Source organism: Nonomuraea sp. NPDC050540, from assembly GCF_044457485.1.
Taxonomy (GTDB): domain Bacteria; phylum Actinomycetota; class Actinomycetes; order Streptosporangiales; family Streptosporangiaceae; genus Nonomuraea.
Map to the genome: position 1 here is coordinate 280188 of NZ_JBITHA010000006.1, position 55189 is coordinate 335376.

Annotated in this window: 54 protein-coding genes (1 of these 54 running past the window's edge); 35 read left to right on the forward strand and 19 right to left on the reverse strand. The window is 72.1% G+C overall.

Annotated elements, in window-relative coordinates; genetic code table 11:
* The first annotated feature begins 80 nt into the window (after positions 1 to 80).
* From ACIBI5_RS22425 to ACIBI5_RS22445, 5 genes are all read left to right on the forward strand, one after another.
* On the forward strand, positions 81 to 803 hold the full coding sequence (locus ACIBI5_RS22425; RefSeq protein WP_397249647.1) for an aspartate/glutamate racemase family protein: 723 nt from the start codon (positions 81 to 83) through the stop codon (positions 801 to 803).
* On the forward strand, positions 800 to 1300 hold the full coding sequence (locus tag ACIBI5_RS22430; RefSeq protein WP_397249649.1) for a RidA family protein: 501 nt from the start codon (positions 800 to 802) through the stop codon (positions 1298 to 1300). The genes ACIBI5_RS22425 and ACIBI5_RS22430 overlap by 4 nt, the downstream gene beginning before the upstream one ends.
* Before the next feature lie 76 nt (positions 1301 to 1376).
* Complete coding sequence (locus tag ACIBI5_RS22435; RefSeq protein WP_397249651.1) at positions 1377 to 2252, forward strand: acetaldehyde dehydrogenase (acetylating); 876 nt, start codon at positions 1377 to 1379, stop codon at positions 2250 to 2252.
* On the forward strand, positions 2249 to 3253 hold the full coding sequence (dmpG, locus tag ACIBI5_RS22440; RefSeq protein ID WP_397249653.1) for a 4-hydroxy-2-oxovalerate aldolase: 1005 nt from the start codon (positions 2249 to 2251) through the stop codon (positions 3251 to 3253). The genes ACIBI5_RS22435 and dmpG overlap by 4 nt, the downstream gene beginning before the upstream one ends.
* A gap of 3 nt (positions 3254 to 3256) precedes the next feature.
* Positions 3257 to 4039: a 2-keto-4-pentenoate hydratase gene (locus ACIBI5_RS22445; RefSeq protein ID WP_397249655.1), complete on the forward strand. Its 783-nt coding sequence runs from the start codon at positions 3257 to 3259 to the stop codon at positions 4037 to 4039.
* Between the two features lie 192 nt (positions 4040 to 4231).
* Here the strand turns inward: ACIBI5_RS22445 and ACIBI5_RS22450 are convergent, their stop codons facing one another.
* Complete coding sequence (locus tag ACIBI5_RS22450) at positions 4232 to 4651, reverse strand: tautomerase family protein (protein WP_397249657.1); 420 nt, start codon at positions 4649 to 4651, stop codon at positions 4232 to 4234.
* A 426-nt stretch (positions 4652 to 5077) separates the two neighbouring features.
* Between ACIBI5_RS22450 and ACIBI5_RS22455 the strand changes: the two genes are divergently transcribed.
* A complete protein-coding gene (locus ACIBI5_RS22455) occupies positions 5078 to 6037 on the forward strand; it encodes a TAXI family TRAP transporter solute-binding subunit (protein WP_397249659.1) in 960 nt (319 codons plus the stop codon).
* Positions 6038 to 6048: 11 nt separating this feature from the next.
* Here the strand turns inward: ACIBI5_RS22455 and ACIBI5_RS22460 are convergent, their stop codons facing one another.
* Both ACIBI5_RS22460 and ACIBI5_RS22465 read right to left on the reverse strand, forming a co-directional pair.
* On the reverse strand, positions 6049 to 7464 hold the full coding sequence (locus ACIBI5_RS22460) for an ATP-binding protein (RefSeq protein WP_397249661.1): 1416 nt from the start codon (positions 7462 to 7464) through the stop codon (positions 6049 to 6051).
* A 6-nt stretch (positions 7465 to 7470) separates the two neighbouring features.
* Complete coding sequence (locus tag ACIBI5_RS22465) at positions 7471 to 8133, reverse strand: response regulator transcription factor (RefSeq protein ID WP_397249663.1); 663 nt, start codon at positions 8131 to 8133, stop codon at positions 7471 to 7473.
* A gap of 144 nt (positions 8134 to 8277) precedes the next feature.
* Here ACIBI5_RS22465 and ACIBI5_RS22470 point away from each other — a divergent pair, with 144 nt between their 5' ends.
* The 3 genes from ACIBI5_RS22470 to ACIBI5_RS22480 are packed head-to-tail and all read left to right on the forward strand — an operon-like array spanning position 8278 to position 11243.
* Complete coding sequence (locus tag ACIBI5_RS22470; RefSeq protein ID WP_397249665.1) at positions 8278 to 9273, forward strand: tripartite tricarboxylate transporter substrate-binding protein; 996 nt, start codon at positions 8278 to 8280, stop codon at positions 9271 to 9273.
* A 1-nt stretch (position 9274) separates the two neighbouring features.
* Complete coding sequence (locus ACIBI5_RS22475; RefSeq protein WP_397249667.1) at positions 9275 to 9736, forward strand: tripartite tricarboxylate transporter TctB family protein; 462 nt, start codon at positions 9275 to 9277, stop codon at positions 9734 to 9736.
* Between the two features lies 1 nt (position 9737).
* Positions 9738 to 11243: a tripartite tricarboxylate transporter permease gene (locus ACIBI5_RS22480; RefSeq protein ID WP_397249669.1), complete on the forward strand. Its 1506-nt coding sequence runs from the start codon at positions 9738 to 9740 to the stop codon at positions 11241 to 11243.
* 421 nt (positions 11244 to 11664) lie between these two features.
* Here ACIBI5_RS22480 and ACIBI5_RS22485 read toward each other — a convergent pair whose 3' ends face one another.
* The gene (locus tag ACIBI5_RS22485) at positions 11665 to 12681 is read right to left on the reverse strand and encodes a hypothetical protein (protein WP_397249671.1); all 1017 of its coding nucleotides are present in this window, start codon (positions 12679 to 12681) and stop codon (positions 11665 to 11667) included.
* A 158-nt stretch (positions 12682 to 12839) separates the two neighbouring features.
* Positions 12840 to 13610: a type I methionyl aminopeptidase gene (gene map, locus ACIBI5_RS22490; RefSeq protein WP_397249673.1), complete on the reverse strand. Its 771-nt coding sequence runs from the start codon at positions 13608 to 13610 to the stop codon at positions 12840 to 12842.
* A gap of 84 nt (positions 13611 to 13694) precedes the next feature.
* Here map and ACIBI5_RS22495 point away from each other — a divergent pair, with 84 nt between their 5' ends.
* The 4 genes from ACIBI5_RS22495 to ACIBI5_RS22510 all read left to right on the forward strand — a co-directional run bounded on the left by ACIBI5_RS22495 (position 13695) and on the right by ACIBI5_RS22510 (position 16132).
* Positions 13695 to 13964: a helix-turn-helix domain-containing protein gene (locus ACIBI5_RS22495; protein ID WP_397249675.1), complete on the forward strand. Its 270-nt coding sequence runs from the start codon at positions 13695 to 13697 to the stop codon at positions 13962 to 13964.
* Positions 13965 to 14081: 117 nt separating this feature from the next.
* Positions 14082 to 14894, forward strand: coding sequence for a hypothetical protein (locus ACIBI5_RS22500; RefSeq protein ID WP_397249677.1), 813 nt, complete (start codon positions 14082 to 14084; stop codon positions 14892 to 14894).
* Complete coding sequence (locus ACIBI5_RS22505; RefSeq protein WP_397249679.1) at positions 14891 to 15268, forward strand: GntR family transcriptional regulator; 378 nt, start codon at positions 14891 to 14893, stop codon at positions 15266 to 15268. Before ACIBI5_RS22500 ends, ACIBI5_RS22505 begins: the two co-directional genes overlap by 4 nt.
* Positions 15269 to 15481: 213 nt before the next feature.
* On the forward strand, positions 15482 to 16132 hold the full coding sequence (locus ACIBI5_RS22510) for a lysophospholipid acyltransferase family protein (RefSeq protein ID WP_397249681.1): 651 nt from the start codon (positions 15482 to 15484) through the stop codon (positions 16130 to 16132).
* A 240-nt stretch (positions 16133 to 16372) separates the two neighbouring features.
* On the opposite strand, the gene ACIBI5_RS22515 is transcribed toward ACIBI5_RS22510, so the two are convergent.
* Positions 16373 to 16798 carry a hypothetical protein gene (locus ACIBI5_RS22515; RefSeq protein ID WP_397249683.1) on the reverse strand — a complete coding sequence of 142 codons (426 nt, stop codon included), beginning with the start codon at positions 16796 to 16798 and terminating at the stop codon, positions 16373 to 16375.
* Between the two features lie 167 nt (positions 16799 to 16965).
* Here ACIBI5_RS22515 and ACIBI5_RS22520 point away from each other — a divergent pair, with 167 nt between their 5' ends.
* Positions 16966 to 20853, forward strand: a complete 3888-nt coding sequence (locus tag ACIBI5_RS22520) for a hypothetical protein (protein WP_397249685.1) — start codon at positions 16966 to 16968, stop codon at positions 20851 to 20853.
* A 204-nt stretch (positions 20854 to 21057) separates the two neighbouring features.
* Here the strand turns inward: ACIBI5_RS22520 and ACIBI5_RS22525 are convergent, their stop codons facing one another.
* Together ACIBI5_RS22525 and ACIBI5_RS22530 are read right to left on the reverse strand one after the other, a co-directional pair.
* On the reverse strand, positions 21058 to 21648 hold the full coding sequence (locus tag ACIBI5_RS22525; RefSeq protein ID WP_397249687.1) for an NUDIX hydrolase: 591 nt from the start codon (positions 21646 to 21648) through the stop codon (positions 21058 to 21060).
* A gap of 27 nt (positions 21649 to 21675) precedes the next feature.
* Complete coding sequence (locus ACIBI5_RS22530; RefSeq protein ID WP_397249689.1) at positions 21676 to 22296, reverse strand: TetR family transcriptional regulator; 621 nt, start codon at positions 22294 to 22296, stop codon at positions 21676 to 21678.
* 48 nt (positions 22297 to 22344) lie between these two features.
* On the opposite strand from ACIBI5_RS22530, the gene ACIBI5_RS22535 reads away from it, so the two are divergent.
* Genes ACIBI5_RS22535 through ACIBI5_RS22565 form a run of 7 tightly spaced genes read left to right on the forward strand, consistent with a single transcriptional unit; the run spans position 22345 to position 27995 of the window.
* The gene (locus ACIBI5_RS22535; RefSeq protein WP_397249691.1) at positions 22345 to 24366 is read left to right on the forward strand and encodes a HelD family protein; all 2022 of its coding nucleotides are present in this window, start codon (positions 22345 to 22347) and stop codon (positions 24364 to 24366) included.
* A 54-nt stretch (positions 24367 to 24420) separates the two neighbouring features.
* Positions 24421 to 24762, forward strand: a complete 342-nt coding sequence (locus ACIBI5_RS22540) for a hypothetical protein (RefSeq protein WP_397249693.1) — start codon at positions 24421 to 24423, stop codon at positions 24760 to 24762.
* A gap of 33 nt (positions 24763 to 24795) precedes the next feature.
* Positions 24796 to 25554: a MerR family transcriptional regulator gene (locus ACIBI5_RS22545; RefSeq protein ID WP_397249695.1), complete on the forward strand. Its 759-nt coding sequence runs from the start codon at positions 24796 to 24798 to the stop codon at positions 25552 to 25554.
* Positions 25555 to 25568: 14 nt separating this feature from the next.
* The gene (locus tag ACIBI5_RS22550) at positions 25569 to 26159 is read left to right on the forward strand and encodes a hypothetical protein (RefSeq protein WP_397249697.1); all 591 of its coding nucleotides are present in this window, start codon (positions 25569 to 25571) and stop codon (positions 26157 to 26159) included.
* Entirely contained in the window at positions 26156 to 26488 is a 333-nt protein-coding gene (locus tag ACIBI5_RS22555) for a YciI family protein (RefSeq protein WP_397249699.1), read from the forward strand. The genes ACIBI5_RS22550 and ACIBI5_RS22555 overlap by 4 nt, the downstream gene beginning before the upstream one ends.
* On the forward strand, positions 26485 to 26829 hold the full coding sequence (locus tag ACIBI5_RS22560) for a YciI family protein (RefSeq protein ID WP_397249701.1): 345 nt from the start codon (positions 26485 to 26487) through the stop codon (positions 26827 to 26829). Before ACIBI5_RS22555 ends, ACIBI5_RS22560 begins: the two co-directional genes overlap by 4 nt.
* Positions 26826 to 27995, forward strand: a complete 1170-nt coding sequence (locus tag ACIBI5_RS22565; protein ID WP_397249703.1) for an RNA polymerase sigma factor — start codon at positions 26826 to 26828, stop codon at positions 27993 to 27995. Before ACIBI5_RS22560 ends, ACIBI5_RS22565 begins: the two co-directional genes overlap by 4 nt.
* Positions 27996 to 27998: 3 nt before the next feature.
* Here ACIBI5_RS22565 and ACIBI5_RS22570 read toward each other — a convergent pair whose 3' ends face one another.
* Positions 27999 to 28370, reverse strand: coding sequence for a DUF4440 domain-containing protein (locus ACIBI5_RS22570; RefSeq protein WP_397249705.1), 372 nt, complete (start codon positions 28368 to 28370; stop codon positions 27999 to 28001).
* Positions 28367 to 29203 carry an SDR family oxidoreductase gene (locus ACIBI5_RS22575; protein WP_397249707.1) on the reverse strand — a complete coding sequence of 279 codons (837 nt, stop codon included), beginning with the start codon at positions 29201 to 29203 and terminating at the stop codon, positions 28367 to 28369. Before ACIBI5_RS22575 ends, ACIBI5_RS22570 begins: the two co-directional genes overlap by 4 nt.
* Before the next feature lie 71 nt (positions 29204 to 29274).
* On the opposite strand from ACIBI5_RS22575, the gene ACIBI5_RS22580 reads away from it, so the two are divergent.
* Positions 29275 to 30213, forward strand: a complete 939-nt coding sequence (locus tag ACIBI5_RS22580; protein WP_397249709.1) for an AraC family transcriptional regulator — start codon at positions 29275 to 29277, stop codon at positions 30211 to 30213.
* Here the strand turns inward: ACIBI5_RS22580 and ACIBI5_RS22585 are convergent, their stop codons facing one another.
* Positions 30214 to 31248 carry an Rv2578c family radical SAM protein gene (locus ACIBI5_RS22585; protein WP_397249711.1) on the reverse strand — a complete coding sequence of 345 codons (1035 nt, stop codon included), beginning with the start codon at positions 31246 to 31248 and terminating at the stop codon, positions 30214 to 30216.
* 132 nt (positions 31249 to 31380) lie between these two features.
* Between ACIBI5_RS22585 and ACIBI5_RS22590 the strand changes: the two genes are divergently transcribed.
* The 4 genes from ACIBI5_RS22590 to ACIBI5_RS22605 all read left to right on the forward strand — a co-directional run bounded on the left by ACIBI5_RS22590 (position 31381) and on the right by ACIBI5_RS22605 (position 36507).
* Positions 31381 to 31647 (forward strand): DUF3040 domain-containing protein, encoded by a 267-nt coding sequence (locus ACIBI5_RS22590; protein ID WP_397249713.1) that lies wholly within the window; start codon positions 31381 to 31383, stop codon positions 31645 to 31647.
* 138 nt (positions 31648 to 31785) lie between these two features.
* A complete protein-coding gene (locus tag ACIBI5_RS22595) occupies positions 31786 to 31911 on the forward strand; it encodes a hypothetical protein (RefSeq protein ID WP_379624270.1) in 126 nt (41 codons plus the stop codon).
* A 69-nt stretch (positions 31912 to 31980) separates the two neighbouring features.
* Positions 31981 to 35079, forward strand: a complete 3099-nt coding sequence (locus ACIBI5_RS22600) for a S41 family peptidase (protein WP_397249715.1) — start codon at positions 31981 to 31983, stop codon at positions 35077 to 35079.
* 150 nt (positions 35080 to 35229) lie between these two features.
* On the forward strand, positions 35230 to 36507 hold the full coding sequence (locus tag ACIBI5_RS22605; protein ID WP_397249717.1) for a glycosyltransferase family 4 protein: 1278 nt from the start codon (positions 35230 to 35232) through the stop codon (positions 36505 to 36507).
* Positions 36508 to 36545: 38 nt separating this feature from the next.
* Here ACIBI5_RS22605 and ACIBI5_RS22610 read toward each other — a convergent pair whose 3' ends face one another.
* From ACIBI5_RS22610 to ACIBI5_RS22620, 3 genes are all read right to left on the reverse strand, one after another.
* Positions 36546 to 37457 carry a S1C family serine protease gene (locus ACIBI5_RS22610; protein WP_379638153.1) on the reverse strand — a complete coding sequence of 304 codons (912 nt, stop codon included), beginning with the start codon at positions 37455 to 37457 and terminating at the stop codon, positions 36546 to 36548.
* Positions 37458 to 37579: 122 nt separating this feature from the next.
* On the reverse strand, positions 37580 to 37960 hold the full coding sequence (locus ACIBI5_RS22615) for a fluoride efflux transporter FluC (protein WP_397249719.1): 381 nt from the start codon (positions 37958 to 37960) through the stop codon (positions 37580 to 37582).
* Positions 37957 to 38346, reverse strand: a complete 390-nt coding sequence (locus ACIBI5_RS22620) for a fluoride efflux transporter FluC (protein ID WP_397249721.1) — start codon at positions 38344 to 38346, stop codon at positions 37957 to 37959. Before ACIBI5_RS22620 ends, ACIBI5_RS22615 begins: the two co-directional genes overlap by 4 nt.
* A gap of 60 nt (positions 38347 to 38406) precedes the next feature.
* Between ACIBI5_RS22620 and ACIBI5_RS22625 the strand changes: the two genes are divergently transcribed.
* Positions 38407 to 39114, forward strand: a complete 708-nt coding sequence (locus ACIBI5_RS22625) for an HNH endonuclease family protein (protein WP_397249723.1) — start codon at positions 38407 to 38409, stop codon at positions 39112 to 39114.
* Here the strand turns inward: ACIBI5_RS22625 and ACIBI5_RS22630 are convergent.
* A complete protein-coding gene (locus tag ACIBI5_RS22630) occupies positions 39111 to 39911 on the reverse strand; it encodes an SGNH/GDSL hydrolase family protein (protein ID WP_397249725.1) in 801 nt (266 codons plus the stop codon). The genes ACIBI5_RS22625 and ACIBI5_RS22630 overlap by 4 nt on opposite strands.
* 183 nt (positions 39912 to 40094) lie before the next feature.
* Between ACIBI5_RS22630 and ACIBI5_RS22635 the strand changes: the two genes are divergently transcribed.
* The gene (locus ACIBI5_RS22635; protein WP_397249727.1) at positions 40095 to 41327 is read left to right on the forward strand and encodes an isochorismate synthase MenF; all 1233 of its coding nucleotides are present in this window, start codon (positions 40095 to 40097) and stop codon (positions 41325 to 41327) included.
* A 180-nt stretch (positions 41328 to 41507) separates the two neighbouring features.
* Here ACIBI5_RS22635 and ACIBI5_RS22640 read toward each other — a convergent pair whose 3' ends face one another.
* Together ACIBI5_RS22640 and purB are read right to left on the reverse strand one after the other, a co-directional pair.
* Positions 41508 to 42251, reverse strand: coding sequence for a GNAT family N-acetyltransferase (locus tag ACIBI5_RS22640; RefSeq protein ID WP_397249729.1), 744 nt, complete (start codon positions 42249 to 42251; stop codon positions 41508 to 41510).
* A complete protein-coding gene (gene purB / locus ACIBI5_RS22645) occupies positions 42248 to 43675 on the reverse strand; it encodes an adenylosuccinate lyase (RefSeq protein WP_397249731.1) in 1428 nt (475 codons plus the stop codon). Before purB ends, ACIBI5_RS22640 begins: the two co-directional genes overlap by 4 nt.
* A 225-nt stretch (positions 43676 to 43900) precedes the next feature.
* On the opposite strand from purB, the gene ACIBI5_RS22650 reads away from it, so the two are divergent.
* A complete protein-coding gene (locus ACIBI5_RS22650; protein ID WP_397249733.1) occupies positions 43901 to 44113 on the forward strand; it encodes a hypothetical protein in 213 nt (70 codons plus the stop codon).
* Between the two features lie 116 nt (positions 44114 to 44229).
* On the opposite strand, the gene ACIBI5_RS22655 is transcribed toward ACIBI5_RS22650, so the two are convergent.
* Positions 44230 to 47475 carry an efflux RND transporter permease subunit gene (locus tag ACIBI5_RS22655; protein ID WP_397249735.1) on the reverse strand — a complete coding sequence of 1082 codons (3246 nt, stop codon included), beginning with the start codon at positions 47473 to 47475 and terminating at the stop codon, positions 44230 to 44232.
* 103 nt (positions 47476 to 47578) lie between these two features.
* Here ACIBI5_RS22655 and ACIBI5_RS22660 point away from each other — a divergent pair, with 103 nt between their 5' ends.
* Entirely contained in the window at positions 47579 to 48016 is a 438-nt protein-coding gene (locus tag ACIBI5_RS22660; RefSeq protein WP_397249737.1) for a MarR family winged helix-turn-helix transcriptional regulator, read from the forward strand.
* A gap of 2 nt (positions 48017 to 48018) precedes the next feature.
* On the opposite strand, the gene ACIBI5_RS22665 is transcribed toward ACIBI5_RS22660, so the two are convergent.
* The gene (locus ACIBI5_RS22665) at positions 48019 to 50271 is read right to left on the reverse strand and encodes a HelD family protein (RefSeq protein ID WP_397249739.1); all 2253 of its coding nucleotides are present in this window, start codon (positions 50269 to 50271) and stop codon (positions 48019 to 48021) included.
* Between the two features lie 145 nt (positions 50272 to 50416).
* Between ACIBI5_RS22665 and ACIBI5_RS22670 the strand changes: the two genes are divergently transcribed.
* The 5 genes from ACIBI5_RS22670 to ACIBI5_RS22690 all read left to right on the forward strand — a co-directional run.
* A complete protein-coding gene (locus ACIBI5_RS22670) occupies positions 50417 to 51031 on the forward strand; it encodes a hypothetical protein (protein WP_397249741.1) in 615 nt (204 codons plus the stop codon).
* 25 nt (positions 51032 to 51056) lie between these two features.
* Positions 51057 to 51818 carry an SDR family NAD(P)-dependent oxidoreductase gene (locus ACIBI5_RS22675; RefSeq protein ID WP_397249743.1) on the forward strand — a complete coding sequence of 254 codons (762 nt, stop codon included), beginning with the start codon at positions 51057 to 51059 and terminating at the stop codon, positions 51816 to 51818.
* A gap of 169 nt (positions 51819 to 51987) precedes the next feature.
* Positions 51988 to 53427: an alpha/beta hydrolase gene (locus tag ACIBI5_RS22680; protein ID WP_397249745.1), complete on the forward strand. Its 1440-nt coding sequence runs from the start codon at positions 51988 to 51990 to the stop codon at positions 53425 to 53427.
* A gap of 4 nt (positions 53428 to 53431) precedes the next feature.
* Positions 53432 to 54661 (forward strand): sensor histidine kinase, encoded by a 1230-nt coding sequence (locus ACIBI5_RS22685; RefSeq protein WP_397249747.1) that lies wholly within the window; start codon positions 53432 to 53434, stop codon positions 54659 to 54661.
* Positions 54658 to 55189 carry the 5' portion of a response regulator gene (locus ACIBI5_RS22690; protein WP_397249749.1) on the forward strand. 215 nt of this gene lie beyond the right edge of the window, so 532 of the gene's 747 nt are visible here — the first part of the coding sequence; it begins with the start codon at positions 54658 to 54660; the stop codon falls past the right edge of the window. Before ACIBI5_RS22685 ends, ACIBI5_RS22690 begins: the two co-directional genes overlap by 4 nt.

Sequence of the window (55189 nt, forward strand, 5' to 3'; positions counted from 1 at the left end):
TCGATGCCTTGCAGTAGGCGGGTTGGGGTCCTCAGGGGAAGAATGAAGCCGTCCCGCTGTTCTGAAACGCCGGAGTCGTCGTGAAACACCTTGGAGTTCTCGCTCACAGCACGGGAGGAGCCGCCCTTTGCTTCCTCACCTTCTGCGAGGAGGGATTTCGCCGTACCGGTCGCAACGAGCATCCCGACGTCACCCTGGACTACGTCGCCTTCGGGTACAGCATGCCCGCCTGGGAGAGCGGAGATCACGCGACCGTCCGGGCCACCCTGGCCACCAGCGCGCGGCGGCTCGCCCGGGCCGACGCCGACTTCTTCGCCTGCCCGGACAACACCGCCCACATGGCTCTGGAGGTGCCGGGACCGGACCTCCCGCTGCCGGGTCTCCACATCGCCGAGGTCGTCGCGGACCAGGCCGTGGCCGAAGGGCGTACCCGCGTCGGCGTGCTGGGCACCAAGTACACGATGGACGGCCCGATGTACCCGCGGGCGCTCGCCTCCCGTGGGATCGCCGCGGAGCTGCCGGACGCCGACGACCGCGACCTCGTCAACGAGGTGATCTTCAAGGAGCTGGTGAACGGTGTGATCAGCGACGCGTCGCGCCAGCAGTACCTCCGCGTCATCGAACGGCTGGCCGGCCGGGGCTGTGACGCGGTCGCGCTCGTCTGCACCGAGATCCCGTTGCTGATCACGCCCGATGTTTCTTGCCTGCCGACATTGGATTCGACCCGTCTGCTGGCCCGTGCGGCCTACGACGTCGCCGTTGGGGAGCGTGCGATGCCCGATTGGCGCGGTGGCCCTCGATGAGCCCGGGACGCCGCGCGACCCTCTCACACCCCGAACGGCGCCTCGAGGCGCTGGGGCTGAGGTTGCCGGAGGTCGTCCCTCCGGTCGCGGCCTACGTGCCCGCCGTACGCAGCGGTGACCACGTCCACGTCTCGGGCCAGGTGCCGCTGCGGGAGGGGCGGCTGATCGCGACCGGCCGGCTCGGTGACACCGTCAGCGTGGAAGTCGCCTACGAGTGCGCGTGTCAGTGCGCGCTGAACGCGCTGGCGGCGCTGAAGGCGGAGATCGGCGATCTGGCGGCGGTGGCGCGCGTGGTCAAGGCCCTGGTGTTCGTCGCGTCGACGCCCGATTTCACCCGGCTCCCACAGGTCGGCGATGGGGCGTCGGACCTGCTCCGCGAACTCTTCGGCGACGCCGGACGGCATGCCCGCTCAGCGGTCGGGGTGTCGTCGCTGCCGCTGAACTCACCCGTCGAACTGGAACTTCTGATCGAGATTCGCCGACCGGCACGCGGCTGAGCCCGCGAATCCCTGGAACCCCCGGCCGCCGGCCCGTGGGGACGGCAACACCTTTCGTCACAAGGAGCGCGTACGCATGCCCGTGAAAGTCCCGGCGGCGATCGTCGGTTCAGGCAACATCGGAACGGACTTGCTCTACAAGTTGCGCCGATCCGAACTCGTCGATCCTCGTTTCATGATCGGAATTGACCCTGGCAGCGAGGGCCTGCGGCGGGCGAGGGACCTCGGTGTCGAGGTGTCGGCGGAGGGCGTCGACTGGCTGCTCAGCCGATCGGACCGGCCCCCGCTGGTCTTCGAGGCGACCTCGGCGAAGGTACACGCCGCGGCCGCGCCACGCTACGCCGCCGCGGGGATCACCGCGATCGACCTGACACCCGCGTCGGTCGGCCCCTGGGTCGTCCCCGCCGTCAACCTCGACGAGCACCTGCGGGCGCCGAACCTCAACATGGTCAGCTGCGCGGGGCAGGCCACCATCCCCCTCCTGTACGCGATCGACCAGGTCGCCGACGTCTCGTACGGCGAGATCGTCGCCACCATCGCGAGCGCGGGCGCGGGTCCGGGCACTCGGCGGAATCTCAGCGAGTTCAGCGAGAAGACCGGACAGGCCCTGACCGCCGTCGCCGGGGTCGACGAGGCCAAGGCGTTCTCGCTGATCAATCCTGCCGAGCCGCCCATGGTCATGCGCGACACCGTGTACGCGAGGGTTCGCCGGACTGACGCGGAGCGAATCGAGCAGGCCGTACGAGACATCGTCGCCGAAGTCCGACGGTACGTGCCGGGTTACCGGCTGCGATTCTTGGAGGTCGACGGCAACCTGGTCACCGTCATGGTGCAGGTGGAGGGCGCCGGCGATTTCTTGCCCGCCTACGCGGGCAATCTCGACATCATCACCGCCGCCGCGACCGCCGTCGCCGAACGGATCGCGGAGAAGACCCTGGGAGCCGTGCGATGATCACTCTCGTGGACACGAGCCTGCGCGACGGCATGAGCAGCGTCTCGCACACGTTCACACCGGAACAGGTCGGCGCGGTGGCCGGTGGCCTCGACCGGGCCGGTGTCCGGGTCATCGAGGTCGCCCACGGCATCGGCATCGGCGCCTCCTCCATCCAGTACGGCTTCGCCGCCGCGACGGACGTCGAGTACGTACAGGCCGCCGTCGCCGCGGTGGACAGGGCGGACATCGCCGTGTTGTACGTCCCGGGGATCTCGACGCTCGCGGCCTTGGACGCCGTCCGCGACGCCGGGGCGACCACCGTACGGGTCGCCACGCACTGCACCGAGGCCGACTGCGCCGAGCAGCCGATCCGCCACGCCCGCGAGCGCGGCATGCGCGTCATGAGCTTCCTGATGATGAGCCACAAGCTCGAACCGGCGGCACTCGCCGAGCAGGCTGCCAAGCTGGACTCCTACGGCGCGCAGGTGATCTACGTGGTCGACTCCGCCGGGGCGCTCGTGCCCGGTTCCGCCGGAGCCCGCGTCGCCGCGCTGCGCGACGCGGTCCACGCGGACATCGGCTTCCACGCCCACAACAACCTGGGCGTGGGCATCGGCAACGCGCTCGCCGCGGTCGAGAACGGCGCGACCTACGTCGACGGTTCGCTCCGAGGTCTGGGAGCCAGCGCCGGCAACGCCCAGACGGAGGCTCTCGCGGCGGCGCTGGAACGTTCCGGTCACCACCCAGGAGTCGACGTCCTCGCCCTGATCGAGGTCGCCGAACACGTCCTCGCGCCGTTGATGACCGAACCGCAGATCATCGACGAGACCGCGCTCCTGCTCGGCTACACCGGTCTCTACTCCACCTTTTTCCACCCGGCGAAGCGCGCCGCGGACAAGTACGGCGTACCAGTGCGCACGCTTCTCCTGGAACTGGGGCGACGCGAGGTCATCGGAGGCCAGGAGGACATGATCATCGACGTGGCGGCGGAACTGTCGGGCCGAGCGCGAGGCGCGTGAACGATGAAGCCTTCTGAGGTCCGGGAGGCGGCGGCCGCGCTGCTTCACGCCTACCGGTCGGGCATACCGATTCCTCCCCTGAGCACCACCTATCCCGGCGCGACCGTCTCCGACGCCTACCGGATCCAGCAGGAGCAGGTGCGGTCCTGGACCGAGGCCGGAGACCAGGTCCGCGGCCACAAGATCGGCCTCGTCTCGGCCGCCATCCAGCGGCAGATGGGCGTCCACGAGCCTGACTACGGCCATCTGACCGCGAGCATGTTCCACGCCGAGCACCGGCCGATCCCCTACCGCGGGTTCACCCAGCCTCGGATCGAGCCGGAGATCGCCTTCGTCCTGGGCGCTCCTCTCCGGGGACCCGGCGTGACCGCCGACGACGCCATCAGGTCGGTGCGATACCTGCTGCCGGCGCTGGAAATCGTCGACTCCCGGATCCAGGACTGGAAGATCTCGATCGTCGACACGATCGCCGACAACGCATCGTCCGGGGCGGCGATCCTCGGGAGCAGGCCGATCGATCCCGCGGACGTCGACCTGCGATCCGCGACCTGCGCGCTGATCAGGAACGGCATGATCACCGAAACCGGCAGGGGGACGGCGGTCCTCGGTTCTCCGTTCAACGCACTGGCCTGGCTGGCGAACGCCATCGGTGCGCTGGGGGTGTCGCTGGAGCCGGGCCAGGTGGTGCTGTCCGGCTCCATGACCAGGGCCATCACGATCGCGCCGGGCGACAGCGTCACCGCGGACTTCCCCGGGATCGGCCGGGTCACGGCGACCCTGTCCTGACCTACGACGCAGGTCGTGGGATTGTCCACCCAGGAACCGGCGGGGTGAGCTTCCCGCCGTTCTCCGGACACATGATGTGAGGCCACCCCTGATCATCAGCGGGGAGGCCTCGATGGCCAGTCCAACCAGCGCGCGAACGAACTCCGGCGTCCTCAACCGACGGCCCATGCATGGCCGCAGGGCGAGTCGGGATCACGCCTGCGGTGGTGACCAGCCGTACTTGCGGATCAGGTCCTCGTCGAGCAGCTGCATCTTCCCGCCGCCCAAGGACCAGTCCTCCCGCCCGGTCTCCTGCAGCAGGATCAGCACATCCTCCGGTCGCACGCCGGCTTCGGACAGGTTGGCCACGATCGTCTGGTAGAGCGCGAGTTTCATGTCGCGTGTCCGCCCGCGGGTGAGCGTGATCTCCACCATCACCGGATCACGCCGATCACCGTCGAGGAAGTGGCGGTCTACGTGGAAGGCGGTGGCCGGTTGCGCGTCGACGATCTGGAACCGATCGTCCGGGGGAACACCGAGGGCGCTGACCAGCGCGCTGCGCACCCCTTCGGCGACGGCTGCGCGCATCGGTTCGGGACGGTCCGTACTCAACGTGATCCGGACGAACGGCATGGGGACCCCTTCGGTGGCAACATCGCCGATTGTCGTGACGTCTTCAGTGTCAGGTAGCGATCCGGCGGAGCGTTAATCAAGACCCGTGGATGAAGAACCCCGCCTCGGCCACGCCAACGACCGCCCCCTGCGCCTGGACACCGACCCGCCCGGCGGGGAGACGACCGCTGACAGGCCCGAATCCCGGACAGCCCGTCACCGTCACGGTCACTTCGCGGCGCACGTGCGATGGACGCCCGCTCGGGCGCCGGTTCAAACCCTTCTCCTTGAGGATCTCCCAGACCGTCGAGGAGTCCGGCCGGACAAGCGGCACGTATGCCTCGACGCTGTCGATCGGCCGTCCGATGCCGCTGTCACCGCACCCACGGGGTGACCGCTTTCCACGGCCGCTACACCTGTCGTCATGGCCGTCCCTATCATCTCGTCATGGTGTCGAATGCGCTGCCGCGGCTCAGCCGGCGGGCGGTGCTGGTGGCCGCCGGCGGGCTGCTGGCCGGGTGCGCCGCGGGCCCGGAGAGCGACGAGGTACGGCTGCGCCTGGCGACGGGCCCGGCGGGGGCGGTGTACCGGCGGATCGGCGGCGCGCTGGCCGAGCACGTCTCGCGGCAGGTGCCGGGCGTGACGATGAGCACGGTGCCGAGCGGCGCGTCCACCGACAACATCCGGATGTTGCGCGCCGGGGAGGTCCACCTCGGGTTGTCCAGCCTCGACGCGCTCATCACCGCCGACGGCGGCGCGCCCTCGGGGCTGTCCGCGCTCTGCCGGCTCTATGACAGCCATCTGCATCTCGTGGTCATGGCCGGATCGCCGATCGGGGCGCTGCGCGACCTCGTGGGCAGGCGGGTCTCCCTGGGCGCGCGTGACTCGGGCACGGAGTTCACCTCGCGGCGGGTGCTGGAGCTGAGCCGGGTCGCGGCGCAGGCGCGGCTCCTGAGCCAGGCGGAGTCGGCCGCGGCCCTGCGGGACGGGGCGATCGACGCGATGTTCTCGCTGACCGGGGTCCCGACTCCGGCGATCACGGAGCTGGCGCTGCGGCACCGGGTGCGGCTGATCCCGCTCGACTCGCAGGTGGACGCGCTCTTCACCGCCTATCCCGGCCCCTACAGCCCGGGGACGATCCCGGCGACCGCCTACGCGGGGGTTCCGGCGACGCCCGCCGTGGCCGTGCCGAACGTGTTGCTCGTGCGCGACGACGTGGCCGCCGATCTGGTGTACGCCATCGCCGACACGATCTTCACGCACACCCGGGCGATCACCGGGGGCGGGGACTCCGGTCCCGAGGCGGTGCCGGAGGCGTGGCACATCAATGTGCGTACCGGCATCTCCACCGGCCCGGTGCCCCTGCACCCGGGCGCGGCCGCGTGGTTCCGCGACCGCAAGCACTGACCGGTTGCCGTCTATCCGGTCTCGTCCGGTACGGCCGGCAGTGTGATCACCGTCGCGAAGCCGTATCCCCGGCCGTGGGTGGAGTCGTCGGGGCGCGGCAGCCCGTCCTCGACGCGCAGCCCGCCCCCGGCCGCGCCGACCAGGTCGGCGCAGATCGCCAGGCCCAGCCCGGTTCCCGGGAGGTTCTGGTGCCGGGGTGAGCGCCAGAAGCGCTGCAACGCCTGGGATCGTTCGGGCTCGTCCATGCCCTGGCCGTCGTCGCGGACGGCGATCGTGATCACCTCGTCGCGGGCGCGGGCGGAGACCTCCACGTGGCCCGCGTCCGACAACCGCAGCGCGTTGCTGACCAGCTCGTCCAGGATGCTGCCCAACCCGCCGGAGGGCTCCAGGACCCGCAGGCCCGGCGGCACGTCGACCGACAGCCGTTGCCCCGCCATACCCGTCAGTGCCCGCCAGCGCTCCACCCGGGTGGCCAGGACCTCGTCGAGGTCGACGGGCGAAGACGTACGGATGCTCTCCATGCGGGCGCTGGCCTGCAGTGAGTTGAGCAGGTCCTGCATCGCCTTGGCCTCGTCGACGGCCATGTCGTACACCGGCCGGCCCTCCGCCCGGAGATACGGCTCGACGCTCTCCACCGCCAGGCGCAGGCTGGTCAGGGGGTTGCGCAGCTGGTGGGAGGCGTCGGAGACGAACGCCCGCTGCCGCCTGACCGCGTTCTCGACCGCGTCCATCATCGTGTTGAACGAGCCGGCGAGGCGCCGCAGCTCCATCGGGCCCGCCTCGGCGTCCGCCCGGATCGTGAGATCGCCCTGGGAGATGCGCGAGCTGGCCGCGTCCAGCTCGCGCACGGGCCGGAGCACCCACGCCGACACCGGCCAGGCGACGGCCACCAGGCCGATGAGCGGGAGCAGTCCGAGTCCGGCCAGCTGGGCCCAGCGGACGAGGATGCGGTGCCTGGTTTTCGACAGGTCCGAGATGGTGACGACCGCGCCGACGACCTCGCTGTCACGGCCCACCGGCTCGGCGACGACCAGGGCGGCGTCGTCCCACGGCGCCCACTCGCCCGACGGCTCCGAGCGTGTGCCCGCCAGCGCCGCCGTCACGATCCCGGGCAGGGACGGCTGGACCCGCGCCGCCTCCAGGTAGGCGCCCGACGGCCCCAGCAGCACCGCGCCGGAGGTGTCGATGACGGCGGCCCGGATGCCGTAGAGCTCGTGGTAGGTGGCGAGCTCCTGCTGCAGCGCCTGCGTCCGGCCCGTCGACAGCGCGGCGTCGGCCAGCGAGGCGAAGCGGCCCGCGTCGTTGAGCCGGTCGACGTAGGTCTCCTGCATCTCCCGCTCGGCCACCGTGACGCCGAGCGGCGCCCCGAGCGCCACGACGAGCAGGACCGCGAGAGGTACCAGGACGACCAGCAGGCGGCGGTGCACGGCCGGTCAGGCCTGGATCCGGTAGCCGACCCCGTGGACCGTCCGGATGGGCACCGCCGGACCGAGTTTGTGGCGGACCGCGGCGATGTGGGTGTCCAGGGTACGGCTGGAGGCCTCCCAGGCCGCGCCCCAGACCTGGTCGAGGATGGTCTCGCGGCTGACCACGTTCGGCGCCCGGCGGGCCAGCAGCAGGAGCAACTCGAACTCCTTACGGGTCAGCGCCATGGGCACGCCGTCGACGCTCACCTCCCTGGTGCCCAGGACGATCCGCAGCGGGCCCAGTACCAGCGGCTCGTCCGGGTGGCTCAGCGACCGGGCGACCCTGGTGCGCCGCAGGACGGCGTCGATCCTGGCCAGCAGCTCAGGGACCCCGAACGGCTTGACGATGTAGTCGTCCGCGCCGGCGCGCAGCCCGCGTACCCGCTCATGCTCCTCGGAGCGGGCCGTCACCGCGATCACCGCGGTCTCCGGACGGTCGCGCAGCTTGCGGATCACGTCGAGCCCGTCGCCGTCGGGCAGGCCCAGGTCGACGAGGACCACATCGGCCGGATCAGCCTGTACGGCTTCCGCCGCGGTGGCGATGCGGCTGACGTCGAACCCCGACTGAGTTAGCACGGTCACCAGCGCCCGGGCCACGCGGTCGTCATCCTCGATGATGGTGATCCGCATGAAGGCGGATTGTAGGGGTATGCCCGATGTTTGTGTGACCCCCAGATTTCTTGGGATTCTTTTGACACCATCCGCGCTCCCGCCATCCCAGACTTAGGCCGCGCACTACGACATCTGCGCCTGCCCTGCCGAGGAGGCCGCGATATGCCTACGACCAGCACATTACGGATGATCGCCACGATCTGCGTCCTGTCCCTCACCGCCGCCTGTGGCGCAGGCGGGAGCGCGGGCGGCGGCTACCCGGAGCAGAACATCACCATCGTGGTCCCGTTCAGCGCGGGCGGGCCTACCGACACCGTCACCCGCATGATCGCCGAGCCGATGGCCGCCAAGCTCGGCGCCAAGATCGTCGTCCAGAACGTCGAGGGCGCGGGCGGCACCGTCGGCGCGGACGAGGTCGCCAACGCCGACCCCGACGGCTACACCGTGCTGATGCACCACATCGGCATGTCCACGGCCCCCGCCCTCTACGCCAACCTCGGCTTCAAGCCGCTGGAGAGCTTCGAGATGATCGGCCTGGTCACCGAGGTGCCCATGACCATCGTCGCGAGCAAGAACTTCGAGCCCAAGACGCTCCAGGAGCTGGTCACCTACGTGAAGGCGAACGCCGCCAAGGTCACCCTGGCCAACGCCGGCGTCGGCGCCGCCTCCCACCTGTGCGGCCTGCTGTTCCAGACGGCCACCGGGGTCAAGCTGCAGGAGGTCCCGTACAAGGGCACGGGGCCCGCGCTGACCGACCTGGTCGGCGGCCAGGTCGACTTCATGTGCGACCAGACGACCAACACCAGCGGCCAGATCAACGCCGGCGAGGTCAAGGCCTACGCCGTCACCACGCCCGAGCGGGTCAAGAGCCTGCCCAACCTGCCCACCACCGCCGAGGCGGGCCTGCCCGACCTCAAGGTGAGCGTGTGGCACGGACTGTACGCGCCCAAGGGCACGCCACAGAACGTCGTGCAGAAGCTGACGGAGGCGTTGAAGACCGCGCTGGCCGACCAGAAGGTCATCGACCAGATGGCCAAGCTCGGCACAGAGCCGGTCAAGGCCGAGGACGCCACCCCGCAGGCGCACCGCGCCAAGCTGGAGGAGCAGCTCGGCATCTGGGCCAAGGTCATCGCCGACGCAGGGGTCAAGGCCTCCTGAGGTGAAGCGCAGCCGATCCCTCCCCGACGTTCTCGCCGGGGGAATCTTCGTCCTGCTCGGCGGCGCGTTCGCGGCGGGGTCGCTCGGCTACGAGCTGGGCACCCCGCTGCGGATGGGCCCCGGCGCCTTCCCGCTGCTGGCGGGGTTGATCGTCGCCGCCCTGGGCCTGGCGATCGTCGTCAAGGGCCTGGTGGCGGGCGAGCTGATCGCGTTCGGGCCGATCCCGTGGCGGGCCGTCGCCGCGATCACCGCCGCGCTCGTCTTCTTCGGGCTCACGGTCCGCGGCCTCGGCTTCGTCCCGGCCTCGGCCGTGACCGTCCTGCTGACGGCGCTGGCCAGCACCCGCGTACGCCCGCTCACGGCCGTGGCCGTGACGGCCGGGCTGACCGCGGCGGCCACCGTCATCTTCGTCGTCGGACTGCGGCTGCGGATCCCGTTGATCGGCCCGTGGCTGGGAATGTGACATGGACCTCCTCGACAATCTCGCCCTGGGCTTCTCGACCGCCCTGCTGATCCAGAACGTCGTCTACTGCTTCGTCGGCGTCCTGCTCGGCACCGCCGTCGGCGTCCTGCCCGGCATCGGGCCGACGGCGACGGTGGCGATGCTGCTGCCGATCACCTTCAACTTCGAGCCGGTCACGGCGCTGATCATGCTGGCGGGCATCTACTACGGCGCGCAGTACGGCGGCTCGACCACGGCCATCCTGATCAACCTGCCCGGCGAGTCATCGGCGGCGGTCACCGCCCTCGACGGCCACGAGATGGCCCGCCAGGGCCGGGCGGGCGCGGCGCTTGCCGCGGCCGCGGTCGGCTCCTTCATCGCCGGTACGGTGGCGACCGTGGTGCTGGCCGTCGCAGCCCCTCCCCTGGCCCGCGTCGCGTTGCAGTTCGGGCCCGCCGAGTACTTCTCGCTCGTGCTCCTCGGCCTCATCGTCTCGATCTCGCTGGCGCGCGGCTCGGCGCTGAAGGCCCTGGCGATGATCGCGCTGGGCGTACTGCTCGGCACGGTCGGGCAGGACATCTACACCGGCACCCCGCGTTTCACCTTCGACCAGCGTGAGCTGTTCGGCGGCATCGACTTCGTATCGGTCGCGGTGGGCATGTTCGGCGTCGCGGAGATCCTGCGCAACCTGGAGAACGAGCACGCCCGCACCGCCATCGCCGGCCGGGTGCGCAACCTCTGGCCCACCCGCGAGGACCGCCGCCGGATCATCGGCCCGATCCTGCGCGGCACCGGGCTCGGCGCCGCGCTCGGCGTACTCCCCGGCGGGGGTCACGTGCTGGCCTCGTTCACCTCCTACGCCGTCGAGAAGCGCGTCTCGAAGCGCCGGGAGGAGTTCGGCCACGGCGCGATCGAGGGGGTCGCCGGCCCCGAGTCGGCGAACAACGCCGCGGCGCAGACCTCCTTCATCCCACTCCTCACTCTCGGCCTGCCCGCTCACCCGGTGATGGCGCTGATGGTCGGCGCGTTCATCGTCCACGGCATCACCCCCGGACCGAACGTCATCACCGACGAGCCGGCGCTGTTCTGGGGCCTGATCGCCTCGATGTGGATCGGCAACGTGCTGCTGGTCCTGCTCAACCTGCCGTTGATCGGCATCTGGGTACGCATGTTGCGCATCCCCTACCAGGTGCTCTTCCCGATGATCATCCTGTTCGCGGCGATCGGGACCTACTCCCTGGGGTTCAACGCCTACGACGTCTACGCGATCGTCTTCTTCGGGCTCCTGGGGTACGTCCTGATCAAGTGCGGCTGCGAGCCGGCGCCGCTGCTGCTCGGGTTCGTGCTCGGACCGCTGATCGAGGAGAACCTGCGGCGGGCGCTGATCATCTCGCGTGGCGACGCGACCGTCTTCCTCACCCGGCCGATCTCGGCGGTGCTGCTGGTGCTGGCCGTGGCGGCCCTGATCATCGCGGCGCTCCCGGCGATCCGGCGACGTCGCGAGATCGTGTTCACCGAGGAGGACTGACCCCATGCGCACGAGCCGGAGCGCCCACGTCTCACGCGTGCGGTGATCCAGACAGGCCTTCCGCGTTCGCCCGAGGGTGACTTCGCGCCGGTTCGGGAGCTGAAGGTTTCCTGGATGGCCCGGGAAGTCCGATGAGCTGCGAATTCTCCGCTGCCACCGGCCAGAACGTGACCAGCACTTGGCACCGCTTGGAATACAGGGTGCCGGAAGTCGGTTAGAGTCGAGTGGCCGCTGTGGTTAGTGTCCCCCGGGCCGCAAATTACCGCCTTCACGGAATACCGTTCGGCTGGAGCCGTGTTGTGCCTCTCGCCGAGGAGGCGACCGCCACAGCGGCCTTGACGTCTTACCAGGCGCCCCACATCGAGTGGGGCGCCTGCTTTGCTGCTCAGGCCCACACCACCTGCCACCGCGCGAGATCGTCTCAAGGCGCTGACGGACGGAGCGCGGTGGCGATGTCGGTCTCGATGGCTTCGACGGCGGTGATCACGCCGTAAGCCAGCAGGTGGGTGGTGCAGTGGTCGCTGAGGTGACGGTCGCCGGCCCGCCACTCCACGACGTCCTCGTCGGTGAGGACGTCGGGGGCCAGGCCTGCCAGGAGGGCGACCTTCGCGCCCGCCCGGCCGCCGCCCTCCAGCGGGGCCAGGGCCTCGTCCAGCCACGCACCCGCGGGCACGCGGCGGCCGCGGTGGGCGGTGATCGTCGCGGTCACCACGTCCGACGCCGCCGGGGAGAGCAGCGCGGCGCCCTGGCCCGCGGTCGCCGTCAGCGCGGCGTACGCGGCGCCGATCGGGGTGCCCTCGGCCCAGGCGGGCTCTTCCCGGGAGGGCAGGCCGTCCAGCAGCGCCAGGGTGGCGCCGGGCTTCAGTTCTCCGGTGGGCTCGCGCAGCACGGGAGCGTCCTCGAACGCCGGCGGGTCCTCGGGGTTCAGGGTGCCGGGCATCAGGCCCGCCGGCAGCATCGCCGCGGCCACCCGGTCAATGAAATGGGTGAAAAGGACTGTGCCGACCAGTTCGGCGGCCGTCTCGCCGGTGAACGGCGCTTCGCCCGGCTCACGTACGCCGGTGGAGGAAGCCCAGGAAAGCAGCGCGCCGAGCCGTACATCGGCCGGATCTTCACCACGCTGGACGGCGTCGGCGAGCGCGCCCGCCCCCAGGCGGCGCACCACCACCACGAGCGTCTCGATCTCGTACGGGACGCCGTTGGCCAGCGCCGCGCCCAGGGCGGCGACCGCCTTGTCGAGCATCGGGACTGAGCCGGCCAGCTGCGCCTCCCGCATCAGCGACCACCCGGCCGCCATCAGCTCCTCCGACTTCGACAACATCATCACCGCCGGGCCGATGCTGCTGAACTCCCGGTTCACCTGCGTGTACACCTCGGCGACCAGGCCGCGGGCCCGCTCCGGCCGGACAGGGCTGACATGACGGATGAGGGATGACATCCCCGATGCTCCTCACGATCGTGCGAGTGGAGCCTCGATCCTCGCCGCCCGCCGACCGGTGTGTCGTCGCACCGGGGAAGGCATCCGGCGGTGGTAGGGCGGCTACGACGACGGGCGTACGCGCCAGCCGGTTTCCGTGCCTGGCGTCTTCCGGAGTTCTACGTTTCACGCCGGGTGAGCACCAAGGGGACGTCGTCGGTGATGGCGATCGTGTGCTCGGAGTGGGCCGTGCGTGAGCCGTCGGCCGAGCGGATGGTCCAGCCGTCGGCGTCGTAGACGATCCGGTCGGTCGTCCGCGCGAACCAGGGTTCGAGCGCGAGAGTCAGTCCCGGCCGGAGTATCAGGCCGCGGCCCGCCCGGCCCTTGTTGGGAACGTGGAGTTCCTCGTGCATGGTACGGCCGATGCCGTGACCGCCGAACTCGGTGTTGACCGGATAGCCGTGGTCGCGGGCCACCGCCCAGACGGCCGCCGAGATGTCGCCCAGGCGGTTGCCGGGACGTGCCGCCTCGATCGCCGCCTCCAGCGCTTCCTCGGTGGCGCGGATGATCCGCAGGTCCTCCTCGGCAGCGGTGCCGACGACGATCGTACGCGCCGAGTCGGCCACCCAGCCGTCGATGCCGACCGCGAGGTCCGCGCTGAGCACGTCCCCGTCGCGCAGGGTGTAGTCGCGTGGCAGGCCGTGCAGGACGGCGTCGTTGACGGACAGGCAGATGACGTTGCGGAACGGGCCGCGCCCGAAGGACGGCGCGTAGTCCCAGTAGCACGAGTCCGCCCCGCGCCGTTTGATCATGCCGCGCACGTGGCGTTCCAGGTCCAGCAGGTTGACGCCCACCTCGGCGAGCCGGCCTACCTCGGAGAGCACCTCGGCGACGAAACGCCCGGCCACCTGCATGCGCTGGATCTCGGCAGGCGTCTTCAGTTCAATCACGAAAACCTCGCGTCAAAGTCGGTATTACTATACCGGCAACCCTAACACTTGCCGGTATAGTAATACCAACCCTATGCTGGGGGCATGGTCCGCCAACCGCTCACACCCGAGCAGATCGAAGCCGGCAGGCGTCTCGGCACCCTGTTGCGCCGCGCGCGAGCGGGACGCGACCTGGAGGAAGTCGCGGCCGCGGCCGGCATCTCGCCGGAGACCCTGCGCAAGATCGAGACGGGACGCCTGCCGTCCCCAGGATTCGGCACGATCGTCCGCCTCGGCGAGGCACTCAACCTGCCCGTTCAAGAGCTGGCCGCCACCTGGCGCGGCAACGATGTACCCCTGGAGGCCGCCTCGTAGCCGCCGACGCCCCCGCACGACCACCATCGCCCCGAGGCCAAGAGCCTGCGGGGCGTTGACTTTGTCGCAAGGCATGTCGCACTATGTTGCTACAAAGCTTGCGACAAAGGAGGCGCTGTGACGCGCGAACCCTTACCGGGCACCGACCCGCGAAGCCGTGCGGCCGACCTGCGGCTGGCGGGTGAGTGGCTCGCCCAGCACGACCTGGCCGGCGCCCGGCCGACCCCGCTGCTGGCCAGCCGGCTGGCGGTCCGCAGACGCGCCCGCCTGGCCACGTACGTCATCCTGGCCGCGCTGATCATCGTGAGCGCCCTCGCCGCCACTTCCGCCTTCGGCGGCCTCCAGCGGTATCGCCCGCTCCTGCTGCTGGCCCTGGCCGTGTCGGTGGCCGGGCTTCTGCTGGCGCAGTCCCTGCTCGGCCGGTGGGTGCGACGCGTCGACCGGCGAGCGGGCGCGACGCTGTCGCGCCGGGCCGCCCATCCGATCCAGCCCGGCTGGCGGGTCGTGCTCGGCCGGCCGTACGCCGTCTTCGCGATCGCCACGTTCGCCGGTGCGATGGCGCTGGCCGCCAGCGCCCTGACCGTGCCCGACCCCACCGTGCGGCAGCTGGCCGTCGTCGTGCTGATCGGCCTGCTCGGCGCGACGGCCATCACCGGCATGCAGCTGCGCCACCTGCTCAGGTTCCCGGTCGTGGCGGAGGACGAGGAGTCGCTGACCGCCGACGTCATCATGCGCGTCGAAGACGCCCGCGAGCTCACCACGCCGAGCGTGCAGTGGTCGCTTCCGGTGGTGCTGTTCGGCACCGCGCCCGGCTGGTGGGGCGCCGCCGCGTTCGCCTTCATCGTTCTGAGCCTGGCCGCGTGCGTCGCGCTCCACGCCAGGACGGCGTCGTGCGCGACGGTGGCCCGGCGGGCCATGATCGTTCAATGATCGTCATCGACGCGACCTCGCCGGTGCCGCCGTTCGAGCAGTTGCGGGTTCAGCTCGCCCGGCAGATCCAGGACCGCACGCTGGCCGTGGGCGCCCGGCTGCCGACCATCCGCCACCTGGCGGCCGACCTCGGCCTGGCCGTCAACACGGTCGGCCGGGCCTACCGGGAGCTGGAGGAGGCGGGGCTGATCGAGACCCGCGGGCGGGCCGGCTCGTTCGTGTCGTCCGCCGGCGAAGAAGGCCGGGAGCGAGCCCGCCGGGCCGCCGCCGACTACGCCGCCGTGATCGCCAGCGTCGGCCTCGACGCGGGCGAGGCGATCCGCATCGTCCAGGCGGCACTGGCCTCCGGAACGACAGCACCGGCCTCGCCGTAACGGCGACCCGAGGACCCGCGACCGCCGCCGGAACCATGATCCACAAGACGTCGTTTCGGAATACTCGCGGAATGATCAACGTTGGAGGATGGGGCCGGCCCCGCTCCGGCGCTGATCAGGCGACGATTTCGCACGCGAATCGATATTGCACATCGAGTGGGGTGCCTGCTTTATGGTGGGGTGCGCCGGAGCGAGATCGATTCAGGAGACCTGTTGCTGTACCAAGTGGTCAAGTTCGCCGCCACCCCCCTCGCGAACGTCATGTGCCGCCCGCACATCTCGGGTGGGTCGAACGTCCCCAGGACCGGCGGTGCCATCCTGGCCGCCAACCACCTGTCGATGATCGACTCCTTCCTGCTGCCCGCGCTGCTGCCCCGCCACGTGACCTTCGCCGCCAAGAGCGAGTACTTCTCCGGCAATCCGGTCTCCCAGTGGTTCATGCGGCTCGGCGGCAGCCTGCCCACCGACCGCGACAGCGCCCACGCCGCGCAGGCCATGCTCGAAGCCGCCGCCGACCTCCTGGAGCGCGGCGAACTGTTCGGCATCCACCCCGAGGGCACCCGCTCCCCCGACGGCCGCCTGTACCGGGGCAAGATCGGCGTGGCCTGGCTGGCGCTCAAGACGGGCAAGCCGGTGCTGCCGGTGGCGCTGTCCGGCACCGAGAAGGTCATGCCGGTCGGCGCCAGGGTCCCGCGCCCCGCCAAGATCGGGATCACGATCGGCGAGCCGATGCGCTTCGAGGGCGACTACAAGAGCGCCCGCGACCGGCGCCGCGTGACCGACGACATCATGTCCGCCATCCAGAAACTCTCCGGCCAGGAATACGTCGCCCAGTACGCCGCCAGCCTCAAAGCCGCCTCGTAGCGCACCTCGCCGCCCATCCGTCACGGCACCGTCCCGCTGTGGTGTCCGTGCCGTCACGCCGCCCATCCGTTACGGCAAGCCGCCCCACCCCCACCCGCCGCCGCGCGCGGGCGCCGATCGTGGGGATCGCTTCTCACGCCGGACAGACGCACCGCCGTAACGGCCCACGTGGACCAGCCGCACGGGGGCGCACAGCGAACGGCCGGAGCGGGATCTCCCGCCCCGGCCGGCCCCCGCTTGCTAGGTGTAGTTCTGGACCCGGACGTATGCCGTGCAGTTGACGGCCGCGACCCGGACGTCGTAGTACCGCGACGGGTTCAATCCGGTGATCTTGGTGGATCGGGCGATCGGGAACGCCCATCTGCCGCCGAAGTAGCTCTCCCTGTTGGTCGTCCGGTCCGTGTACCAGAAGTTCAGGTAGCACGATGCGGAGTTGACCGAGGAGTAGCGCACGTAGAGCCACCCCTCCGGGTTGTGCGGTTCGATGGCGCCGGGCTGCGAGCCGGCCTGGTTGACCACGCAGTCGATGATCACGTAGCTGGGGGCGCACCAGCGCCACCCCCAGGGGTCGGCGCTGGCCGGCGCCGGGTTCGCGGTGAACAGGGCCGCGGCCGTCGCGAGCGTCGTCGCGAGCACGACCAGGGTCCGCTTGATGCGTTTGCGCATGTCTCTCCCCGTGCTGTCGAGCAGGTGTGAGCTACCGAACGAGGCCAGCGAAAGGGATCTCCGGGGCGAGCGGCAACGGGCCACGAATTCTCCGCACAAGGCCGCACAAAAGGCCCGGCGCTCCGCCACTATGGGTGCGATGTCGCGCCAGGTTCGCGGAGGATGGCATGCCCGATGGCTTAGATCGTCCCGACCCCGACCGGGTCACCACCCCCGGGGAGTCCCGCCCCGACCGGGCGGCCACCACCCCTGACGATCCACGCCCCGACCGGGTCACCAACCCCGACGGTCCCCATTCCGGCCGGGCCACCACTCGCGAGGATCCCGATCCCGACCAGGTCGCCACCCGCGAGGATCTGGCTCGCGAGCTGACGCTTCTGCGCAACACGGCGCGAAAGACGATCAGGGAGCTCGGCAAGGCCGTCGACGTCCCCTACGGCACGCTGGGCGGATGGTTTCGCGGGGCGAACGTGCCGCTGGCCTCGCAGGCCGACCAGTACGAGAAGGTCCTGCTCACCTGCGGCGTGACCGACCCGGAGCAGCGTGAGCGGTGGGTGCGGGCGCTGCTGCGCGTACGGCGGGCGCCGGGCCGCCGCTCGGCCGACCAGGCGCCGCCGTACCGGGGACTGGAGTGTTTCCGGCCCGAGGACGCCGGCTGGTTCTTCGGGCGGCAGGAGCTGACCAGGCGGCTGATCGACCAGGTGTCGCCGGGGCTGACCATGGTGGTGGGGCCGTCCGGGTCGGGCAAGTCGTCGCTGTTGCGCGCCGGGCTGATCCCGGCCCTGCCGTCCTGGGTGCTGCTGAATCCCGGCGAGAGCCCGTACCCGCGAGCGACCGACGGGGTGGTGATCGTCGACCAGTTCGAGGAGATCTTCACCGAGGCGCTCACGGAAGGCGAACGGCTGCGTTTCATCGGCGAGCTCACCGAGCTGGCCGAGGCGGCGCCGGTCGTGGTGGGCATGCGCGCGGACTTCTATCCGCACGCCCTTCGCCACCCGGCGCTCGCCGGCGCACTGCAGACGCGTCAGCTCGTGGTCGGGCCGATGACCGAGAACCAGCTGCGCCAGGCCATCGAGGGCCCGGCCCGCCGCGCCCGCCTCGACCTCGACACCGGGCTGGTCGAACTGCTGCTGCGCGAGATCGCCCCCCACGAGGCGGGCACGCTCCCGCTGCTGTCGCACACACTGCTGTCCACCTGGGAGAACTCCCGCGGCCGCAGGATGACCGTCGAGCACTACCTGGCCAGCGGCGGCCTGCGGGGGGCGGTGGCGGCCACGGCCGAGTCCGTCTACGCCGAGCTGAAGCCCGACGGGCAGGAGCTGGCCAGGCAGACGTTCCTGCGGCTGACCCACATCGGGACCGACACTGCCGACACGCGCCGCCGGGTCACGCGGGACGAGCTGGCCGACGAGGCGGGGCCGGTTCTGGACCACTTCGTACGGCGCCGCCTGCTGACCGTGGACGCCGACACCGTGCAGATCAGCCACGAGACCCTGCTGTCGGCGTGGCCGAGGCTGCGGTCGTGGATCGACGCCGACCGGGCGGGGCTGCGCGTGCTGCGGCAGCTCACCCAGGCCGCCCAGTCGTGGGAGGCGGGCGAGCGGGACCCCGGCGCGCTCTACCGGGGCGGACGGCTGGAGGCGGCCCGTGAGTGGGCCGGCGACCCGATGCGCCGCGCCGAGCTGAACCCGCTGGAACGGCAGTTCCTCGACGTGAGCCTCCAGCAGCACCGGCGCAGGAACCGCCACCTCTACCAGCTGCTCGCCGCCCTGACCGTGCTCGCCGTGCTGGCGGGCGGGCTGGCCGCGTACTCCCAATGGAAAAGGGTGGAGGCCGACCAGGCGCGGGACATGGCGATCTCGCGGACCATGACGATGACGGCGGCGCGGCTGCGCGCCACGGACCCCGTGCTCGCCGCCCAGCTCGCGGTGGCCGCCTACCGGCTCGCGCCGACGGTCGAGGCGCGTTCCGGCCTGGTGGAGGCGGCCGGCGCGCCCGCGGCCACCCGGATGGTCCGCCCGGGGCGGGCGCTGCAGGCGGTGGCCACCTCGCCGTCCGGGCGGCTGCTGGCCGCCGCGGGCGCCGCCGTCACCGACAGCGCCGTCCTGCTGTGGGACCTGTCCGACCCCCGCCGTCCGGTACGGCTCGGCCCGCCGCTCACCGGGCACACCAGCTCGATCTACGCGGTGGCCTTCAGCCCGGACGGCCGCATCCTGGCCACCGGCGGCAAGGACCGCACCGTCCGGCTGTGGGACGTGTCCGACCCGGCGCACGCGAAGCCGCTGGGCGCCCCGATCAGCGGCCCCGCCGACACCGTCTACGCGCTCGACTTCAGCCCGGCCGGGCAGGTGCTGGCCATCGGCAGCCGCGACGGCACGATCCGCCTCTGGGACCTGCGCGCCTCCACCCTCACCACCCCGGCCCCCGCACAAGGCCAGGACACCCCCAAGGACACGAAAGACGCGAACAGCACACCAGGCGCACAGGGCGCAGAGAGCGCGAAACACGCGGAGGGCGCTGGAGAGGCGGAGGGCGCGGTGCGGGCGCTGGCGTTTCGGGCGGACGGGCGGGTGCTGGCGGTGGGGAGCGGGACCGACACCGCGGGTTCGCTGCGGCTCTGGGACACCGGTGACCTGACCGACGTGCGGCCCGCCGGTCCCCCGCTGCCGCTGCCGAGCCGGGTCAACGCCCTCGCCTACCACGGCGCCCTGGTCGCGGTCGGCAGCAACGACGGCTCCGTACGGCTGTGGGACACCACCCGCCCGGACCGGCCGGCGCCGTTCGGGCGCCCGCTGGTGGCCGAGGTGAGCGTGTGGGTGAACGTGGTCTCGTTCAGCTCCGACGGCCGCCTGCTGGGGGTCGGCAGCGCCGACAACAGCGCGCGTGTGTGGGAGGTGGCCACCGGGCGGGTGGTCGGTCTGCTGCCGCATCCGGAGCCGGTGACCGCCGTGCAGTTCAGGAACGGCGACCGCCTCGTCGTCACCGGCGGCGCCGACGGCGTGGCCCGCGTCTGGGACCTGCCGGGACCGGTGATCGAGGCGAGCGAGCACCCGATCGACAACGTGGCCTTCAGCGGCCGCTCCACCCTGCTGGCCGCCGCCGCGGGTGACATCAGGCTCTGGGACGTGGCCGGTCGCCGTCCCTCGCCGGTGAGCCCGCCGCTGACCGCGCCGGCGCCGTACGACCGGATGGGCAGCACGGTGGCGATCAGCCCGGACGGCCGCACGCTGGCGGGTGGCACGCGGCTCGGCAACGCCGTCCTGCTGTGGGACATCACGGACCCGGCGCGGCCGGTGCGCCGCGCCACGCTGCTCGGCCCGTCGGCGCTCGTCCAGGGTGTGGCCTTCAGTCCCGACGGCGCGCTGCTGGCGGCGGGCGGCGACGACGGCACGGTGCGCCTGTGGGACGCGCGCACGTGGCGGGCGCTCGCCACGCTGAACCCGGGATCGGGGCAGGTCTTCGCGGTCGCGTTCAGCCCGGACGGGCGGCGGCTGGCGGCGGCGACGCAGGGCGGCGTGGTGGCGCTGTGGGACGTGCGCGATCCGGTCGCGCCGGGGCGGGCGACGACGCTCCTGACCGCGATGGGCGACGACGTGCGCTCGGTCGCCTTCAGCCACGGCGGCGCGCTGCTGGCCGCGGGCAACGCGTCGGGGACCATCCGGCTGTGGCGGCTGGGCGGCGCGGCCGGTCCCGTCCTCGCGGGCGCGCCGCTGACCGGGCCGGACGGGCGGGTCTTCGCGGTGGCCTTCGACCCGCGCGACGGCATGCTCGCGGTGGGGACCGGGGCGGGCCAGCTGTGGCTCTGGGACATCGCCGACCCGGCGGCGCCGCTGCTGCGGGTGGCGGTCAACAGCCCCGGCGAGAGCTACACGGAGCTGGCCTTCAGCGCGGACGGCGGCATGCTGGCCAGCGCTGGGGGCGACGTGCGGCTGTGGGAGGTGGACCCGGCGCTGATCACGGCCAGGCTCTGCCGGGAGTCGGGAGACGCGATCACAGAGCCGGAGTGGCGCAAGCACGTGTCCGGTGTCGCCTTCCGGCCGCCCTGCCCCGCGTAAAGAATTTGCTGATCGCGCATCTTTTCCGATTCGGCAAGTTTGCGGCGGGCGTGACGGGCCTGCTGCTGCGTCCCGGCTGCCATGTCGCGTGGGCGTCGGCCGCGCCCCTGCCGGACGCTCAGGAACGCGAGGAACTTCGCACGGCCCCGTCACGCTGGTCCGGCACACCCCTCGCCGTGGCGGGGCGCGTGGGCTGAGGGATGTTCATCGCCGCGTCCAGGCGGGCTGGGCGACGTCGAAGACGCGCTGTTCACGGCCGCGCAGGCACACCTCGGCGAACTGCCACAGGATCGCCCCCGTCGGCGCGTGCACGAGGATCGCGGGCCCCAGCGGCATCTGCAGCAGAGGCCCGCGCCAGCGCGGCACACCGGGGGCCAGCAGCCGCTCCAGCGGCACCTCGTGCACGGAGGCGACCTCGCGCGGGTCGGGAACGGCCCGCTGATCGCCCCCGAACGCCACCACCGGAGTGATCACGAACCCGGAGTCGGTGACGAAGTCGTCCAGCAGCCCCGCCACCCGCACCCCGGTGATCCCGGTCTCCTCGGCCAGCTCGCGCAGCGCCCCCCGCACGGGCTCCTCGCCGTCGTCCAGCCGCCCGCCCGGCAGCGCCCACTGCCCCGCGTTGCGCCCGCGCGGCGCGCGCTTGATCACGATCAGGTGCGGCTCGCGCCCCTCCAGCACGCACACCGTGACCGCCGCCGCGCGCAACCCTTCGACCGGCGGCGCCGCCCGGCGCTCGAACCCGTCCAGGTTGGCCCGTACCGTCGCCTCCAAAGCCGCCAGCGCCTCGAACACCGGCCCAGGATCTCACCCCGCCCCGGCTCAGGAGGCGGCGGGCCGTACCGCGAAGGCGAGGGAGAGCTGGTGGAAGGCGCGCCCGGCGGCGGCGACCGCCTCGGGGTGGACCTCGTCGGCGGCACGGCCGCGGGAGAGCTCCAGCCACGTACGGCGGGCCAGCACCCGCTGCGCGGCCAGCACCTGGGCGGACAGCAGCGCCGCGGACAGCTCGTCGTAGTGCCCGGCCAGGGCGTCGGCGAGGGCGCTCTCGTCGGCGGCGACGTACACGGCCACGCGGGCGGCCAGGCTGGGCGTCTCGAAGACCATGCGGTGGAAGGCGAGCACCGCGGGGTGGTCGTTGAGCCCGGTGACCGGGTCGCGGCGGGCCAGCCCCGCCAGGAAGTGGTCCCGCAGGGCCGCCAGCGGGTCGCCGTCCGCGGCGCGCACGACGCGGGCGGCCTCGCCCTGGTGGTCGGCGATGCGGTGGACGACGAGGTCCTCCTTGGTGGCGAAGTACTTGAAGAGCGTGGGTTTGGAGACGTCCGCGGCGGCGGCCACCTCGGCCACGGACACCTCGTCGAAGCCCCGCTCCAGGAACAGCGTGATGGCCGCCGCCGAGATCGCCTCGTGTACCTGCTGCCGCTTGCGCTGGCGAAGTCCCGTCATGCCACTATGTTAACCTGGTTAATAACTTAACCGAGTTAAAGGAGTTGGATGAGCACGCTGGACCAGGAGCGTGACTACGTCGAGACGTGCCGCGCGGGGCTGCGGCGCATGCTGGCGGGGGCGCGCGAGAACGTCATCATCGGCGAGAGCGTGGCCGGCGACCGCTACAGCGCCGAGCGGCTGGGCCGCTACCTGAAGAGCCTGGCCAAGGAACTCGGCGAGGAGCCCGACGGGCCGCCGTTCTTCGGGCGGCTGGCGTTCGGCCAGGGCGAGCACCGCGACCGCTCCTACTACATCGGCCGCCGCCACATCCCCGGCGAGCACGGCGGCGTGCCGCTGGTCATCGACTGGCGGGCGCCGGTCTCGCGCGCCTTCTACCGGGCCGGCGCCCGCGACCCGCAGGGCGTGGCGACCCGGCGCCGCTACGGGTGGTCGGGGCCGCGGCTGACCGGGTTCGAGGACGAGGACCTGGGCCGGGGCGAGCAGGGCGGCGGCGCGATCCTGACCGCCGAGATCGAACGGCCGCGCGTGGGCCCGATGCGCGACATCGTGGCCACCATCCAGCCCGAGCAGGACGACCTGGTGCGGGTGGAGGTGGGCGAGTCGGTGTGCGTGCAGGGCGCGCCCGGCACCGGGAAGACGGCGGTGGGGCTGCACCGGGCGGCGTATCTGCTGTACGCGCACCGGGCGCGGCTGGAACGCTCGGGCGTGCTGGTGCTGGGGCCCAACCGGGCCTTCATCGGCTACATCTCCGCCGTGCTGCCCGCGCTGGGCGAGGTGGAGGTGGAGCAGACGACGCTGGAGGAACTGCTGGGCGGCGCCGAGGTCCGGGCCGGCGACCCGGCGCCCGCCGCGGCGGTCAAGCACGACGCGCGGATGGCCGAGGTGCTGCGCCGGGCGCTGTACGGACGGATCGCCAGACCCGTGGAACCGGTCGTGGTCAGCGACGGGGCGGCGCGGTGGCGGGTGTACGAGGACGAGCTGCGGCGCATCGTGGACGACACGCGGCGCGAGGGCCTGCCGTACCTGACCGGGCGCGAACGCGTGCGCTCGCGGATCATGGCGCGTGTCATCCGGCAGGCCGAGCTGCGCGGGCACCTCGTCAACGCGGCCTGGACGAAGCGGATGGGCCGGCAGGTCACGCCGTTCCTGGACGCGGTCTGGCCGGCGCCCAAGCCCGAGCAGGTGCTGGCCGACCTGCTCACCGATCCCGCGAAGGCGGCGGGCGGCGTCCTGGAGACGCACGAGATCGAGGCGATCACCTGGGCGCGGCCGCCGCGCTCGTACAAGAGCGCCCGCTGGTCGGCCGCCGACGCGGTGCTGCTCGACGAGCTGGCCGGGCTGCTGGAGCGGCCCGCGGGCTTCGGGCACGTGATCGTCGACGAGGCGCAGGACCTGTCGCCGATGCAGTGCCGCGCCATCGCCCGGCGCAGCGAGCACGGCTCGCTGACCGTCCTCGGCGACCTGGCCCAGGCCACCACGCCGTGGGCGGCGCGCGCGTGGGCCGCCCAGCTCGCCGCGCTCGGCAAGCCGGCGGCGCGCACGGTCGAGCTCACCACCGGCTTCCGTGTCCCGGCGGCGGTCGTGGAACTGGCCAACCGGCTGCTGGCCGCCCTGGAGGCCGACGTGCCGGCGACCCGTTCCTTCCGCCGGGACGGCGCGCTGAGCGTGCGGGAGACCGCCGACCTGCCCGCGGCGGTCGTGGCGGCGGTGCGGCGGGGACTGGAGCTGGAGGGCTCGATCGGGGTGATCGCCGCCGACCCGGCCGTCGACGGGCTGCGTGCGGCACTGTGGGACGCCGGCCTGGACGCCACCCTCGTCGAGCCCGGGACCGGCGGCGACACGGCGTTCCGGGTCAGCCTGGTGCCCGCCTCTGCGGCCAAGGGACTGGAGTACGACCACGTGATCGTCGCCGAGCCCGCCGAGATCGCCGAGGCCGAGGCGCGCGGGCTCAACCGGCTGTACGTGGCGCTGACGCGGGCCGTCTCCCGCCTGGACGTGCTGCACGCTCGCCCGCTGCCCGGCCCTCTGATCACCGCAGACTCGACAGGACATGCGCGTTCGGTGTGAGATGAAGTCCAGACACGCGTGACTTTCGGGGGTCCATACCTAGGGAGCAGTCCTATGACCACACCAGACGATCCCAACGCCCGGCCGCAGTGGTCACCGCCGCCCGAGCAGCCGGGGCCCGCTCCTCCCTACGACCAGCCGTACGGCCAGGCCCCCTACGGCACCCCGCCCAAGAGCGGCTCCGGCGTCCAGATCCTGTCGATCATCGGGTTCGTGTTCGCGGCCATCGCGCTGCTGTTCATCCCGATCCTGTTCGGCCTCATCGGCATCGTGCTCGGCATCGTCGGCCACACCCGGGGCGAGTCGCTCGGCAAGTGGGCCGCGGTCGCCTCCGGCGTCACCATGATCCTCGGTATGGTCATCGGATTCCTGGTGGTCCGGAGCATGACCGCTTGACCTTGTCGTAGCGTCAAGGTTTTTCATAGAGGTATGCGGATAGGAGAACTCGCCGCCCTGGCCGGCGTCTCGACCAGGGCGGTGCGCCACTACCATCACCTCGGCCTGCTGCCGGAGCCCGAGCGGCGGGCCAACGGCTATCGCCTCTACACCCTGCGCGACGCCGTCACCCTGTCGCGCATCCGGCGGCTGTCGGAGCTGGGCCTGTCGCTGGAGGAGATCCGCGACGTGCTGGCCGACCAGCAGGGCCGCGAGCTGCGCGAGGTGCTGACCGAGCTCGACGCCGACCTGGAGCGGCAGGAGGCGGAGATCAGGGAGCGGCGCGCCCGTCTGGCCACCCTGCTGGAGCAGGAGAACCCGCAACCCGACGACGCCCTCTCACCCGACATGGCGCGTATCCTCGGCCGGCTGCCCCGGGGCGGCGGCGGCATGGCCGCGCGCGACCGCGAGTTCCTGGCGCTGCTGGACACCTCGATGCCCGCCGACCGGCGGGCCGACTTCGTGGACCCCGTCCTGGCCCTGCCGGAGACCGACCCGGAGTTCCACGCCCAGGCCATGCAGGTCTATGCCGAACTCGACGCGTTCGCCGACATCGTCCCCGACGAGGACGACCCGCGGGTGGAGGAGCTGGCCTGGCGGCTGATCGAGCTGACGCCGCGCGAGCTGATCCCCGAAGGCAGCCTGCCTATGCCCGGTGAGGAAGACCCGTTCGTGCGGGCCTTCATGGCCGACCTGAGCCCCGGGCAGGCGGTCGTCATCCGCCGCGTCATGAAGCTGCTGAGCAAGCCGTGAGGGTGGCGCGCCGCATGCTGGCGCACGAACTGCGCGCTCTGGCCAGCCTCGGCTACTGGGTGCTGGGCCGGCGCCATGGCGTCGGGCCCGGCCAGGTGGCCATTCCCTACCACGCGGGCGGGTCGATCACGCTGTGGATGTTCCTGTTCGCGATCGTGGTGGAGGGCGTGGCGCTGGAGCTGTGGCTGGGCTGGCCGATCCTGACCGTCGCGCACGTCTACTTCGTGCTCGCCAACCTCGGCATGATCGCCGCCGCGCGCTCGCGGCCGCACGTGGTGGGCGAGCACGAGGTACGGCTGCGCCAAGGAGCCGCCTTCGACCTGCGCGTCCCCCGCGAGCTGATCGTCTCGGCGCGGGCCGCGAGCCGGATCCACGACTCCGGGTTCGTCACCCTGGCCGAGGGGCGCCTGGAACTGGTCGTCGACTCGCGCACCAACCTCGTGCTGGAGCTGTCGGAGCCGGTGACGGTGGTGCGGCCGCTGGGCCGTACCGGGGAGGCGAGTTCGATCAGGTTGTTCGCCGACGATCCGCGAGAATTTCTCCGGACGCTGTCGATTCCCGCGCCGCCCGCGCGTCATGGCAGTGACCGAAGGGAGAAATCATGAAGTACGTGCTGCTCGTCGTGGGCGATGAGAGGCCGTGGTCGCAGGCGGGTCCCGAGGAGCGCGCCGCCGTCTACGCCCGGTGGGGCGCCTACACCGCGATGCTCACCGAGCGCGGGGCGAACCTCGGCGGCAACGAGCTGGCCCACTCCTCCACCGCCACCACCGTCAGGAAGAACGGCGACCAGGTCCTCATCACCGACGGACCCTACGCCGAGACCGTGGAGCAGATCTCCGGCTACCAGATCGTGGAGGCCCGGGACCTGGACGAGGCGATCGAGCTGGCCGCGGCCATGCCGTCCGACGTGGAGATCAGGAGGTGCGCGTCGTGAAATACGCCCTGTTGCTGTACGGCAACGCCGCCGACTGGGCCAGCGCCACCCCGGAGCAGATCCAGGAGGGCATCGCCCGCCACGGCGCCTACATCGAGATGCTCAAGGGCCGCGGCGCCTACCTGGAAGGCGAGGAGCTCGGCGCGCCCGGCGAGGCGGTCTGCCTGCGCAGGGGCGAAGGGGCGGTGCTGCGCACCGACGGGCCGTTCGTGGAGACGGTCGAGCACCTGGGCGGCTACTACCTCATCGAGGCCAAGGACCTGGACGAGGCGATCGAGCTGGCGACCGCCTGCCCGGAGCGGACCGTGGAGGTGCGGCCGGTGGTGGAGTACTCGGGATGAGCGCCGTCGAGCAGGCGTACCGCGAGCATTGGGCGCGCCTGCTCGCCATCCTCACCGCCGAGCTGCGTGACCTCGACCTGGCGGAGGAGTCGTTGCAGGACGCCTTCGCGGCCGCGGTGCCGGCCTGGCCGCCGGTGCCGGACAACCCGCCGGCGTGGCTGCTGACCGCGGCGCGGCGGCGGGCGGTCTCGCGGCTGCGCCACATGGCGGTCGCGGCCCGCAAGCTGCCGCTGCTCGTGGTCGACGAGCCGCAGGCGGGCGACGACCTGCTCAGCCTGATCTTCACCTGCTGTCATCCGGCGCTGTCGATGGAGGCGCGGGTGGCGCTGACGCTGCGCTGCGTGGGCGGGCTGGGCACGCGGCAGATCGCCCGGTTGTTCCTGGTCGGCGAGGCGACGATGGCGGCCCGGATCACCCGCGCCAAGAAGAAGATCAGCCAGGCCGGCATCCCGTACCGGGTGCCGTCCGGGCCGGAGCTGGTGGCGCGCCGCGACGGGGTGCTGGCCGTGCTGTACCTGATCTTCACCGAGGGCTACGCGGCGGCCGAGGGCGAGGACCTCATCCGGACGGAACCGGCGGCGCAGGCGATCGCGCTGGCCCGGATGCTGGCCGCGCTGATGCCGCACGACAGCGAGGTCGGCGCGCTGCTGGCGCTGATGATGCTGCACCACGCGCGGCGCGATGCCCGGCTGGACGAGCGGGGGCGCATCGTGACGCTCGCCGAGCAGGACCGCGGGCGCTGGCACCGCGAGGAGATCGCCGAGGCCCTGGGCCTGCTGCGGCCGGGACCGCCGGGCCTCTACCAGGTGCAGGCGGCGATCGCCGCCGAGCACGCCTCGGCGATCCTGCCCCAGGACACCGACTGGACCGCGATCGCCCAGCTGTACGAACTGCTGGAGGCGCTGACCGGATCGGCGGTGGTCCGCCTGAACCGGGCCGTCGCGGTGGCCGAGTCGCAGGGGCCCGCCGACGGGCTGGAGCTGCTGGCGGGCCTGGAGGAGCGGTTGCCGCGCCATCACCTGCTCCCGGCGACGCGCGCCGAGCTGCTGCGGCGGCTGGGCCGGCTGGAAGAGGCGGTGGAGGAGTACGGCAAGGCGCTGGCGCTGGTGGGGACGGCGCCGGAGCGCGAGTTCCTGCAGTCCCGCCGCGCCACCCTGCGCGCGTGACGATCACGCGGGCTCGTGCAGCCAGGTCTCGTGCAGGTGCAGCCAGCGCAGTTCCCCGTCCGCTCGCTGGAGGACGGCCGTCGACCGGCGGGCGCCGCCCTCCTGCCACTCCTGGTAGGCGGCCACCAGCAGCGGCCCGGCCTCGGCCACCACGCGCACCTCCCGGATCTCGATCCGCAGGCCGGGCACCGCGCCGCGCAGTCCGCGCACCTGGCGCATCACCTGCTCCCGTTCCAGGGTGCGGCCGTCGGGCCCGGTCAGGGTGAAGGCGGCCGCGTGCGCCCGGTCGAACTCCTCGAACCCCTGCCCCGGCTCCCCCGACAGCCAGCGTTCGATCACCTGGTGGTGGCGGACGATCTCCTGCCGCGCCGTCATCGGGGCCGTCCGGTGAGCCAGTCGATCGGGGCGGCGGGCCGTACGCCCAGGAGGTCGAGCGCGGCGGGGTCGGCGGCCAGCAGCGCGCGGTCGGCGGCGGCCCAGCGGTAGGTGTCCGCGACGGCGGCGGCGGTGACCGGGCCGGTGAGAGCGCTCAGTGCCACCTCGAAGGCGGCGGGGTCCTGGGCGTGGAAGCGGGCGCCGATCGCGGCGGCCAGGTCCGCGCCGGTGACGGCCTCGGCCGCGCCGACGTTCAGGATCTCGCCCTCCAGCCCGTCGAGGGTCAGCGCGGCGTGGGTGGCGGCGGCCAGGTCGGCGTGCGACAGCCAGGCCACGGGCAGGTCGGCGGGCAGCGGGTACGCCAGCACGCCCTCGGCGGCCAGCGGTCCCGCCACCCAGGGGGCGGCCAGGTTGTCGAGGTAGATCGGCGGGCGCAGCTCCACAACCGGCAGCCCGGCCGCGCGCAGGTCGTCCCCGGCGCGGCGGCGGGTCTCGAAGGCGGGCGCACCGGTGCCGGCGGCGGGCAGGCGGTTGCCGGTGTTGAACACCAGCCGCCGCACCCCCGCCGCCAGCGCCGCGTCCCGCACGTTGCGGACGTAGAGGTCCACGGTGCCGGCGTCGTAGACCATGGGCAGCATCACCGAGGCGTGGGTGACGCCGTCGAAGGCCGCCTTCACCGCCGCGCCGTCGGCCAGGTCTCCGGTGAACGGCCGCGCCCCCTCGGGAGCCGGGCCGCTCCGGGTGAAGGCGCGTACGGGAAGGCCCTCGGCCAGCAGGCGGCGGGCGACCGCGCCGCCCTGGGCGCCGGCGGCGTTCATCACAAGGAAGGTCATGGGAGACAGCCTGCCCGGCTCACGGGATACGCTCCATAAAGCACGCTCTCACAATCTTTAAGGATCGTCCGGTGGATGGGGACCTGCTCAGCGACCTGCTCGCCCCGCTGCGGCTGCACGGCGTCTTCCACAGCCGCTGGCAGGCCCGCGCGCCCTGGGGCGTGGCCGGGCGGCGGGAGAGCTGCGCCCTGCTGCACTACGTCGACCAGGGCTCGTGCACCGTCGAACTGCCCGGCCACCCGCCCGTCACCCTGGCCGCCGGCGACCTGGCCGTCTTCCCGCACGGCAGCGCCCACCGGCTGGCCGACCGGCCGGGGCGGGCCACCGTACCGCTGAGCGGGGTCCTTCCCGAACGCCAGCCCGGCGGCGTGCGCACCGTCGAGATCGACGGGCCGGGCGCGCGGACCGTCATGCTGTGCGGCGGCCTGCACTACGACCGTGCCGCCGCCGCTCCCCTCTACCAGGCGCTGCCGCCGCTGTTCGTGCTGGAGAGCGCGCGGTTGCGGGCCCATCCGCTGCTGGGCGCGACGCTGGAGCGGCTGGCCGGCGAATGGGACACCGCCGCGCCCGGCGCCCGGCTCGTCGCCCTGCGCGCGTTCGAACTCGTCTTCGTCCTCGCGCTGCGCGCCGCCCTCGACGCCCCCGGCTCGGCGCTGCCTGCGGGCGCGGCGGTCCTGGAGGCGCTGCGCCATCCGGGCGTGGCCGCCGCGCTGCACACCGTCCAGACCCGCTTCGCCGAGCCGTGGACCGTGGAGACGCTCGCCGCCCAGGCGGGCATGTCCCGTTCCGCCTTCGCCGCGACGTTCCGCCGCCTGGTCGGCCAGGCGCCCATGCGCCACCTGACCGCCCGCCGCATGCAGGAGGCGGCCCGCCTGTTGTCCGAGACCGCGCTGCCGCACAACCGCATCAGCGAACGCGTCGGCTACGGCACGCCGGTCGGCTTCCACCTGGCCTTCCGTCAGTGGTACGGGCTGACGCCCGGCGAGTACCGCGCCGAAGCCCGGCCGTGACTACAGGAGGGTCAGCTGTTCGGCGTCCGGTCCGGGCTTGGCAGGGGCGCGCCTGGCGAGGCGGCGGGGTCCGGCGGGGCCGGATCCGCCGATGCCGTGGCGGCGGGCCAGATCCTTCACCTGAGCGGTGACGCGCTCCTGGTAGGCGCGGGGCGCGTAGGCGCCTCTGCCGTAGAGCTCCAGGTAGCGCGGCACCAGGCGCGGGTGTTCCCTGGCCAGCCATCCCAGGTACCACTCCCTGGCCCCCGGTCGCAGATGCAGCACCAGGGGCGTCACGTGCACCGCGCCTGACACGGCGATCGCCTCGACGGTGCGTTCCAGCTCGGCCGGGGAGTCGGTCAGATACGGGAGGACGGGGGCCATCAGGACGCCGCAGCGGATCCCGGCGGCGTTGAGGCGGGCGCAGGCGGCCAGGCGGCGTGCGGGGTGCGGGGTGCCGGGCTCCACGGTGCGCCAGGCCCGCTCGTCGACGAAGCCCACCGACACGTTGACGGACACGTCGGTCACCCGCGCCGCCTCGGTCAGCAGGTCGAGGTCGCGCAGGATGAGCGTGCCCTTGGTGAGGATGGAGAACGGGTTGGCCGCATCGCGCAGCGCCTCCAGAATCCCCCGCATCAGCTGATACCGGCCCTCGGCCCGCTGGTAGCAGTCGACGTTGGTGCCCATCGCCACGTGCCCGCCCTGCCAGCGGGGCGCGGCCAGTTCGCGGCGGGTCAGCTCGGCGGCGTTGACCTTCACCACGACCTTGGAGTCGAAGTCGAGGCCGGCGTCCAGGTCGAGGTAGGTGTGGGTGTTGCGGGCGAAGCAGTAGCGGCAGGCGTGGGAGCAGCCCCGGTAGGGGTTGATCGTGTGCTGGAACGACATGCGGCTCGTGGCGGGGACGCGGCTGATGATCGAGCGGGCCCGCACCTCGAAGAAGGTCATCCCCCGGAATTCGGGCGTGTCGAATCTCCGCGTCACCGCCTCCTCGGCGAACAGCGGCACCGCAGGATCACGGTCGTCGGCCCCGGTGAGCCGCAGGTTGTCCCAGCGCATGACATGATTAGAACAGAGGTTCGACAGTGATTGCAAAGGAAAAGAGCGTACAATTACTGGGCAAGATCACGGCTAATGATCTTCATGGTTGGGCAGAAAGTCGGAACAGAGCTTGCGTTCCGGAGGTGCACCATGGCCTGGTCGCAGGACGAGGAGAGGCTGCTGGCCCAGATCGAGCGCCACCTCGTCGACGAGGACCCGCGGCTCGTCGCGCGTCTGGAGTCGTTCAACGAGCGCGCCCGGCGCAGCGAGGCCAGGGCCAACGCGGAGGCGGTCCCCCGCCGCCGCCCGCGCCGCTCGACGATCATCATCATGATCAGCTGGCTGCTCATCGCCACGCTCGTGGCCACGCTGCTCATCCTCGTACTCCGCAACGAGGCCGCCGCCCTGGCGTTCTGATTCAGATGTACGGCCCCGCGTCCCGCCATGCCCACCCACAGGCGAAATGTCGGATTTATGGAGTAAGTGGGTATTAACGGCGTTGATGTCGCATCGGGCATCACGAATACGTCGCGAGTACATCGGGGGAAGAGAGCAATGGCAGAGCAGCGCAAGAAACCCGCCGCCAAGTCCGGCAAGGCCAAGAAGGCCACCATCAAGGCCACCAGGCAGGCCAAGGCCGCCAAGCGCCAGGAAACGCGCAAGCCGGTGGAAGAAGCATAAGAGTCACCGGCACTGAAAGGATCAGACAGCCGGGACACCACGTCCCGGCTGTCTGACCACGGAGAGACGATGCCCGCCTACCTGCGCTTTCCCGCCATCTTCCAAGACGTCGTCGTCTTCGCCGCCGAGGACGACCTCTGGATGGTCTCCGCCCAGGGCGGGCGCGCGTTCCGTCTCACCGCCGGGCTGGCCGAGGCCGGATACCCGCGCATCTCCCCGCGCGGCGACCAGCTCGCCTTCGTCGGCCGCGAGGAAGGCCCGGAAGAGGTCTACGTCATGCCCGCCGAGGGCGGCGCCGCGACCCGCCTGACCTACCACGGCGCCCGCTGTACCGTCACCGGCTGGGACCACGACGACCGCATCCTGTACGCCAGCGACGCCGGCCAGCCCTTCGAGGGCCGCAAATGGCTCCACCGGGTCGCCCCGGGCGGGGTCCCGCAGCGCCTGCCGTACGGCCCCGCCAACTCCATCGCGTACGGCCCGCACCACATGATCGTCCTTGGCCGCAACACCGCCGACCCCGCCCGCTGGAAGCGCTACCGGGGCGGCACCGCAGGCGACCTGTGGATCGACCCCGACGGCCACGGCGACTTCCGCCGGCTCATCAAGCTGCCCGGCAACCTCGCCTCACCCTGCTGGAGCGGCGAGCGCGTCTCCTTCCTGTCCGACCACGAGGGCACCGGCAACGTCTACTCCTGCACCCCCACCGGCGAGGACCTCCGGCGCCACACCCACCACAGCGACTACTACGCCCGCAACCTCACCAGCGACGGCCACCACCTCGTCTACCACGCCGGCGCCGACCTCTACCTCCTCCCTCCCGGCGCCGACCATGCGCGGAAGATCGACGTGCGCCTGGCCTCCTCCCGCACCCAGCGCAACCGGCGCTTCGTCGAGGCCGCCGACTACCTCGACAGCGCCACCCTCGGCCCCGACGGCACCACCCTGGCCCTCACCACCCGCGGCAAGGCCTACACCATGGCCGCCTGGGAGGGCCCAGTCCGCCAGCACGGCGCGCCCCACGGCGTCCGCTACCGCCACCTGACCTGGCTCAACGACGGCGAGCGGCTGGTCGCGGCGGCCAGCGGCGCCGACGGCGACGAGACCGTCACCCTCCTCGGCCCCGGCTCCAGCACGGCGCTGGCCGAGCTCGGCCGCATCAACGAACTCGTCCCCGACCCCGCCCACGACCGCCTGGCCGTCACCAACCACCGGGGCGAACTCCACCTCCTCGACCTCGGCACCGGCCAGGCGACGCTGGTCGAGGCCAACCCCCACGCCGGCCCGCACGACCCCGCCTGGTCGGCCGACGGCACCTGGCTCGCCTACGCCAGCCCGCTCAACGCCCAGACCACCGCCATCAAGCTCCACCACCCGGAGTCGGGCCGCATCGTCCAGGCCAGCGAGCCCATCCTGGAGGACAGTGCGCCCTGCTTCGACCCGGAGGGCCGCTACCTCTACTTCATCGGCCAGCGCACCTTCTCCCCGGTCTGGGACCAGCTCCAGTTCGATCTCGGCTTCCCGCTCGGCACCCGCCCGTACGCCATCGCCCTGCAGGAGGACGCGCCCGACCCCTTCGTCCCCCAGCCCCGCCCGCTGGAGACCAAGGACGAGGAGGAGGACGAGGAGGAGGACCCCCCGCCCCTCCAGGTCGACGCCGAGGGCCTGATCCACCGGGTCACCGCCTTCCCGCTGCCCGAGGGCCGCTACGAGCGCATCGCCGCCCTGCATGGCAAGGCGCTCATCCTGTCGAGCCCGCTGGAGGGCGAACCCGTCCTGCACCTGTACGACTTCGCCAAGGCCAAGAACGAGACGTTCGCGGAGGACGTCACCGACCTCGAACTCGCCCGCGACCACAAGACGCTGCTCTACCGCGCCGACGCCCGGCTCCGCGTGGTCAAGGCCGGAGAGGTCCCCGAGCACGACGACGACCCGCCCAGCCGGGAGAGCGGCTGGATCGACCTGGCCCGCGTCAAGGTCTCGGTCTGGCCGGAGCACGAGTGGCGGCAGATGTTCCGCGAGGCCTGGCGCCTGCAGCGGGAGAACTTCTGGACCGCCGACATGTCCGGCGTCGACTGGCAGGCCGTCTACGAGCGCTACCTGCCCCTCGTCGAACGCGTCAGCACCCGGGGCGAATTCTCCGACCTGCTGTGGGAGCTGCACGGCGAGCTCGCCACCAGCCACGCCTACGAGAGCGGCGGGGAGTACCGCCCGGGTCCCGACTACAGCCAGGGCAAGCTGGGCGTCGACTGGGACTACCGCGACGGCGTCTACCACATCGGCGCCATCGTCACCGGCGACCCCTGGGACCCCGAGGCCACCTCGCCGCTCAACCGCATGGGCCTCGACGTACGGCCGGGCGACGCCGTACTGGCGATCAACGGGCACCCCATCGGCGCCGAGACCACCCCGAACGAACGGCTGGTCAGCCAGGCCGACCAGGAGGTCGAGCTCACGCTGCGCCGCGGCGAGGACACCTTCACCGCCACCGTCAGGGCCATCGCCGACGAAGGGCCCGCCCGCTACCGCGACTGGGTCAACCTCAACCGGGCCCGCTGCCACCAGCGCTCGGCCGGCCGCATCGGCTACCTGCACATCCCCGACATGAGCACCACCGGGTTCGCCGAGTTCCACCGCGGCTTCCTGGCCGAGTACGACCGGCACGCCCTCGTCGTGGACGTCCGCTTCAACGGCGGCGGCAGCGTCTCGGCCCTGCTGCTGGAGAAGCTGGCCCGGCGCCGCCTGGGCTACGACTACCCGCGCTGGGGCCACCCCGAGCCCTACCCGGCCGAGTCCCCGCGCGGCCCGCTGGTCGCCATCACCAACGAGTGGGCCGCCTCCGACGGCGACATCTTCAGCCACACCTTCAAGCTCCTCGGCCTCGGCCCGCTCATCGGCAAGCGCACCTGGGGCGGCGTCGTCGGCATCTGGCCGCGCCACCGGCTGGCCGACGGCACCGTCACCACCCAGCCGGAGTTCTCCTTCGCCTTCGACGACGTCGGCTGGAAAGTGGAGAACTACGGCACCGACCCCGACATCGAGGTCGACATCACCCCGCAGGACTACGCGGCTGGAATCGACACCCAACTGGAGAAGGCGATCGACACCGCCCTTGACCTGCTCGAACGCAAACCCCCGCACACACCGGCAACTCGCGTGCAACCTTGACGGGGTGAACAGCGTCTAAAAGGTCATAGAAGGGGCAGTGCCACGGGGACATCGGTGCTGCCCCGGCTACACAGATCCTGGAGCCGGTGGCGGGAACCTTCCGTCACCGGCCACGTGTGTCATGACACCGGACGAGGGGACAAGGACAAGGTGCGCGCACTGGCACGCAAAGGGAAGGCCGCGGCCGCCCGGCTGTACAGGGGATACAACCGGCGCAGGCAGCGCAACGCGCCGCCTCCCTCCATCGGCACGATCCGCATCCTGCTCCTGCACGCCAACGGCATGGGCGGCACGATCAGAACGGTGTTCAACCTGGCCAGCTACCTGGCCGCCACCGGGCGCGACGTGGAGATCGTCTCCATCCTCAAGGAGGCCGAGCGGCCGTTCTTCCCCGTCGACGAACGCGTGAGGTTCCGCTTCCTCGACGACCGGCTCAAGCCGCGCCGCGGCGTACGCGCGATGCTGTCGATGATGCCCAGCCGCCTGATCCCCGAGGGGGAGTCGGCCGCCCACCGCTTCAACGCCTGGACCGACCTGCAGCTGGCCCGCTACATCCGCTCGCTCGACACCGGCGTCCTCATGGGCACCCGCCCCGGCCTCAACCTGGCCATGGCGCAGCTCGCCAACCCCAACGTGATCACCGTCGCGCAGGAGCACGTCGGGCTCAACGCCAAGCCCGAGGCCCTGCAGGAGCTCATCAAGTGGCGCTACCGCCGCTTCGACGCCCTGGTCACCCTCACCAAGGCCGACCTGCGCGACTACCGCAACACCCTGCCGAAGCGGCCCAGACGGCTGGTACGCATCCCGAACGCGGTGCCGCCCATGACCGGCGGCCAGGCCAAGCTCGACGCCAAGCTCGTCATCGCGGTCGGCCGCATCACCCGGCTCAAGGGCTTCCACCGCCTCATCACCGCGTGGGAGCAGATCGCCAAGGCCCACCCCGACTGGAAGCTGCGCATCTACGGCGACGGGCCCCAGCTCGACAACCTGCGCGCCCAGATCGCCGAGGCGGGCCTGGAGGACAAGGTCGAGCTGCCGGGACCCACGCAGGACGTGGGCGCCGAGCTGGAGAAGGCCTCGATCTTCGTGCTGAGCTCGCGCCACGAGGGCTTCCCCATGACGATCCTGGAGGCCATGGCCAAGGGGCTCGCCATCGTCAGCTTCAACAGCCCCCACGGGCCCAAGGAGATGATCAGCGACGAGGTCGACGGGCTGCTGGTCAAGCCCCGCACCAACGACAACCTCGCCGCCTCGATCCTGCGCGTCATCGAGGACGAGCAGCTGCGCCGTTCCCTGGCCGCCGGCGCCCTGGAGACCGCCCGTACCTACGACGTGGACGCGGTCGGCCGCATCTGGGACGACCTGCTGGAAGAACTGCTGGCCCGCCGCAACGGCACCTACGTGCCCAAGCCCAAGCCCGTCGCGTAACCCCTTTCCGACCGGCCGTTCCTCCGGGAGGCGGCCGGTCAGACGGTCAGCTCCAGCGGCTCGGCGATCACGTCCACGAGCGCGCCGTTGCGGTAGACGGTGATCGGCAGCGGGCGTCCGATCGCGTCGGCGAACATCAGCCGCTGCAGGCTCTGCGCGTCGCCCACCGGGGTACGGCCGGCGCTCAGCACCAGGTCGCCGCCCCGCAGCCCGGCCCGCTCCGCGGGCGAACCCGCCACCACCTCCACCACCCGCAACGCCGCCGCCTGCCCCGTGCGCCTGCGCAGCGGCTCCGGCAGCGGCGCGGGCGAGGTCACCAGGCCGAGGAAGGCCCGCCGTACCCTTCCGTCGCGGATGAGCGCCGCGATGATCGAGCGCGTCGTGCTGTTCATGGGTACGGCCAGCCCCACCCCCATCCCGGCCACCGCGGTGTTCACGCCCACCACCCGGGCCCGCGAGTCGGCCAGGGCGCCGCCGGAGTTGCCCGGGTTCAGGGCGGCGTCGGTCTGGATGACGTCCTCGATCATCCGTACTGCCGACCCGGCCCGCGCCGGCAGCGAACGGCCCAGCCCCGAGACCACGCCGGCCGTCAGCGACCCGGCCAGCCCGAGCGGGTTGCCGACCGCCACGACGAGCTGCCCGACCACGAGCTTGTCGCTGTCGCCCAGGACCGCGGGCTCGGGCGTGGGCCCCTGCGCCCTGATCACCGCGAGGTCCGACAGCGGGTCGCGGCCGACCACCGCGAACTCCTCCACCGTGCCGTCGGCGAAGGCCACCGTGCCGGCCCGCGAGGAGCCGACCACGTGCGCGTTGGTGAGCAGGAACCCGTCGGAGGTGAACACCACCGCCGAGCCGCTGTTGCGTCCCGCCCGTACGCCGGCCACCTTGGGCAGCAGCTCCGCGGCGACGGAGGAGACCACTTGAGAGTAGGCGTCGAGGGGATCCGCCATCGCGCGCTCCTTCGTTGCTTACAGGATTACACGCTAACTCTTCACGATCGGCCGTGCGTCGTCACGACCAGGCGTGCGTTCGTCACGATCACACGTGCCTGTTCACGACCGGGTGTGCGTCTTCATGACCAGGCGTGCGCGAGGGCCGCCCCCGCCGCGGCGGCGCCCAGCCCGGCCGCCACGCTGAGCACCGCGTTGCCCGCCGCCGCCGGCCCCGCGCCGCCCTCCGCCAGCCGCAGCGTCTCATATCCCAGCGTCGAATAGGTGCTCAGCGCCCCGCACAACCCGGTGCCCGCCAGCGCCATCAGCCCCTCACCCGTGGGCCAGGCCACCAGGAACCCCAGCACCGCAGAACCGACCACGTTCACCACGAGCGTCCCCCAGGGGAACACCACCGGGCCCGACCAGCCGCGCGCCGCCACCCAGCCCTGGACCGCCCGGTCCAGCAGGAACCGCGTCGGCGCGCCCACCGCCGCCCCTATCGCCACCAGCAGCACGTTCATCCGGCCCACCGCCGGGCCAGCAGGCGCGCGAGCCGTACCCCTGACCAGGTCGCCACGACGGCGCCCGCCATCGTCCCCACGAGGTAGACGAGCGCGAGCCAGAACGGCCCCTCCCCCGTCAGGAGCCGCACATCCACCACATAACCCGAGAACGTCGTGAAACCCCCCAGAACCCCGACCCCCAGGAACGGCCGCGCCAGCCGGTGCATCCGCGGCGCCGCCACCATGAGCATCCCGATCAGCAGGCAGCCCGCCACGTTGATCACCAGGGTCGCCCACACCGACGGCCACCACGTCTGCAGCCCGAACCGGGCCAGCGACCCAGCCACCCCACCCGCCGAGACCGCGCCGAGAACCCGCCACTGCCCCACAACACCCTCCTTCATCGTGTCAAAGCAGGCGATCATGGGAATTCACCGAGAAGAGGCCAAGCCTACGGAGGCTCCTTGAGCACACGGGACGCGGTCGCCCTTCTCGCCGGCGGCGTAATGATCGTTTCCTTGCTCGGCACCACGAACCGCACCCAGGCGGGCACCGCCACCAGCCCCCTGGCCAACACCACCGGCACCGGCACCGGCCTGGCGCCCCTCACCAGCCAAGCCGACAAGCAGGACGCCCGCGCCCTCATCTCCCGCCTGCGCGTCAAGGACCGCGGCTCCAGCACCGGCTACCAGCGCACCAACTACGGCGGCAACTGGGCCGACTCCGCCCCCGGCGTCCCCTACGCAGGCAACGGCTGCCGCACCCGCGACGACCTGCTGGCCCGCGACGGCCGCGACGTCGTCCGCGCCGGCTGCACCGTCCTGTCGTTAACCCTGACCGACCCCTACACCGGCCGCGACATCCACTGGCGCGTCTCCGACGCCGACGAGATCCAGGTCGACCACGTCGTCCCCCTCTCCTACGGCTGGCGCATGGCCGCCAAGTCCTGGCCGAAGTCCAAGCGCCTCGACTTCGCCAACGACCCCCTCAACCTCCTGCCCGTCGACGGCCGGGCCAACGAGGAGAAGGACGGATCGGGGCCCGCCGCCTGGCTGCCGCCCCAGCGCCGCATCCGCTGCGCCTACGTCACCCGCTTCGCCCAGGTCGCCGTCAAGTACGACATCCCGGTCACCCGCGCCGACAAGCAGACCATGCTCGACCAGTGCCGCTAGCCCTGCCGGCGCGCGTCCGTCCAGTCGAAGCCGTGCTTGAACGTCTGCTCGGCCAGCGCCCGCTGGCCCGCCGCGTTCGGATGGAAGAAGTCCCACTTGCTGATGTGATCCAGCGTGTACGGGAAGGAGAACACCGCCCCGCCGTCGCTGCGGCAGTTGGGGCCGTAACCGGCGCAGGCCCGCTCCAGCACCCGGTTGAAGTCCACGACCCGCTCCCGCACGCGCGCCCGCCGCTGCACGTCCTTGCGCTTGGTGGAGTCCGGCGCGGCCAGCATCGGCCGGCAGATCCGCCCCAGCGTCCAGAACGTCCGCGCGATCGGGTTGTCCTTGCCCGCCTGCCACAGCCGCCGAAGGTCCGGAATCGTGGCCACGAACACCCGCGCCCCCGGCAGCCCCGCCCGCAACGCCGCCAGCGACTCGGCTATCCGCCGCTCGAACACCGGCACCGGCGTCATCGTCTTCTCGGTGCCCGCGCACACGTCCTGGGCGCCGATGAGAATCGTCACATATTCCGCGTCGGCCGCCACCGCCTTGCCCACCTGAGCGCGCAGGTCGGCGCTCGTCGAGCCCGGCACCGCGAAGGTGAGATTGCCGTCCTTCATCCCCAGCCGGGTGAAATGACTGCCGACCGCGGGGTCCTTGCCCGCCGCCCACGAACGCGACGTGCACGAGACGTACCACCCGCACGCGTTGAACCCCGACGTGATCGAATCCCCAAGCGCCGCCATGACCTGCGGAACCGGAGCGACGATCGACCCAGACACCAGCACCGCGACCGCGGCCAAAGGCGTGATCATGGACACAAGGTAGATCGGCCCTTGCCTCCCGGCCAGGCGAACGGCCCGCACCACACCCACTTCGCATCGCCGCTTGACACGCCCGATCCGCAACACGCGAAAATTTTCGTGTTCATGGTCCGTAACCGGTCATTCACGGGGCCGGGAGTCGAACGTGTTCAGTTCCCGCATAGAGTGTCTTGAGTGAGTGTCGCGCTCGGAATCACCCGCCCTCTGCCGGTTCGCACCACCTCGGTAGGCGACCCCGGCGACCTGCTGCAATCCCTGCCGAAGACCGCGCCCTACGCGTGGATCCGGCATGGAGAAGGACTGGTCGGCTGGGGAGAAGCCGCCCGCGTGGCCGTTCCGCCCGGCCCCGGGCGCTTCGCCTGGGCCCGCGAGTGGCTGACCGACGTCTTCGGCCACGCCGCCGTCCGCGACGACGTGGGCACCCCCGGCACCGGGCCCGTGGCGTTCGGCACCTTCACCTTCGACGAGGACTCCCCCGGCTCCGTCCTCGTCGTCCCGCAGGCGATCCTGGCCCGCCGCGACGGCCACGCGTGGCTCACCACGATCGGCGACGCCCCCCTCGAACGCTTCAGCCCGATCCGCACCCCGGGCCGCATCAGCTACGGCGACGGCAGCCTCACCGCACCCGAATGGGAGACCATCGTCGCCCGCGCCGCCCAGCGCATCCGCGACGGCGAACTCGAGAAGGTCGTCCTGGCCCGCGACCTGCTCGCCACGGCCGAACGCGCCATCGACATCCGGCTGCTGCTGGGGCGCCTGGCCACCCGCTACCCCGACTGCTACACCTTCTCCGTGGCCGGCATGGTCGGCGCCACGCCGGAACTCCTCATCCGGCGCACCGGCCAGGAGATCGAATCCCTGGTCCTGGCCGGCACCACCCCGCGCGGCACCAGCCCCTCCGACGACCTCTCCCGCGGCGCCGCGCTGCTGGCCAGCGCCAAGGACCGGCACGAGCACGAGTGCGCGATCGCCAGTGTCCGCGACACGCTGGCCCCGCTCTGCTCGGCCCTGCAGACCCCCGACGAGCCGGAACTCCTCGTGCTGCCCAACGTCCAGCACCTGGCCAGCCACGTGACCGGCCGCCTGGCCGACGGCGCCTCCGTCCTGGACGTAGTGGCCGCCATGCACCCCACGGCCGCCGTCGGCGGCACTCCCACCGACACCGCCATCGACGTGATCCGCGAACTCGAGGGCATGGACCGCGCGGGCTACGCGGGCCCGGTGGGCTGGATCGACGCCCACGGCGACGGCGAGTGGGGTATCGCCCTGCGCTCGGCCCAGATCAGCGGCCGCCGCGCCCGCCTGTTCGCCGGCGGCGGCATCATGTCCACCAGCGACCCCGCCCTCGAACTCGCCGAGGCCCAGGCGAAGTTTCGCGTCATGCAGTACGCCCTCGAAGGGCCCTGAGCCCCTTTTTCATCCTTTACGGCTCCGCCACCCCCACCCCACCCGCCGATGTCGGCGCGCGCAGGTCGGGGGGATCGCTTCTCACGCCGGACGGGCCGGGCGCCGCAACGGCGCCCGTCAACCACCCGACCGGGAACCCCAACCGATACCCCGGCCGTCCCGGCCCCTGCCGAACCGGGGTCAGGGGGTGATGCCGGCTGCTGCGATTCCGCGGCGGGTGTAGCCGATTCGGGTGTAGACGCCCAGGGCCGGCCCGTTGTCGTCGTCGACCATCAGGGCCACCCGGCCGTAGGCGTACACCAGTTCCCGTGACACCCACCGGCACACCCGCTCGCCCAGCCCCCTCCCGCGGAACGGCCCAGCGGTCGCGACCCCGGCCAATAAGCCCACGTCCGGCGCGCTCCACGCGTCCGCCGCCACCGCGGCCAGCTTGCCCTCCGCCCGCAGGCCCGCCCACCGCGTCACCCCGGCGGCGCCGGGCACCGCGTAGGACTCCGGAGCGAAGTCCGTCAGCAGCGCCGCCACCTCCGGGGACGCCTCGCCGGGCAGCCAGCCCACCTCAAGCTCGTCGGCCGGAACGGGGACAGCAGGCTCGCGAAGCAGGCTCATCCAGGAGAATTCGCCCGCCACCTCCATCCCCTCGACCTTCGCCGCCACCTCGGCGATCGTCCGCGTCTCGCCCAGCGGGCGGTAGGCAGGGCCCAGTTCGGCCAGGGCGTGGCGGACCAGCGGGACGGCGCTCGCCGTACCGCCGGAAACTGCCAGGCGGGCGCGACGGGCGAGGTCCGGTGCGGCCGTCACCACCGCGTCGCCCAGCGACCAGGCCCGCGCGCCGGGCCTGAGGCCCTGGGCCGCCCACATCAGCAGGTCGTCGTCGCCGCACGCGGCCCTGACCTGCGCCGGTGAGGTGAGCTCGTGGATCACAGAATCGAACCCGGCCGGTACGCCGCCGCCTCCGGGTGGGCCGAGACCACGTGGCCCACCCGCTGCGAGACCGACTCCACCTGGTCGGCCGCGGCGCCGGTGAAGGAGACGCGGTCGGCCAGGAGAGCGTCCAGGGCCGGGCGGTCCAGCGGGAAACGTTCGTCGGCGGCCAGACGGTCCAGGAGCTCGTTGGCGGCGCCGCGCGAGCGCATCGCCAGCGCCGCCGCCACCGCGTGCTCCTTGATCAGCTCATGCGCGTGCTCCCTGCCCACCCCGGCCCGCACCGCCGCCATCAGCATCTTCGTCGTCGCCAGGAACGGCAGGTAGCGGTCGAGCTCGGCGGCGATCACCGCGGGGAAGGCGCCGAACTCGTCCAGCACCGTCAGCATCGTCTCCACCAGCCCGTCGAAGGCGAAGAACGCGTCCGGCAACGCCACGCGGCGCACGACCGAGCACGAGACGTCGCCCTCGTTCCACTGGTCGCCCGCCAGCTCGCCCACCATCGAGGCGTAGCCGCGCAGGATCACGGTGAGCCCGTTGACCCGCTCGCACGAGCGCGTGTTCATCTTGTGCGGCATCGCCGACGAGCCGACCTGGCCCTCCTTGAAGCCCTCGGTCACCAGCTCGTGCCCGGCCATCAGCCGGATCGTCTTGGCCAGCGACGACGGCGCCCCGGCCAGCTGCACCAGCGCGGTGACCACGTCGTAGTCGAGCGAGCGCGGATACACCTGCCCCACCGAGGTGAACCGCCGCTCGAAGCCCAGGTGGGCGGCGACCCGGTTCTCCAGCTCGGCCAGCTTCTCACGGTCGCCGCCCAGCAGGTCGAGCATGTCCTGGGCGGTGCCGACCGGGCCCTTGATCCCGCGCAGCGGGTAGCGGGCGATCAGCTCCTCCAGCCGCGTGTACGCCACCAGCAGTTCGTCGGCCGCGCTCGCGAACCGCTTGCCCAGCGTCGTCGCCTGCGCCGCCACGTTGTGGGAACGGCCGGCCATCACCGTGGCCTCGTGCTCCTCGGCCAGCGTCGCCAGCCGGGCCAGCAGCGCCACCGTGCGCTCGCGCACCAGCAGCAGGCTGTCGCGGATCTGGAGCTGCTCGACGTTCTCGGTCAGGTCGCGCGAGGTCATCCCCTTGTGGACCTGTTCGTGCCCGGCCAGCGCGTTGAACTCCTCGATACGCGCCTTCACATCGTGCCGGCTGACCCGCTCCCGCTCGGCGATCGAGGCCAGATCGACGTCCTCGACGACCTTCTCGTAGTCGGCGACCGCGCCCTCGGGCACCGTCACGCCCAGCTCCGCCTGCGCCCGCAGCACCGCCAGCCACAGCCGCCGCTCGGCGACGACCTTGTGCTCGGGAGACCACAGACGCGCCAGCTCAGGGGAGGCGTAGCGGGCGGCCAGGACATTGGGGATACGCGGCTTAGTCACGTTCCATGAGTCTATGGTGCGCCCATCGCCCAGGGCACGCCGACCCGGCCTGCCGTACCAGGGAGAAGAGCCACTGCGGTCTGCCGTGGTGGCGGACCCGAGCAGCAACAAGGCGACCTACCCGGATGCTGCGAGTCCCGGCGCCGACCTGGTGCTCATCGCCCTGCCGACGGGGTATCGCCAGGAGATCGTCCTTCGAGAGAAGCCCGCCAAACCGGTGGAGACGTGGTCACCGACAAGCAGCTTTCCGAGACCGGGGGGCAGGTGGTGATCGGCATTGAGGCTCGTCATGAGTGTGAACCCCTCTTCCCCTGGGAAGAAGGGGTCACCACATTCGCCGTGGGATACCGGCTCGAACTCCGCTTCGATCTGAAGAGCCCTCTGAAGGGGCGGCAGATCATAGACAGGGCAACGCGACAAGCCGTTCCCATGCTGTAGCCACATGCGCGCCTGTACGGCCCCGCATCGCCGTCAGACGGATCTCGTGGGTGAGAAGGCGCTGCGGCGGGCGGGGCACCACACCCGTCCGCCGCAGCGCGCTCATACCCCCCGGATCAGGGCGCCGAGGCCAGGACCTTCGGCTCTTCCTCCACCTCGGCCGCGGGCTTGCGGCGCAGGCGGTCCTTCGTGCGCTCGACCATCGTGTACAGAGTCGGGACCAGCACGAGGGTCAGCAGCGTCGAGGAGATCAGGCCGCCGATGACCACGATCGCCAGCGGCTGCGAGATGAACCCTCCCGATCCGGTCACGCCCAGCGCCATCGGGGTGAGGGCGCAGATCGTCGCCACCGCCGTCATGAGGATCGGCCGCAGCCTGCGCCTGCCGCCTTCGACGACCGCGTCGACGATGCCCATCCCCTGCTCGCGGTACTGGTTGATCAGGTCGATCAGCACGATCGCGTTCGTGACCACGATGCCGATCAGCATCAGCATGCCGATCAGCGCCGGCACGCCCAGCGCCGTGTCCGTGGCCACCAGCAGGCCGATCGCGCCGGTCGCCGCGAACGGGATCGACACCAGCAGAATCAGCGGCTGGATGAACGAGCGGAACGTCGCCACCATGATCATGAAGACGATCGCGATCGCCGCGAGCATCGCGATGCCCAGGTCCGAGAACGCCTCCGCCTGGTCGGCCGAGACGCCGCCGATGGTGTAGGAGGCGCCGGCGCCCAGGGCCACGCCGTCCAGCTTCGTCGTCAGCGTCTGCGTCACGCTGCCCAGGTCGCTGCCGGCCGCCTTGGCCGAGATGGTCGCCGAGCGCTCGCCGTCGATGCGCGAGACCTGCGTCGGCCCGGCCACCTCTTCGACGTCGGCCACCGACGACAGCTTCACCAGGCCGGCCGCGGTCGGCAGCTTCAGCTTCTCGATCTCCTTGATGTCGGAGGGTGCGTCGTCGCCGCGCAGCACCAGGTCGGAGGAGCGGCCGTCGAGCGTGACCTCACCCAGCGGCGCGCCGCGGAAGGCCTGCGCCACGGCCTGGCCCACCTGGGCCTCCGACAGGCCCTTCTCGGCCGCCTTCTCCCGGTCCACCCGCACTTCGACGCGCGGCGCGCTGGCCTCCAGGTTCGAGGAGACGTCACGCAGGCCCGGCACGTCGGCCATCGCGGCCTTGACCGCCTCGGACGCCGTGCGCAGCGACTCCGCCTCCGGCGCCTGGACGATCACGTCGATCGAGTCGGAGGAGAACCCGCCGCTCTGCGCGCCGACCTTCACCTCGCCGACGCCGCTCAGCCCTTCCAGCCGCTCGCGGATGCGCTGCTCCACCGCGACCGTGTCGACGTCCTCCTTCAGCGTCACCGAGTACGAGGCCCGGTCGGCGCCGCCGCCGACGCCACCCTGCATCTGGTTGCCGCCGCCCACGTTGACCTGGTAGGACTCCACGCCGTCCAGCCCGGACAGCGAGTCCTCCACCTTCTTGGCCGCGGCGTCGGTGGTCTTCAGGTCGGTGCCGACCGGCATCTTCTGGCTGATCGAGGTCGTGTTCTGCCCGGAGGAGTCCAGGAAGTTCGTCCGCATCTGCCCGGCCAGGCCCATCGTGCCCACGAACACGGCCACGCCGATGAGCAGCGTCACCACCCGGAAGCGGGTCGCGAAGCGCAGCACCGGCAGGTACATGCGCTGCAGCGGGCTGCGCAGTTCCTTCGCCTCGGCCTTCTCCCGGTAGGCGCGCGCCTGCTCGGGCGTCAGCTTCGGCGTCTTCAGGAACCAGTACGCCAGCACCGGCACCACGGTCAGCGACACCACCAGCGAGGCCAGCAGGGCGACGGCCACCGTGACCGAGAACGGGCCGAACAGTTCGCCGACCATGCCGCCGACGACCGCGATCGGCGCGAACACCGCCACCGTGGTCAGCGTCGAGGCCGTGACCGCGCCCGACACCTCGCGGACCGCGGTCAGGATGGCTTGGAGTTTGGCCTCGCCGTACGCGAGATGGCGTTTGATGTTCTCCAGCACCACGATCGAGTCGTCGACCACGCGGCCGACGGCGATCGTGAGCGCGCCGAGCGTGAGCATGTTGAGCGAGTAGTCGCCCGCCCAGAGCGCGATCAGCGCGATGACGACCGACAGCGGGATCGAGACCGCGGTCACCAGCGTCGAGCGCACCGACAGCAGGAAGACCAGGATGACCAGGACGGCGAAGGCCAGGCCCAGCAAGCCCTCGGTGGTTAGGCTCTTGATCGACTCCTGGACGTAGGGGGCCTGGTCGAAGACCACCTCGACCGCCGTGTTCGAGGAGTCGCCCAGCGACTTGGTCAGCTCGGGCAGCTTCTCGCGGATCTCGTCGGAGATCGTCACGGCGTTGCCGTCGGGCGACATCGTCACCGACACGCCGAGGCTGGTGTGGCCGTCGGTGCGGGTGATCGTGCTCGCCTCGGCAAGGCCGCGCTCGACCGTGGCCACGGAGCCGAGCTTGACCGGCTTGAGCGGCTTCGGCGTCGGGATGGCCTGCGCCGGGATCTGACCGGTCTGCGGGCGGCCCTGCGGCTGCGCCTGGGGCTGGCCCTGCGGCTGGCCCTGCGGACGGGCCTGGGCCGGGTTCTGCGGCTGCGCCTGGGGCTGGGCGGGGGTGAGGTAGAGGTCCTTGAGCTTGTTCAGCGAGTCGACCCGGGCGCCCACCTGAACCGACAGCGACTTGCCGTCGTCGGTCAGCGAGCCGGCCGGGATCGGCGTGCCGTTGGCCTTCAGCACCTCGGGGATCTGCGCCACCGACACGCCCGCTTTGGCCATCTTCTTGGCGTCGGGGGTGATGGTGACCACCTCGTCGCGGGTGCCGGTGACCGACGCCTCGCGTACGCCCTCGACCGCCTGCAATTCCGGCACCATGATCGTGCGCAGTTTCTCGGCCATCCCGCGGGGGTCGCCGCCGTCGCCCACCGACAGCACCATCACCGGGATGTCGTCGGTGTTTCCCGCCACGACCTGCGGATCGACGTTGTCCGGCAGCTGCGACTGAATGCGGCTGACCGCCGTCTGCATCTTGTTGAGCGAGGCCTCGATGTCGGTGCCGAAGGCGAAGGCCACCTGGATCTGCGCCAAGCCCTCCTTCGAGGTGGAGGTGATCTGCTCCATGCCCTCGATGCCCTTGAAGGAGTCCTCGATGGGCTTGGTGACCTGATCCTCCACGATCTCCGGCGAGGCACCCGGATAAGGGGCGACCACGAACGCGCCGGGGAAGGCCAAAGAGGGCAGCAACTGCTGCTTCAACTGCGGAATCGTGAATGCGCCGAACGCGCTGAGCACGATCGCGACCAAGATCACAAGGCTGCGGTTGACAAGGCTCAACCGGGCGAGAGCGGTCATGGGGGTCCCTTCAGAGTTCGCCCCAGACTAACACTTCGCCTTGCACGAATATTTAACGAGCAGTGGACTTCCTGATAACCTTCTCAGGAAGCAAGGGGTGAGAGTGGACGACGAACGCGCCGAACTGATCCGCCGGATCACCGATACTCAGCGTGACCTGGGGCGATTCCTCACCCAAGATCGATCGCCCCTCTTCGACAGCAACCTGACCCTGCGCCAGCTCAAGGTCGTCATGATCGTGTCCTTCCACGGCTCGGCCTCCGGTCAGGACCTCGCGCACAACCTCGGCGTCGGCCTCGGTACGGTCACCGGCATCGTCGACCGCCTCGTCGCCCACGGCCTGGTCAGCCGCTACGAGGACCCCCACGACCGGCGGGTACGCCGCATCCGGCTGACCGAGGCGGGCCGCGAGCTGATCGAGCAGATCAACGACACCGGCCTCGGCCACTTCCGCCGCATCATGGAACGCCTCGACCTCGACACCCTGAAGACCCTCGCCGAGGTCACCGAGAAGATCCACGAAGTGGCCCGCTGCCTCTGAAGCTAGGCCGGAGAGGACTCCAGCCGGGCCAGCACCCTCGGCAGCGGTCCTTCGTGCACCACCGTCAGCCGCCGCGTCGCCCGCGTCACCGCCACGTACAGGTCGCGCCCGCTCATCCCCGCCGGATCGACCACCACCACCGTGTCGAACTCCAGCCCTTTGGCCTGCGTCACCGTCAGCACCGCCACCGGCGCGTCAAGGTCGTCGCCACCCGGGAACAACGCCGCCACCCGCGCGTGCTCCGCGTCGGAGACGATCACCCCGGCCCGCCCCTCCCCGATCGCGGCCAGCTCGGCCGCCACCAGGCCGGGCAGCACCTCGGGCCCGCCCGCCACCGCCCTGGGCTCGGCGCCGCCCTCACGCACCGACTCCGGCGGCTCGTGGCCGGGGTCGATCTCCAGCAGCACGTCGGCGGCCAGCCGCATGATCTCCACCGGCGTCCGGTAGTTGACCAGCAGCCGTTCCTCCCGCCACCGGCCCTCCAGGTACGGATCGAGCATCTGCGCCCACGTACGCGCCCCGGCCGCCGAGCCGGTCTGCGCCACGTCGCCGACCACGGTCAGCGAACGGGCCGGGACCCGGCGCATGACCAGCCGCCATGCCATCGCCGACAACTCCTGCGCCTCGTCCACGATCACGTGACCGTAGGCCCACGTGCGGTCGGCGGCGGCCCGCTCGGCCAGGCTCGGCCCCGGCCCGTCGTCGTGGTGGCGCTCGGCCAGTCCCCCGCCCTCCAGCAGGTGGCCGACGCCGGTCAACCGCACCACCTCGCTCGCGAACAGTTCCTCCTCCTCGCGCTCGCCGTCACTCTCGCGGGCCGCCGCGCGCCGGGCCGAGTCGTCCTCGCCCAGGAGTTCGGCCGCCTCGTCCAGCAGCGGGACATCGCCGACCGTCCACCCCGCGTCCAGGGGCCGCAGCAGAGCCCGCGGGTCGAGCCCTTCCGGCACGGTCCTGGCGAGCGTGTGCGGGTCGGCGAACGTCTCGCCGATGAGTCGCTCCGGGGTCAGCTCCGGCCAGAGGCCGTCGACCGCGCGGCGTACGCCCTCATCCGCCCACAGGCGCTCCGAGCCCAGCCTGAGGTCGGTCTCGTCGAGGTCGCGATCCAGCTCCAGCGGCGCGTACTCGGGGTCGTCCAGGTCCTCGATGCGCAGCGCCGCCTCCAAAGCCCGCGTCTCGGCCACGACCAGCTCCTTGAGCAGCTCGGTCACGAACAGCTTGCGGGCCATGTTGTGCGGCAGGCGGACCGCGCGGGCCCGCCGCCGCAGCGCGGCGCACCTCGCGTGCGCGACCCGCAGGGGCAGGCCGTCGTAGAGGATCTCCAGGTCGCCCTCGGGCAGGCGCTGACGGTCGCGCACCGCCGCCGCCACGAAGCCGGCCATCCGCAGGTCGCCCTTGACCAGCGCGACAGGGGCCGGGTCGGGCGCGGCGGCCCGCACGCCGGGGAACAGCTCGCCCACCGTCGCCATCACCACCTGCGTCTCGCCCAGCGCGGGCAGCACCTGGCCGATGTAGCGCAGGAACATCGGGTTCGGGCCCACGACGAGCACGCCGCGCCGGTCGAGGGCGTCGCGGTGGGTGTAGAGCAGGTACGCCGCCCGGTGCAGGGCCGCGACCGTCTTTCCCGTGCCGGGTCCGCCCTGCACCACCAGCGCCCCCTGGAGCCCGGCCCTGATCACCCGGTCCTGCTCGGTCTGGATGGTGGCCACGACGTCGGTCATCCGGCCGGTTCGTCCCCGGCGCAGCGCCGCCAGCAGCGCGGCCTCGCCGACCAGGTCACGGCGGTCGTGCTCGCTCATCCCGGCCAGGTCGAACACCTCGTCGTCCAGGCCCACCACCATGCGCGCGCGGGTGTGCAGGTGGCGGCGCCGTACCAGGCCGGCGGGATCGGCGGGGGTGGCGACGTAGAAGGGGCGCGCGACCGGCGCGCGCCAGTCGACGAGGACGGACTCGTGTTCGTCGTCGCGCAGGCCGATGCGGCCGATGTAGAGGGTTCGGCCGCCGGTCTCGTCGACGCGGCCGAAGCACAGGCCCCGCTCGACCGCGTGGAGCCGGGCCAGGCGGCCGGCCTGCTCGCCCGCCGTCACCTCGCGTTCGACCAGCATCCGGGCGGTCAGTCCCGCCCCGCCGCCGCCGTGCACCTCGCGCAACGCCCGCTCGGCCCGCTCGCGCGCGAGGTCGAGCCTGCCGTACAACATCGAGACCTTGACCTGCTCGGACTCGATCGCCTCAGCCAGAGCACTTTGACGATTGGACATCGCGTGGTATACTCCTTACTGGACATGTGTGGACATCGGCCAGCTCTTCACCATACTACCGCGTGCGATCGCACGCGGTTTTTGCGTCTTACGACCGTTTTACGGCGTGCGGCATTGACTCCCCGGTAGATCGAGGAGGCATGCCATGACCGACATAGACCCTGTCCGCGTGATTCCGCGCAAGCTCATCATCGGCGCCCTCGCCGCACTGGTGATCACCACCGCCGGCGGAGCGGGCGTGGCCACCGCGGCCAGCGCCTCGCCCACCCCCTCCCCCAGCGACAGCGCCACCCCCACCGAGACCCTGGCGCCCACCGAAGAGCCGACCGCCGAACCCCCGAGCGCGAGCCCGGAACCGCCCAGGCGCGCCCACCTGAGGGCCATGGGCGGCATCCGCAGCGAGGTCGTCGTGCCCAAGGCGGGCGGCGGCTACCAGACCGTCGCCACCCACACCGGCGAGGTCACCGCCACCGGCGCCGACAGCATCACCGTCAAGAGCGAGGACGGCTTCTCCCGCGCGTACACCGTCAACGACACCACTCGCGTCAACGCCGGCCGCGAGGGCCTCGGCGGCGTCGAGAACGGCGACACCGTCCACGTCACCGCCACCATCGAGGGCCAGAGCGCCACCGCCCAGCAGGTCACCGACCTCACCCGTCCAGAAGCCGGGCCCGAGACCCTGCCCGGCCACTTCAAGGTGCTGCCCGGCATCATGCCGCCCGACTTCGCCATCAAGAAGCGCCTGCCCGAGAGGGAGTGAGGGGCGCGCTGCTAACTTCGAGGCCGTGTCCGCTTACCTGACCGAACTGTTCTCCCTGACCGGCCGCCGCGCCCTCGTCACCGGCGGCAGCTCCGGCATCGGCTACACCATGGCCGAGGCCATCGGCCGCGCCGGCGCCGAGGTGGTCATCGTCGCCCGTCGGCGGCCCGAGCTGCGCCGGGCCGCCGACCGGCTGGCCGCGCACGGGGTCAAGGCCTCATGGATCAGCGCCGACCTCGGCGACCGGGCCGACCTCGACCGGGTCGTCGAGGAGGGCGGAGAGATCGACATCCTCGTCAACGACGCCGCCAACAACATTCGCAAACCCATGGCCGAGCTCACCGACGACGACTACGAGCAGACCATCGCGCTCAACCTCACCGCCCCCTACCTCCTCGGCCAGCACCACGGCCCCCGCATGGCCGCGCGCGGCTGGGGCCGCATCCTCAACGTCGGCTCGCAGCAGACCAACAGCGCCTTCGGCGACAGCGGCGTGTACGGCGCCGCCAAGGCCGCCATCGCCGGCCTCACCCGCTCCCAGGCCGAGGCCTGGTCCCGCGACGGCGTGTGCGTCAACACGATCATCCCCGGCTTCGTGCTGACCCCGCTCACCGAACCCGCCCAGGCCATCCCCGGACGCACCGAGGAACTCGCCGCCCGTCACATGAGCGGCCGCAACGGCCTGCCCGCCGACTTCGCCGGCGCCGCCGTCTTCCTCGCCTCCTCCGCCTCGGCCTTCGTCACCGGCCAGCAGCTCTTCGTCGACGGCGGCTTCTCGGTGCACTGACAGGCGGCTTCTCGGCGCACTGACAACCGCGCCGGCAGCGGCGCGTACGCCCTGGGGATCGTCCGGCCGGCGGAGGGGCGCTCCAGGGGTTTCGTCCCAGGTGAGGACGCCCGCGCGGCCCCGTGCTGGAAGGGTTTTGAGCACACACACCGACACGAAGGCGGTTGCCTTGCTCAGATACCCGGCCGCGTCCCTGCTCGCCGGAGCCCTCCTGCTCACCGGGCTCGCCGCCCCGGCCGCCCAGGCCGCCACACCCGCCATCTCCTGGGGCGCCTGCGCCCAGAAGGTGGCGGGCATGGAGTGCGGGACGCTCACCGTCCCCCTCGACCACGCCGACCCCAAGGCCGGCACCCTCGACGTCGCCGTCTCCCGCTTCAAGGCCACCGGCAGGCGGATCGGCTCGCTGGTCATGAACTTCGGCGGCGGCGGCAACGGCGTCGCCATCCTGGGCGCCGCCCATGCCCAGTACGCGGCGCTGCGCGCCGGATACGACCTGATCGGCTTCGACCCGCGCGGCTCCGGCGGCACCGCGCCGGTGCGCTGCGGCGACGGCCGCGCCTTCGCCCGCCTGGTCGAGCTCAACCCCGGCTACACCAAGGCGTTCCGCCGCGAGACGGCCGCGTTCGCCCGCGCCTGCGCCAAGGACTCCGCCAGGATCCTGCCGCACGCCGGCACCGCCGACACCGCCCGCGACCTGGACCTCCTGCGCGCCGCGCTCGGCGAGGACAAACTCCACTACTACGGCAAGTCCTACGGCAGTGCCCTCGGCGGCGTCTACGCCACCCTCTTCCCCGGCAGGCTCGGCAGGATGGTGCTCGACGCCGGCGTCGAACCCCGCCAGAGCCTCCTCCAGCTGGAACGCGGCGTCACCCTCGCCCTCCAGACCGGCTACGAACGCTTCCTCGCCGACTGCGCCCGCCGCGCCTGCGAACTGGGCAAGAACCCGGGCAGAACCGTCGAACGCCTGCTCAAGCGCCTGGAGCACGACCCCCTGCAGGTCGGCAAGCGCCGGCTCGGCCGCGCCCTGGCCACCTCCGCCCTGACCTTCGCCACCACGCGCGAAGCCTGGCCCGGCCTGTCGGCGGCCATCGGCCAGGCGGTCAAGGGCGACGGCGAGACCCTGCTGGCCGTCTCCGACTACGTGACCCAGCCGCTGCCCGACGGCACCTACGGCTCCTATGCGGGCACCGCCACCAACCTCGCCGTCTACTGCCGCGACCGCATCCGCCCCGGCGAGAAGGAGCTGCGCCGCGACCAGGCCGAGCTGAGCCGCCTGTCGCCCGTGTTCGGGCCGATCGGGGTCACCAGCGGGTTCCTCGCCGCGGCCTGCCGGTACTGGCCGGTCGGGGCCGACGCGGAGGGCCGCACCGTCGCGCACACCGGCGCCACACCCGTCGTCGTCATCGGCTCCCGCAAGGACGTCGCCGCCCCGCTGAGCGGCGCCGCCAGTCTCGCCAGGCAGTTGCGCACCGGCATCCTCGTCACCTACGAGGGCGACATGCACGGCGCCTACCCCGACGGCGGGCCGTGCGTCACCGGCGCGGTCGAGGGATACCTGCTGCGCGGCGAACGGCCAGGCCGGAACCTGTCCTGCCCTGCCGTACGGTGAACCCATGGACGAGCGCCCTCTGCTGCTGGTGGGACGGCTGCGCCACCGGCACTGGGTAGCGCTGGACGTGGCCATGGCCGCCGGTCTCACCCTTCTGCTGGGCGGCGCGGCCGTGGTGCTCGGGACACCCGCGGCGGCGCCGTACATCGTGTGCATGTACGCGCCGCTCGCGGTGCGGCGGCTGTGGCCCCTGCCGGTGCTGGTCGTCATCTTCGCCGCGGCCGCCCTGTCGCTGCTGGCCGGGAACGTGCCGACCGGGCCGCTGGAGGTCGGCGGGTTCCCCGACGCGCTGCGGGTGCTGGCCTGGAACCAGCCGATGGCGGTGACCATCGCCCTGTACACGGTCGCGGTCCACTGCCGGCGCGCCACCGCCCTGGCCGCTCTGCTGGCCGCGGGCATCGGGCTGAGCGCGCTCGTCCTCGCCACGCGGCCCCCGCCCGAGGCGGTGGGAGCGGTGCTGATCTGCTGGTTCCTGTTCGCCAGCCAGTGGGTCACGGGTCTGGTCGTGCGCGAGCGCCGCCTGTACATGACGCGGCTGGCGGCCAGGACCGCGCGCGAAGCCGTACTCGACGAGCGCCTGCGCATCGCCAGGGACCTGCACGACAGCGTGGCGCACAGCATGAGCGTGATCACCGTCCAGGCGTCCGTGGCCGCGCACGTGGCCGAGGCGCGGCCGGCGGCGGCGCGCGAGGCCCTGGCCCAGATCGAGGCGACCGGCAGGGCCGCGCAGGTCGAGATGCGGCGCATGCTCGGGCTCCTGCGCCGCGAGGACGACGGCGCCCCGTGTGACGCGCCGGGGCCGGCCGCCCTGCCCGAGCTGGTCCGCGCCGCCGGGGCGGCGGGCGTCGAGGTCACCCTCGACGTGGACCCCGGGCTCCGGCTGGGCAACGGGCCGGGGCTGACCGTGTACCGGCTGGTCCAGGAGGCGCTCACCAACACGGCCAAGCACGCCGCGCCCACGCGCTGCCTGGTCACCGTCACCGCCGCCCGCGACGGGGTGCGGGTGCGGATCACCGACGAGGGCCCGCGAACCGGCGCGGACTCACCCGGCCGGCGTGCCGGAGCGCCGGGCGACGGCGGCCACGGGCTGGCGGGGATGCGCGAGCGCGTCGCGCTCTACGGCGGCGAGCTGACGGCGGGGCCCCTGTCCGGGGGCGGATTCGCCGTCGAGGCGTTCCTGCCCGACGAGTCCGCGCCGCGACCCGTGCGGCAGCCCGCCCAGGAGGAGCGGTGAAGCGGCGCACGATCCTCGTCGCCGACGACGAGCGGCTGGTGCGGGCGGCGTTCCGCATGCTCATCGACAGCTCGGACGACCTGGTCACCGTGGGCGAGGCGGGCACCGGCGGCGAGGCCGTCGCCCTGGCCGCCGAGCTGCTTCCCGACGTCGTGCTCATGGACATCCGCATGCCCGGCATGACAGGCCTGGAGGCCACCGGCCTCATCCGCGCCCTGCCCGACGCCGAGGGGGTGCGCGTGCTGGTCCTCACCACCTTCGACCTCGACGAGTACGTCTACGGGGCGCTGCGCGCCGGGGCCAGCGGGTTCCTGCTGAAGGACACCCCTGCCGCCGATCTGCTGGCCGCGTTGCGCGTGGTCGCCGACGGGCAGGCCCTGCTCGCGCCCAGCGTCACCACACGCCTGATCGCCGAGTTCGCCCGCCGCCCCGGCGGCGCCGGGAACGGCCGTCACGGGACCGGCCGCCATGGAACCGGCCGTCACGGGATCGGCGGTGACGGGGGCGCGGGTCGCGCGAGCGTGCCGA

Bases quoted from the DNA above. Each gene is read 5' to 3' on its own strand.
- ACIBI5_RS22540 (WP_397249693.1), top strand. From the start codon at position 24,421: ATGACCACACCAGACGATCCCAACGCCCGGCCGCAGTGGTCACCGCCG.
- ACIBI5_RS22535 (WP_397249691.1), top strand. From the start codon at position 22,345: ATGAGCACGCTGGACCAGGAGCGTGACTACGTCGAGACGTGCCGCGCG.
- ACIBI5_RS22495 (WP_397249675.1), top strand. From the start codon at position 13,695: ATGGTCCGCCAACCGCTCACACCCGAGCAGATCGAAGCCGGCAGGCGT.
- ACIBI5_RS22670 (WP_397249741.1), top strand. From the start codon at position 50,417: ATGACCGACATAGACCCTGTCCGCGTGATTCCGCGCAAGCTCATCATC.
- ACIBI5_RS22600 (WP_397249715.1), top strand. From the start codon at position 31,981: ATGCCCGCCTACCTGCGCTTTCCCGCCATCTTCCAAGACGTCGTCGTC.
- ACIBI5_RS22630 (WP_397249725.1), bottom strand. From the start codon at position 39,911: ATGATCACGCCTTTGGCCGCGGTCGCGGTGCTGGTGTCTGGGTCGATC.
- ACIBI5_RS22430 (WP_397249649.1), top strand. From the start codon at position 800: ATGAGCCCGGGACGCCGCGCGACCCTCTCACACCCCGAACGGCGCCTC.
- ACIBI5_RS22685 (WP_397249747.1), top strand. From the start codon at position 53,432: ATGGACGAGCGCCCTCTGCTGCTGGTGGGACGGCTGCGCCACCGGCAC.
- ACIBI5_RS22530 (WP_397249689.1), bottom strand. From the start codon at position 22,296: ATGACGGGACTTCGCCAGCGCAAGCGGCAGCAGGTACACGAGGCGATC.
- ACIBI5_RS22595 (WP_379624270.1), top strand. From the start codon at position 31,786: ATGGCAGAGCAGCGCAAGAAACCCGCCGCCAAGTCCGGCAAGGCCAAG.
- ACIBI5_RS22515 (WP_397249683.1), bottom strand. From the start codon at position 16,798: ATGCGCAAACGCATCAAGCGGACCCTGGTCGTGCTCGCGACGACGCTC.
- ACIBI5_RS22615 (WP_397249719.1), bottom strand. From the start codon at position 37,960: ATGAACGTGCTGCTGGTGGCGATAGGGGCGGCGGTGGGCGCGCCGACG.
- ACIBI5_RS22545 (WP_397249695.1), top strand. From the start codon at position 24,796: ATGCGGATAGGAGAACTCGCCGCCCTGGCCGGCGTCTCGACCAGGGCG.
- ACIBI5_RS22455 (WP_397249659.1), top strand. From the start codon at position 5,078: ATGGTGTCGAATGCGCTGCCGCGGCTCAGCCGGCGGGCGGTGCTGGTG.
- ACIBI5_RS22520 (WP_397249685.1), top strand. From the start codon at position 16,966: ATGCCCGATGGCTTAGATCGTCCCGACCCCGACCGGGTCACCACCCCC.
- ACIBI5_RS22445 (WP_397249655.1), top strand. From the start codon at position 3,257: ATGAAGCCTTCTGAGGTCCGGGAGGCGGCGGCCGCGCTGCTTCACGCC.
- ACIBI5_RS22565 (WP_397249703.1), top strand. From the start codon at position 26,826: ATGAGCGCCGTCGAGCAGGCGTACCGCGAGCATTGGGCGCGCCTGCTC.
- ACIBI5_RS22550 (WP_397249697.1), top strand. From the start codon at position 25,569: ATGCTGGCGCACGAACTGCGCGCTCTGGCCAGCCTCGGCTACTGGGTG.
- ACIBI5_RS22470 (WP_397249665.1), top strand. From the start codon at position 8,278: ATGCCTACGACCAGCACATTACGGATGATCGCCACGATCTGCGTCCTG.
- ACIBI5_RS22485 (WP_397249671.1), bottom strand. From the start codon at position 12,681: ATGTCATCCCTCATCCGTCATGTCAGCCCTGTCCGGCCGGAGCGGGCC.
- ACIBI5_RS22505 (WP_397249679.1), top strand. From the start codon at position 14,891: ATGATCGTCATCGACGCGACCTCGCCGGTGCCGCCGTTCGAGCAGTTG.
- ACIBI5_RS22570 (WP_397249705.1), bottom strand. From the start codon at position 28,370: ATGACGGCGCGGCAGGAGATCGTCCGCCACCACCAGGTGATCGAACGC.
- ACIBI5_RS22450 (WP_397249657.1), bottom strand. From the start codon at position 4,651: ATGCCGTTCGTCCGGATCACGTTGAGTACGGACCGTCCCGAACCGATG.
- ACIBI5_RS22480 (WP_397249669.1), top strand. From the start codon at position 9,738: ATGGACCTCCTCGACAATCTCGCCCTGGGCTTCTCGACCGCCCTGCTG.
- ACIBI5_RS22620 (WP_397249721.1), bottom strand. From the start codon at position 38,346: ATGAAGGAGGGTGTTGTGGGGCAGTGGCGGGTTCTCGGCGCGGTCTCG.
- ACIBI5_RS22610 (WP_379638153.1), bottom strand. From the start codon at position 37,457: ATGGCGGATCCCCTCGACGCCTACTCTCAAGTGGTCTCCTCCGTCGCC.
- ACIBI5_RS22465 (WP_397249663.1), bottom strand. From the start codon at position 8,133: ATGCGGATCACCATCATCGAGGATGACGACCGCGTGGCCCGGGCGCTG.
- ACIBI5_RS22555 (WP_397249699.1), top strand. From the start codon at position 26,156: ATGAAGTACGTGCTGCTCGTCGTGGGCGATGAGAGGCCGTGGTCGCAG.
- ACIBI5_RS22665 (WP_397249739.1), bottom strand. From the start codon at position 50,271: ATGTCCAATCGTCAAAGTGCTCTGGCTGAGGCGATCGAGTCCGAGCAG.
- ACIBI5_RS22590 (WP_397249713.1), top strand. From the start codon at position 31,381: ATGGCCTGGTCGCAGGACGAGGAGAGGCTGCTGGCCCAGATCGAGCGC.
- ACIBI5_RS22435 (WP_397249651.1), top strand. From the start codon at position 1,377: ATGCCCGTGAAAGTCCCGGCGGCGATCGTCGGTTCAGGCAACATCGGA.
- dmpG (WP_397249653.1), top strand. From the start codon at position 2,249: ATGATCACTCTCGTGGACACGAGCCTGCGCGACGGCATGAGCAGCGTC.
- ACIBI5_RS22655 (WP_397249735.1), bottom strand. From the start codon at position 47,475: ATGACCGCTCTCGCCCGGTTGAGCCTTGTCAACCGCAGCCTTGTGATC.
- ACIBI5_RS22585 (WP_397249711.1), bottom strand. From the start codon at position 31,248: ATGCGCTGGGACAACCTGCGGCTCACCGGGGCCGACGACCGTGATCCT.
- ACIBI5_RS22575 (WP_397249707.1), bottom strand. From the start codon at position 29,203: ATGACCTTCCTTGTGATGAACGCCGCCGGCGCCCAGGGCGGCGCGGTC.